50 protein-coding genes and 1 pseudogene (2 of these 51 running past the window's edge) are annotated in these 57,347 nt (G+C 64.6%); 29 read left to right on the forward strand and 22 right to left on the reverse strand.

Annotated elements, in window-relative coordinates; translation table 11 throughout:
• A protein-coding gene (gene glpK, locus OK352_RS05725; RefSeq protein WP_265140488.1) for a glycerol kinase GlpK crosses the window boundary here: on the forward strand, positions 1 to 561 show its 3' portion. Its footprint begins 954 nt before the window's first position; 561 of the gene's 1,515 nt are visible here — the last part of the coding sequence; its start codon lies beyond the left edge, outside the window; the stop codon is at positions 559 to 561.
• A gap of 61 nt (positions 562 to 622) precedes the next feature.
• On the opposite strand, the gene OK352_RS05730 is transcribed toward glpK, so the two are convergent.
• The 4 genes from OK352_RS05730 to OK352_RS05745 all read right to left on the reverse strand — a co-directional run bounded on the left by OK352_RS05730 (position 623) and on the right by OK352_RS05745 (position 4,699).
• A complete protein-coding gene (locus OK352_RS05730) occupies positions 623 to 1,384 on the reverse strand; it encodes an HAD family hydrolase (RefSeq protein ID WP_265140489.1) in 762 nt (253 codons plus the stop codon).
• Positions 1,381 to 2,385: a tryptophan--tRNA ligase gene (gene trpS / locus OK352_RS05735; protein ID WP_265140490.1), complete on the reverse strand. Its 1,005-nt coding sequence runs from the start codon at positions 2,383 to 2,385 to the stop codon at positions 1,381 to 1,383. Before trpS ends, OK352_RS05730 begins: the two co-directional genes overlap by 4 nt.
• A gap of 42 nt (positions 2,386 to 2,427) precedes the next feature.
• On the reverse strand, positions 2,428 to 3,279 hold the full coding sequence (locus OK352_RS05740; RefSeq protein ID WP_265140491.1) for an exodeoxyribonuclease III: 852 nt from the start codon (positions 3,277 to 3,279) through the stop codon (positions 2,428 to 2,430).
• Positions 3,280 to 3,562: 283 nt separating this feature from the next.
• Positions 3,563 to 4,699 (reverse strand): YihY/virulence factor BrkB family protein, encoded by a 1,137-nt coding sequence (locus OK352_RS05745; protein ID WP_265140492.1) that lies wholly within the window; start codon positions 4,697 to 4,699, stop codon positions 3,563 to 3,565.
• A gap of 154 nt (positions 4,700 to 4,853) precedes the next feature.
• Between OK352_RS05745 and OK352_RS05750 the strand changes: the two genes are divergently transcribed.
• A complete protein-coding gene (locus tag OK352_RS05750) occupies positions 4,854 to 5,819 on the forward strand; it encodes an FHA domain-containing protein (protein WP_265140493.1) in 966 nt (321 codons plus the stop codon).
• A 425-nt stretch (positions 5,820 to 6,244) separates the two neighbouring features.
• On the opposite strand, the gene OK352_RS05755 is transcribed toward OK352_RS05750, so the two are convergent.
• The 4 genes from OK352_RS05755 to sdhC are packed head-to-tail and all read right to left on the reverse strand — an operon-like array spanning position 6,245 to position 9,708.
• Entirely contained in the window at positions 6,245 to 7,003 is a 759-nt protein-coding gene (locus tag OK352_RS05755; RefSeq protein ID WP_265140494.1) for a succinate dehydrogenase iron-sulfur subunit, read from the reverse strand.
• Positions 7,004 to 7,005: 2 nt separating this feature from the next.
• Positions 7,006 to 8,817 carry a succinate dehydrogenase flavoprotein subunit gene (gene sdhA, locus OK352_RS05760; RefSeq protein WP_265140495.1) on the reverse strand — a complete coding sequence of 604 codons (1,812 nt, stop codon included), beginning with the start codon at positions 8,815 to 8,817 and terminating at the stop codon, positions 7,006 to 7,008.
• 7 nt (positions 8,818 to 8,824) lie between these two features.
• Complete coding sequence (locus tag OK352_RS05765; protein ID WP_265140496.1) at positions 8,825 to 9,274, reverse strand: succinate dehydrogenase hydrophobic membrane anchor subunit; 450 nt, start codon at positions 9,272 to 9,274, stop codon at positions 8,825 to 8,827.
• A 14-nt stretch (positions 9,275 to 9,288) separates the two neighbouring features.
• Positions 9,289 to 9,708, reverse strand: coding sequence for a succinate dehydrogenase, cytochrome b556 subunit (sdhC, locus tag OK352_RS05770; protein ID WP_265140497.1), 420 nt, complete (start codon positions 9,706 to 9,708; stop codon positions 9,289 to 9,291).
• A gap of 166 nt (positions 9,709 to 9,874) precedes the next feature.
• Between sdhC and OK352_RS05775 the strand changes: the two genes are divergently transcribed.
• The 3 genes from OK352_RS05775 (at position 9,875) to OK352_RS05785 (ending at position 14,604) form a co-directional block, all read left to right on the forward strand.
• Positions 9,875 to 10,990, forward strand: coding sequence for a mannose-1-phosphate guanylyltransferase (locus tag OK352_RS05775; RefSeq protein WP_265140498.1), 1,116 nt, complete (start codon positions 9,875 to 9,877; stop codon positions 10,988 to 10,990).
• 209 nt (positions 10,991 to 11,199) lie between these two features.
• The gene (locus OK352_RS05780) at positions 11,200 to 12,864 is read left to right on the forward strand and encodes an ABC-F family ATP-binding cassette domain-containing protein (protein WP_265140499.1); all 1,665 of its coding nucleotides are present in this window, start codon (positions 11,200 to 11,202) and stop codon (positions 12,862 to 12,864) included.
• A 351-nt stretch (positions 12,865 to 13,215) separates the two neighbouring features.
• Positions 13,216 to 14,604 carry an MFS transporter gene (locus tag OK352_RS05785; RefSeq protein WP_265140500.1) on the forward strand — a complete coding sequence of 463 codons (1,389 nt, stop codon included), beginning with the start codon at positions 13,216 to 13,218 and terminating at the stop codon, positions 14,602 to 14,604.
• A gap of 2 nt (positions 14,605 to 14,606) precedes the next feature.
• On the opposite strand, the gene OK352_RS05790 is transcribed toward OK352_RS05785, so the two are convergent.
• Positions 14,607 to 16,028, reverse strand: a complete 1,422-nt coding sequence (locus OK352_RS05790) for an MFS transporter (RefSeq protein WP_265140501.1) — start codon at positions 16,026 to 16,028, stop codon at positions 14,607 to 14,609.
• Positions 16,029 to 16,061: 33 nt separating this feature from the next.
• The gene (locus tag OK352_RS05795; protein WP_265140502.1) at positions 16,062 to 16,949 is read right to left on the reverse strand and encodes an arginase family protein; all 888 of its coding nucleotides are present in this window, start codon (positions 16,947 to 16,949) and stop codon (positions 16,062 to 16,064) included.
• Between the two features lie 125 nt (positions 16,950 to 17,074).
• Between OK352_RS05795 and OK352_RS05800 the strand changes: the two genes are divergently transcribed.
• The 8 genes from OK352_RS05800 (at position 17,075) to OK352_RS05835 (ending at position 26,985) form a co-directional block, all read left to right on the forward strand.
• Complete coding sequence (locus OK352_RS05800; RefSeq protein WP_265140503.1) at positions 17,075 to 18,592, forward strand: PucR family transcriptional regulator; 1,518 nt, start codon at positions 17,075 to 17,077, stop codon at positions 18,590 to 18,592.
• A gap of 58 nt (positions 18,593 to 18,650) precedes the next feature.
• Positions 18,651 to 19,727: a BMP family lipoprotein gene (locus OK352_RS05805; protein ID WP_265140504.1), complete on the forward strand. Its 1,077-nt coding sequence runs from the start codon at positions 18,651 to 18,653 to the stop codon at positions 19,725 to 19,727.
• A 261-nt stretch (positions 19,728 to 19,988) separates the two neighbouring features.
• On the forward strand, positions 19,989 to 21,074 hold the full coding sequence (locus tag OK352_RS05810) for a BMP family lipoprotein (RefSeq protein ID WP_265140505.1): 1,086 nt from the start codon (positions 19,989 to 19,991) through the stop codon (positions 21,072 to 21,074).
• 93 nt (positions 21,075 to 21,167) lie between these two features.
• Positions 21,168 to 22,682 (forward strand): ABC transporter ATP-binding protein, encoded by a 1,515-nt coding sequence (locus OK352_RS05815; protein ID WP_265140506.1) that lies wholly within the window; start codon positions 21,168 to 21,170, stop codon positions 22,680 to 22,682.
• Positions 22,679 to 23,926: an ABC transporter permease gene (locus tag OK352_RS05820; protein WP_265140507.1), complete on the forward strand. Its 1,248-nt coding sequence runs from the start codon at positions 22,679 to 22,681 to the stop codon at positions 23,924 to 23,926. The genes OK352_RS05815 and OK352_RS05820 overlap by 4 nt, the downstream gene beginning before the upstream one ends.
• Positions 23,923 to 25,209 (forward strand): ABC transporter permease, encoded by a 1,287-nt coding sequence (locus OK352_RS05825; RefSeq protein ID WP_265140508.1) that lies wholly within the window; start codon positions 23,923 to 23,925, stop codon positions 25,207 to 25,209. The genes OK352_RS05820 and OK352_RS05825 overlap by 4 nt, the downstream gene beginning before the upstream one ends.
• An 8-nt stretch (positions 25,210 to 25,217) precedes the next feature.
• Entirely contained in the window at positions 25,218 to 25,628 is a 411-nt protein-coding gene (locus OK352_RS05830) for a cytidine deaminase (RefSeq protein ID WP_265140509.1), read from the forward strand.
• Between the two features lie 58 nt (positions 25,629 to 25,686).
• Positions 25,687 to 26,985 (forward strand): thymidine phosphorylase, encoded by a 1,299-nt coding sequence (locus OK352_RS05835; RefSeq protein WP_265140510.1) that lies wholly within the window; start codon positions 25,687 to 25,689, stop codon positions 26,983 to 26,985.
• A 159-nt stretch (positions 26,986 to 27,144) separates the two neighbouring features.
• On the opposite strand, the gene OK352_RS05840 is transcribed toward OK352_RS05835, so the two are convergent.
• Entirely contained in the window at positions 27,145 to 27,471 is a 327-nt protein-coding gene (locus OK352_RS05840; protein WP_265140511.1) for an L-rhamnose mutarotase, read from the reverse strand.
• Positions 27,472 to 27,862: 391 nt separating this feature from the next.
• On the opposite strand from OK352_RS05840, the gene OK352_RS05845 reads away from it, so the two are divergent.
• The 5 genes from OK352_RS05845 to OK352_RS05865 all read left to right on the forward strand — a co-directional run bounded on the left by OK352_RS05845 (position 27,863) and on the right by OK352_RS05865 (position 31,908).
• Positions 27,863 to 28,123: a hypothetical protein gene (locus OK352_RS05845; protein WP_265140512.1), complete on the forward strand. Its 261-nt coding sequence runs from the start codon at positions 27,863 to 27,865 to the stop codon at positions 28,121 to 28,123.
• A 67-nt stretch (positions 28,124 to 28,190) separates the two neighbouring features.
• The gene (locus OK352_RS05850; RefSeq protein ID WP_265140513.1) at positions 28,191 to 29,765 is read left to right on the forward strand and encodes a glycosyl hydrolase family 18 protein; all 1,575 of its coding nucleotides are present in this window, start codon (positions 28,191 to 28,193) and stop codon (positions 29,763 to 29,765) included.
• A gap of 201 nt (positions 29,766 to 29,966) precedes the next feature.
• Positions 29,967 to 31,073: an adenosine deaminase gene (locus OK352_RS05855; protein WP_265140832.1), complete on the forward strand. Its 1,107-nt coding sequence runs from the start codon at positions 29,967 to 29,969 to the stop codon at positions 31,071 to 31,073.
• Between the two features lie 104 nt (positions 31,074 to 31,177).
• A complete protein-coding gene (locus OK352_RS05860) occupies positions 31,178 to 31,636 on the forward strand; it encodes a PTS sugar transporter subunit IIA (protein WP_265140514.1) in 459 nt (152 codons plus the stop codon).
• Positions 31,633 to 31,908, forward strand: a complete 276-nt coding sequence (locus OK352_RS05865; protein WP_265140515.1) for a PTS sugar transporter subunit IIB — start codon at positions 31,633 to 31,635, stop codon at positions 31,906 to 31,908. Before OK352_RS05860 ends, OK352_RS05865 begins: the two co-directional genes overlap by 4 nt.
• 96 nt (positions 31,909 to 32,004) lie before the next feature.
• Here the strand turns inward: OK352_RS05865 and OK352_RS05870 are convergent, their stop codons facing one another.
• Both OK352_RS05870 and OK352_RS05875 read right to left on the reverse strand, forming a co-directional pair.
• Positions 32,005 to 33,702 (reverse strand): phospho-sugar mutase, encoded by a 1,698-nt coding sequence (locus OK352_RS05870; RefSeq protein ID WP_265140516.1) that lies wholly within the window; start codon positions 33,700 to 33,702, stop codon positions 32,005 to 32,007.
• Positions 33,702 to 34,535: a purine-nucleoside phosphorylase gene (locus OK352_RS05875; protein WP_265140517.1), complete on the reverse strand. Its 834-nt coding sequence runs from the start codon at positions 34,533 to 34,535 to the stop codon at positions 33,702 to 33,704. Before OK352_RS05875 ends, OK352_RS05870 begins: the two co-directional genes overlap by 1 nt.
• Positions 34,536 to 34,571: 36 nt before the next feature.
• Here OK352_RS05875 and OK352_RS05880 point away from each other — a divergent pair, with 36 nt between their 5' ends.
• Both OK352_RS05880 and OK352_RS05885 read left to right on the forward strand, forming a co-directional pair.
• Positions 34,572 to 36,005, forward strand: a complete 1,434-nt coding sequence (locus OK352_RS05880; protein WP_265140518.1) for an NAD(P)H-quinone dehydrogenase — start codon at positions 34,572 to 34,574, stop codon at positions 36,003 to 36,005.
• A gap of 524 nt (positions 36,006 to 36,529) precedes the next feature.
• Positions 36,530 to 36,688 carry a hypothetical protein gene (locus tag OK352_RS05885; RefSeq protein ID WP_265140519.1) on the forward strand — a complete coding sequence of 53 codons (159 nt, stop codon included), beginning with the start codon at positions 36,530 to 36,532 and terminating at the stop codon, positions 36,686 to 36,688.
• Between the two features lie 818 nt (positions 36,689 to 37,506).
• Here OK352_RS05885 and OK352_RS05890 read toward each other — a convergent pair.
• Together OK352_RS05890 and OK352_RS05895 are read right to left on the reverse strand one after the other, a co-directional pair.
• The gene (locus tag OK352_RS05890) at positions 37,507 to 39,276 is read right to left on the reverse strand and encodes an acetyl/propionyl/methylcrotonyl-CoA carboxylase subunit alpha (RefSeq protein ID WP_265140520.1); all 1,770 of its coding nucleotides are present in this window, start codon (positions 39,274 to 39,276) and stop codon (positions 37,507 to 37,509) included.
• Between the two features lie 496 nt (positions 39,277 to 39,772).
• A complete protein-coding gene (locus OK352_RS05895; protein WP_265140521.1) occupies positions 39,773 to 40,447 on the reverse strand; it encodes a Maf family protein in 675 nt (224 codons plus the stop codon).
• Positions 40,448 to 40,867: 420 nt separating this feature from the next.
• On the opposite strand from OK352_RS05895, the gene OK352_RS05900 reads away from it, so the two are divergent.
• From OK352_RS05900 to OK352_RS05915, 4 genes are all read left to right on the forward strand, one after another.
• Positions 40,868 to 42,109: a class I SAM-dependent RNA methyltransferase gene (locus OK352_RS05900; RefSeq protein WP_265140522.1), complete on the forward strand. Its 1,242-nt coding sequence runs from the start codon at positions 40,868 to 40,870 to the stop codon at positions 42,107 to 42,109.
• A gap of 80 nt (positions 42,110 to 42,189) precedes the next feature.
• The gene (locus tag OK352_RS05905; protein ID WP_265140523.1) at positions 42,190 to 42,861 is read left to right on the forward strand and encodes a response regulator transcription factor; all 672 of its coding nucleotides are present in this window, start codon (positions 42,190 to 42,192) and stop codon (positions 42,859 to 42,861) included.
• Positions 42,851 to 44,125: a sensor histidine kinase gene (locus tag OK352_RS05910; RefSeq protein WP_265140524.1), complete on the forward strand. Its 1,275-nt coding sequence runs from the start codon at positions 42,851 to 42,853 to the stop codon at positions 44,123 to 44,125. Before OK352_RS05905 ends, OK352_RS05910 begins: the two co-directional genes overlap by 11 nt.
• Positions 44,122 to 45,129 (forward strand): hypothetical protein, encoded by a 1,008-nt coding sequence (locus tag OK352_RS05915; protein WP_265140525.1) that lies wholly within the window; start codon positions 44,122 to 44,124, stop codon positions 45,127 to 45,129. Before OK352_RS05910 ends, OK352_RS05915 begins: the two co-directional genes overlap by 4 nt.
• Before the next feature lie 429 nt (positions 45,130 to 45,558).
• Here the strand turns inward: OK352_RS05915 and OK352_RS05920 are convergent, their stop codons facing one another.
• Together OK352_RS05920 and OK352_RS05925 are read right to left on the reverse strand one after the other, a co-directional pair.
• Positions 45,559 to 45,819, reverse strand: a complete 261-nt coding sequence (locus OK352_RS05920; RefSeq protein WP_265140833.1) for an acyl-CoA carboxylase subunit epsilon — start codon at positions 45,817 to 45,819, stop codon at positions 45,559 to 45,561.
• Complete coding sequence (locus tag OK352_RS05925) at positions 45,819 to 47,423, reverse strand: acyl-CoA carboxylase subunit beta (protein ID WP_372338080.1); 1,605 nt, start codon at positions 47,421 to 47,423, stop codon at positions 45,819 to 45,821. Before OK352_RS05925 ends, OK352_RS05920 begins: the two co-directional genes overlap by 1 nt.
• 130 nt (positions 47,424 to 47,553) lie before the next feature.
• Here OK352_RS05925 and OK352_RS05930 point away from each other — a divergent pair, with 130 nt between their 5' ends.
• Positions 47,554 to 48,369, forward strand: a complete 816-nt coding sequence (locus tag OK352_RS05930) for a biotin--[acetyl-CoA-carboxylase] ligase (RefSeq protein ID WP_265140528.1) — start codon at positions 47,554 to 47,556, stop codon at positions 48,367 to 48,369.
• A gap of 372 nt (positions 48,370 to 48,741) precedes the next feature.
• Here OK352_RS05930 and OK352_RS05935 read toward each other — a convergent pair whose 3' ends face one another.
• The gene (locus tag OK352_RS05935) at positions 48,742 to 49,662 is read right to left on the reverse strand and encodes a hypothetical protein (protein ID WP_265140529.1); all 921 of its coding nucleotides are present in this window, start codon (positions 49,660 to 49,662) and stop codon (positions 48,742 to 48,744) included.
• Between the two features lie 337 nt (positions 49,663 to 49,999).
• Here OK352_RS05935 and OK352_RS05940 point away from each other — a divergent pair, with 337 nt between their 5' ends.
• Together OK352_RS05940 and OK352_RS05945 are read left to right on the forward strand one after the other, a co-directional pair.
• Positions 50,000 to 50,341, forward strand: coding sequence for a YciI family protein (locus OK352_RS05940; protein WP_265140530.1), 342 nt, complete (start codon positions 50,000 to 50,002; stop codon positions 50,339 to 50,341).
• Positions 50,342 to 50,672: 331 nt separating this feature from the next.
• Positions 50,673 to 51,206, forward strand: coding sequence for a PH domain-containing protein (locus tag OK352_RS05945; protein ID WP_265140531.1), 534 nt, complete (start codon positions 50,673 to 50,675; stop codon positions 51,204 to 51,206).
• Between the two features lie 106 nt (positions 51,207 to 51,312).
• On the opposite strand, the gene OK352_RS05950 is transcribed toward OK352_RS05945, so the two are convergent.
• Positions 51,313 to 51,879: a GtrA family protein gene (locus OK352_RS05950; RefSeq protein ID WP_265140532.1), complete on the reverse strand. Its 567-nt coding sequence runs from the start codon at positions 51,877 to 51,879 to the stop codon at positions 51,313 to 51,315.
• A 95-nt stretch (positions 51,880 to 51,974) separates the two neighbouring features.
• On the opposite strand from OK352_RS05950, the pseudogene OK352_RS05955 reads away from it, so the two are divergent.
• Positions 51,975 to 53,114, forward strand: a pseudogene (locus tag OK352_RS05955) (5-(carboxyamino)imidazole ribonucleotide synthase); the annotation flags it as partial.
• 448 nt (positions 53,115 to 53,562) lie between these two features.
• On the opposite strand, the gene OK352_RS05960 reads toward OK352_RS05955, so the two are convergent.
• From OK352_RS05960 to OK352_RS05970, 3 genes are all read right to left on the reverse strand, one after another.
• On the reverse strand, positions 53,563 to 54,771 hold the full coding sequence (locus OK352_RS05960; RefSeq protein WP_265140533.1) for a YibE/F family protein: 1,209 nt from the start codon (positions 54,769 to 54,771) through the stop codon (positions 53,563 to 53,565).
• 278 nt (positions 54,772 to 55,049) lie between these two features.
• Positions 55,050 to 55,679 (reverse strand): response regulator transcription factor, encoded by a 630-nt coding sequence (locus OK352_RS05965; RefSeq protein WP_265140534.1) that lies wholly within the window; start codon positions 55,677 to 55,679, stop codon positions 55,050 to 55,052.
• The gene (locus OK352_RS05970) at positions 55,672 to 56,895 is read right to left on the reverse strand and encodes a sensor histidine kinase (protein ID WP_265140535.1); all 1,224 of its coding nucleotides are present in this window, start codon (positions 56,893 to 56,895) and stop codon (positions 55,672 to 55,674) included. The genes OK352_RS05965 and OK352_RS05970 overlap by 8 nt, the downstream gene beginning before the upstream one ends.
• 252 nt (positions 56,896 to 57,147) lie before the next feature.
• Between OK352_RS05970 and OK352_RS05975 the strand changes: the two genes are divergently transcribed.
• Positions 57,148 to 57,347, forward strand: the 5' end (the start) of a protein-coding gene (locus OK352_RS05975) for a small multi-drug export protein (RefSeq protein ID WP_265140536.1). Its footprint extends 271 nt past the window's final position; the window shows 200 of its 471 coding nt (coding positions 1-200); the start codon lies at positions 57,148 to 57,150; its stop codon lies beyond the right edge, outside the window.

Here is a 57,347-nt window from a genome sequence, read left to right on the forward strand (position 1 = left end):
CGCGACAACCTCAATCTCATTTCGTCGGCACCTGAGGTCGAGGAGCTTGCAAATACGGTTGAGGACAACGGCGGCGTGTACTTTGTTCCGGCATTCTCCGGGCTCTTCGCTCCGTACTGGCGTTCCGACGCTCGCGGTGCGATGGTCGGTCTGACACGCTTTGCGAACAAGGGTCACATCGCCCGTGCAGCGCTCGAGGCGACGGCCTTCCAATCGCGTGAGGTGCTGGATGCTGTGAATGCGGACTCCGGTGTGGACCTCACCGAGCTGAAGGTCGATGGCGGCATGGTGGCGAACGAGGCCCTCATGCAGTTCCAGGCCGACATTCTCGGTGTTCCGGTCATCCGCCCGAAGGTCATTGAGACTACGGCGCTGGGTGCCGCGTATGCCGCAGGTCTTGCTGTGGGCTTCTGGAACGACCTTGACGAGCTCTCGGCCAACTGGGCAGAAGACAAGCGTTGGGAGCCGACGATGGACGCGGACGAGCGTGAGCGTCAGCTGCGCCTCTGGAAGAAGGCAGTGACGAAGACCTTCGACTGGATCGACGAGGACGTCAACTAACGACGAAACTCCTACAGGGAAGGACCGAGGCCGTGTGCCTCGGTCCTTCTTTTCTGAGTCGTCAGCGGGTGGTTATCAGCGCGCCCAGCTCGTCGAGCGTTGAGATCGTGACTACGCCGTTGTCTGCGGCGAGCGTCGCGGGTGCAGCATCCGTTCCACTGCCATGGCCGAGCGCACCTTGCGGGAGGTCGTCTCCGAAGCGGTTGAGCCACACCCCGGTGAGCCCCGCCTGCGCCGCCCCGACAGCATCCGTCACCAGCCTGTCGCCGACGTACAGCGCCTCAGACGGCTGCACCCCGAAGCGCTCGCAGGCGAGACGGAAGATCGCGGCATCCGGTTTCGAGACCCCCACAGCGCCCGAAGCGATGACGTGTTCGAAGCGATCCGTCAGACCGGTGCGCTCGAACTTCACACGCTGAAAGTCCGGATCGCCATTGGTGATCACGCCGAGCTTCGTTCCTGCCGCTGACACCGCATCGAGGCAGGGGAGTGCGTCATCGAAGAGCCGCCAGCTGTCGCGGTAGTGCACGAAGTAGTTGTCGAACCAGGCATCTGCGGCATCGTCGCCCAGGGTGACGCCATGCGCCGCCGCGAACGCAAGCGCTCGCGCACGGCGCTGCCCGGCGAACGTCAGCTCACCGGTGAGGTAGCGGTGGTAATGGGCGTCTTCAAGGTCGTGCCAGAGCGTGACGCCGTCGATGTCGGGATCGGCGTACGGCGGGCCGAGCGCATCCACGTGCGCCCGGATGCCGCGCACGACGGCGCCCCGGTGGTCGAGGAGCGTGTCGTCGAGGTCGAAGAGCGCGAGAGCGTAGTCGGTCATCGTCCCGCCAGGAAGCCGACCTTCTCGTAGACCTTGGCCAGCGTAGCCTCGGCCACCTCGCTGGCGCGCGCGGCGTTGACGGCGAGCAGACGGTCAAGTTCGGCCGGGTCGTCAAGCAGCTCGAGCGCGCGAGCGCGCACCGGTTCGAGTTCTGAGACGACCGCCTCGGCGACAGCCTTCTTGAAATCACCGTAACCACGGCCGTCGAACTCGGCAGTGACCTGTTCAACTGTTGTGCCCGTGAGCGACGAGTAGATCGCCATCAGGTTCGAGACGCCCGGCTTGGCCTCGCGGTCGAAGGCGACGACACCGTCGTTGTCGGTGACGGCACGCATGATCTTCTTCTGCATGGCCTTGGGCTCATCGAATAGCCACAGAATGCCCTGCGGCGACTCGCCCGACTTCGACATCTTCGATGTTGGCTCCTGCAGGTCGTAGATGCGGGCGCTGTCGGTGGGGATCGTGGCCTCGGGAACGACGAACGTGTCGCCGAAGCGCGAGTTGAAGCGCTCCGCGAGCGTGCGGGTCAGCTCCACGTGCTGGCGCTGGTCATCGCCGACGGGCACGGCCTCGGTCTGGTACAGCAGAATGTCTGCCGCCATCAGGATCGGGTAGGTGAAGAGCGCGACGTTCGTGACGTCAGAGCCATACCGCGATGACTTGTCTTTGAACTGCGTCATGCGGTTCGCCTCGCCGAAGCCCGTGATGCTTTCGAGCACCCACGCCAGTTGAGCATGCGCGGGCACGTGCGATTGCACGTACAACGTCGATTTCTCGGGCTCGATGCCCGCGGCGATGTACTGAGCAGCGGTGCGGCGCGTCTTCTCGCGCAATTCCTTGGGGTCCTGCGGCACAGAGATCGCGTGCAGGTCGACGACGGAGAAGAACGCGTCGTACTCCTCCTGCATCTTCCTCCACTGCACGAGCGCTCCGATGTAGTTTCCAACGTGCAGTGAATCGTTGGTGGGCTGCATGCCCGAGTAGAGGCGTGGCTTGGTCATTGGTGGTCCTTTAAGAATTGAAAAATGGATGCTGCGCGCGAATCAGAGCGCGTAGTCGACGATCACAGGAGCGTGATCGGACCATCGCGTGTCATACGAGGGCGCGCGGTCGATGGCGTAGTTCGTGACCGTCTCGGCGAGAGCCGAGGTTGCCGCGTGGTAGTCGATGCGCCAGCCGGTGTCATTGTCGAAAGCCTTGCCGCGCTGTGACCACCAGGTGTAAGGTCCGTCGACCTCGCCGGCCCAACGGCGTCCGACGTCGACCCAGCCGAGCCCCGGTGCCGTCGTGCCGTCAGCGCCTTCGACGGTCTCGCTCTCGGGCCCGAAGAACCGATCGAAATAGGCGCGCTCTTCCGGAAGGAAGCCCGAGTTCTTGCGGTTGCCCTTCCAATTCTTGATGTCGAGCTCGCGGTGTCCGACGTTGAGATCACCGACGACGAGGGCCAGCTCAGAGTGCTGGGCCAGCTCGGGCAAACGCTGCGTCATCGTGTCGAGAAACGTGAACTTCTCGACCTGCTTGGGCGAACCGACCTCGCCCGAGTGCACGTAGCACGAAACGACGGTGAGCGGGTGTCCATTGACATCGAAGTCGGCCTCGAGCCAGCGACCCGCGCTGTCGAAGTCATCGGCGCCGAAGGCCGTGCGGTGGGCGAGCGATGCTTGTCTGCTGGCAATCGCTACGCCAGCGCGCCCCTTGGCCGTCGCCTCGTCATGCAGGATGTGCCACCCGTCGCCGAGGAGCTGCTCGACGTGTTCGTCCTGCGCGCGCACCTCCTGCAGCGCCAGAATGTCGACGCCGCGATCGGCGAGCCAGTCGCCCATTCCCTTGCGGTACGCGGCACGGATGCCGTTGACGTTGACGGATGCAATGCGGAACGGAGTCTGATTCGCCATATCCCCATTCTAGGTTGAGCCTCAGACAACACCGACTCTGCGCGCATCAGGCGGGGAAAGACGTAGGAACAGCGTGAGGCAGGGTCGGGAATCCCGGCAGGGAGCGAGGGCGGGAATGAGATCGGAAATGTGATCGAGGACGCGGGCGGTGACCAGGAATGAGGTCGGGACGATGACCGCGGACGAGGCAGCGACCGGGAACGGGACTGCAATCGGAAACGCCGAGCGAACGCTATCGATGACAACCGCCAAAGGTGCGGGACGTTACCAGCCGGACGCTGCGTCAGCGCCGCACGCTCTGGATGACCTTCTTGAGGTGCCGCCTCGCCCGAGCCCGCCCGAAGATCCCGGTAGCGGCATCCAGCTGCGCGCGGGCCTCACGGACGTCCGCTGCCGCGACGATGCGCCGCGCATGTTCGACGGCTTCACGTCTCTCTTCGTCGGTTGGCGTGTGCAGCGAGACGTCGTTGTCGGCCAGCTGAACCGAGATCCAGGATGCTGAGAGCAGGATCACTCGACTGACCAAGTTGAACCACAGCAGCAGCGCGACAAACACCGTGAGGCTGCCAAAGAGCGGGTTGCGCCCGGCGCTTTCGAGCACAAGACCGCTCGCAATCGAGAGCCCGGCGAGCACTGCGCTGCCACCGAGGACGCCGGTTGACAGCGTCCGCCAGGGAATCGGCAGGCGCGACAACACACGGAACATCACCGTGAGCGAGGCCGCATTGATGAGCAGCGAGATGATGACACCGAGCGCTGAGCCGCCCGCACCGACGAGAAACGAGTTCGGTCCAAAGCCGAGGAGCCCGCCGAACCAGACCAGTAGCTGCGTGCCGACAATGCTGATCACCGCTGAGATGATGAGCAGAAGGCCGATTCCGAACGCCATGCCCAGATCCCACAGCTTCTTGACGAAGAAGTTGCGTGGGTCCCGTGGCACCTGGAAGATCGCGCGAACTGCCTGTCGCGTGTAGAACATCCATCCGGTGGCCGTCCAGGACAGTCCGATGAGGGCGACGGCGCCCCACCAGCCGTAGAGTGTCGTGTTGAAGAGTTGCTCGGGGGAGATGGGCCCGTCCGCGCCGATGAGATCGGGAACTGCTGTGTTGATGATTTCGATGAGCGAGGCGACGAGCTCCTCATTGCCCGACAGCCAGACACCAGTGATCGAGAACCCGACAGAGAGTCCCGCAAAGACGGCGAAGACGGCATAGAAGCTCATGCCCGCCGCCATGAGGTTTCCGTCTTCCCACAGGTAATGCTGCAGAACGCGGTAGACGCGGTTGCGCGACAGGCGTGTCCCGATGCGGTTCACGGTATCAACCGGCTTCACCAGCCAGGGGCTGCCCGCCCGTCCTGCGCCCCGCGTGTCGCCCGGCGCGGGTACGTCGGTGTCGCGAGAAGAGAAGAGGGCGGCCACGATGTCAGCGTAGCGGGGCTCGAGAGCAATCGACGGCCGGGCACACGTGTTGCGGGAATGTGACTCCGAGACTCGCGCGGGGAACGGAACTGCGAAACAATAGGTGGCAGTGGTTCGCCAGAATCCGGATGCTCGAGAGTAAAGGGGACTCATCGTGGCCGCACGCCTTCGCCATGCGCCGTCGGCAGCCCCGGCATTTGTGGTGATTGCGTCACCCGGCACGCTCATCGCTCTCGACGCCGGAGCCGACCCACACCTGGTCGATCTGCTCTGGGATCGCGTAAGTTCCGGCGCTGACTTCGAGTCTCTCGTGGGCGTTATGCCGGCTGAGTCGGCGGGTCGCCCACTGTCGTTCGTGCTCATCGGCGACATTGTCGATGGTCAAGAGGGCGCATCTTTTCAAGCACTCGTCAACGGCCCGCGCGGCTTCGACGTCGCGACGGCGGGCGCACCGCAGCACATTGCGCCCTCGGCCAGCTCGCCATGGTTGCGCACGCGGCTTCAGCGCGTCACACACGTGGCTATAGGCACGGATGCTGCTACACAGCAGTTTCCTCTCGACGCCGGTGTCGTGGCGACGTCGCGCGTCGACATGACTATCGGCGAGGTCGCTGCTCCTGCAGCATCCGATGAGGTGTCGACCGACCACGCGGCTGGCACTGCGCTTCTTGACGCACACGGCGACGCGCACGACGGGCAGACCGTCACGCGTGCTCCGGGGCAAGCCGTGATCACCGGAGACATCCGTCTCGCTGACGTACCGCGCACGCAGCGGACGGTGATGTTCGGCTACCGCGTGAACGGTGGCCAGGCGTTCAGCCTCGACCTCCCGCACCGATACGGTCGCAGCCCGCGCGTCGGAACCGGCGGCGAGGCGAGGCTTGTTCCGCTGCTCTCGCCGACGAAGACCGTGTCGGCGACCCATCTCGACGTGCGGCAGATCGGGGACACGGTTGTGGTGACCGATCTGGGGTCGACGAACGGCACTTCAATCATCGAGCCGGGCCAGCAGTGGCGCCGCATGGAAGCTGGGGAATCCCTTGCTGTCGCCGCAGGAACCTTCATCGATCTGGGCGATGGCAACGTGATCGAGATCATGCCCGGGGTTCCGCTCGGCTAATCCGACGTCGCCGCCGTCGTCCCGGTCTGCCATGCATCGCTCGGCCATCCAGCCCTGCTCCAGTCTGCACTGCTCTGCCGTGCACTCTCCAGCCCTCCCGTTGCGGTTCCCCGCTTAGGTTCGTGCCCTCCTCAGCTTTTCCAGCGCGGCTCCGCGCAACTTCCACGTTTCAGCTCCAGAGAATTCTGGCGCGCTCATCAGAAGATGGCGTGGGAAGACACAGGGCGCGGGGGCGCGTCGGGCACGAGAGCGTGCTGCGGGCAGGAACGCACTGCGGAAGGGAGCGCGCCGGGCACAGGTTCGCGCCAGAAACAGGGACACGTTGGGCACAGATGGCGGGGCGTCGACCACCGGGACACGAAAAACGCGCGGGACGCTGGTTCACCAGCATCCCGCGCGTCTATGTTCTGCGGAGGCGTCCGCCCTTACGGCTTGCCGCGCATGATTGCCTGCTTGACCTCGGCGATCGCCTTGGTGATCTGGATGCCGCGGGGGCATGCCTCGGTGCAGTTGAACGTGGTGCGGCAGCGCCACACGCCCTCTTTGTCGTTGAGGATGTCGAGGCGGACCTGCGCATTGTCATCACGCGAGTCGAAGATGAAGCGGTGCGCGTTGACGATGGCGGCGGGGCCGAAGTACTGTCCATCCGTCCAGAAGACGGGGCACGACGACGTGCACGCTGCGCAGAGAATGCACTTCGTGGTGTCATCGAAGACCTCGCGGTCGGCGACGGACTGCGTGCGCTCCTTGCCGGCACCCGGTTTGCTGTTCGCGACGAGGAACGGCTGCACCTCACGGTACGACTCGAAGAACGGCTCCATGTCGACGACGAGGTCCTTCTCGAGCGGGAGGCCCTTGATCGCTTCGACGTAGATGGGCTTCGAAATGTCGAGGTCCTTGATCAACGTCTTGCACGCGAGACGGTTACGGCCGTTGATGCGCATCGCGTCGGATCCGCAGATCCCGTGAGCGCACGAGCGCCGGAACGTCAGAGAGCCGTCGGTCTCCCATTTGATCTTGTGCAGCGCGTCGAGCACACGCTCCGTGGGAAGCATCTCGACGTCGAAATCCTGCCAGTGCGGTTCCGTGTCAGCATCCGGGTCGAAACGACGGATGATCAGCGTCACTGTGAACGTCTGCGTCGGGTCGCTGGACACCGGTGCGTCTTCCACCACCTGCGCCATTGCTAGTACTTCCTCTCCATCGGCTCGTAACGGGTGATCACGACGGGTTTCCAATCGAGTCGAATGTGATCGGAAGCGTCCGCCGAATGCGGGTCACCCGTGAGGTAGGCCATTGTGTGCTTCATGTAGTTCTCGTCGTCGCGCTTCGGGTAGTCGTCGCGCATGTGGCCGCCGCGGGACTCCTTGCGGTTGCGTGCCGAGTAGACGACGACCTCGGCGAGATCGAGCAGGAATCCGAGCTCAACGGCCTCGAGAAGATCGGTGTTGAACCGCTTGCCGTGATCCTGAATCGAGATGTTCATGTACTTGGTGCGCAGATCGTGGATCGTCTGCGTCACCTCGTCGAGCGTCTCGTCGGTGCGGAACACCTGCGCGTTCTTGTCCATCTCGTCTTGCAGTGTCTTGCGCAGCGCCCCGATGCGCTCGGGCCCATCGCCGTTCCGGATGCGCTCGAGGGTCTCGCGCACTTCCTTCGCCGGGTCGTCAGGCAGCGGGATGAACTCGGCGCTCTTGGCGTACTCGACGGCGTTGTTTCCGGCGCGCTTGCCGAACACGTTGATGTCGAGAAGCGAGTTGGTGCCGAGGCGGTTCGAGCCGTGCACAGACACGCACGCGCACTCACCCGCGGCGTAGAGTCCGGGAACCGTCGTGTCGTTGCTCGAGAGCACCTCGGCGTTGTTGTTTGTCGGGATGCCGCCCATCGCGTAGTGCGCCGTCGGCATGACCGGAACCGGTTCGGTGACGGGGTCGACGCCGAGGTAGGTGCGGGCGAACTCGGTGATGTCAGGCAGCTTCGACTCGAGCACCTCTGCGCCGAGGTGGGTGCAGTCGAGCAGAACGTAGTCTTTGTTCGGGCCCGCTCCGCGGCCCTCTTGCACCTCTTGCACCATGCTGCGCGCCACGATGTCGCGCGGCGCGAGGTCCTTGATCGTCGGGGCGTAGCGCTCCATGAAGCGCTCACCCGACGCGTTGCGCAGGATCGCTCCCTCGCCTCGAGCGCCCTCGGTGAGGAGGATGCCGAGGCCGGCGAGGCCCGTCGGGTGGAACTGGAAGAACTCCATGTCCTCAAGCGGAAGACCCTTGCGCCACACGATGCCGACCCCGTCACCGGTGAGGGTGTGGGCGTTCGAGGTAGTCTTGAAGATCTTGCCGAACCCGCCGGTGGCGAAGATGATCGCCTTCGACTGGAACACGTGCAGCTCACCCGTTGCGAGCTCATAGGCGACGACGCCTGCTGGCTGCTTCTCGCCGTCGACCTCGGCCATGATGATGTCGAGAACATAGAACTCGTTGAAGAAGTTGATGCCGAGCTTGACGCAGTTCTGGAACAGCGTCTGCAGAATCATGTGGCCCGTGCGGTCGGCCGCATAGCAGGCGCGGCGCACAGCCGACTTGCCGTGGTCGCGCGTATGCCCGCCGAAACGGCGCTGGTCGATCTTGCCCTCGGGCGTGCGGTTGAAGGGCAGCCCCATGTTCTCGAGGTCGATGACGGCGTCGATTGCCTCTTTCGCGAGAATCTCAGCAGCATCCTGATCGACGAGGTAGTCGCCGCCCTTCACGGTGTCGAAGGTGTGCCACTCCCAGGTGTCTTCCTCGACGTTGGCCAGAGCTGCGGCCATTCCGCCCTGCGCCGCTCCCGTGTGTGAGCGGGTGGGGTAGAGCTTCGAAATGACCGCCGTCTTGGCCCCGGGTCCCGCTTCGATGGCGGCACGCATTCCGGCGCCGCCCGCGCCCACGATGACGACGTCGAACTGGTGGTAGTGGATGCCGTCGACAACTGTCGACTCGGTGGAGGCAGGGTTTGTTGATGACATGTCTGAGCTAGAGCCCCTTACAGATCGAGGGAAGCAGGTCGGCAGGTGACCCGGCGGGGCACGGGTCGAACGTGGTGATCACGAGTGTGCCGAGGACGATCAGGACGACCACGGCGATGAGAATGGCGATCTTGAGGGTGCCGCGCAGGCCGCGGTTGTGGGCATAGTCGTTGACGAGCGTCCGCATGCCGTTGCCGCCGTGAATGAGGGCGAGCCACAGCATCAGGCCGTCCCAGACCTGCCAGAACGGGTCAGACCACTTTCCCCCGACGAACGCGAAGTCGATGGCGTGGACGCCGTCGCCCACCATGAGGTTGACGAACAGGTGACCGAAGATCAGCACGACAAGCAGCACGCCCGAGGCGCGCATGTAGATCCAACCCCACTTCTCCCAGTTCGTACCCTTCGAACGGTTCGGAATGGCCGGCGTGCGGGGAGCTTCAATGGTTTGCGACATGTCGTTCCCCTCTCTCAGTGTCCGAAGACGTTCATCAGGTGCCGCGGCACGAAGGCGAGCATGGTGATCACCCAGACGGCGACGACCACGTAGAACATGGCCCGCTGGTACTTCGGCCCCTTCTTCCAGAGGTCGATCAGAATGATCCGGATGCCGTTGAAGGCGTGGTACACGATGGCGCCGACGAGGGCGACTTCACCGAGCCCCATGATCGGCGTCTGGTAGGTGCCGATGACGGCGTTGTATGCCTCGGGCGAGACCCGCACGAGGGCGGTGTCGAGAATGTGCACGAGGAGAAAGAAGAAGATGGCCACACCGGTGATCCGGTGCAGGACCCACGACCACATGCCTTCCCGGCCACGGTACAGAGTCCCTGCCGGGCGCTTTGACGTGGTCGCTGACACTGGTGGAGTCCCAGCAGTCTTCGCTGACACGGAACGACCCTCCCTGACGGTTCGCATTCTGCGTCGGCCGGACGGCCGGCGAGCGCTAAGCGCTGGCTCCCAGTCTATGCCGCTTGGAGGCCACTCTGCCCCTAAGGGGACCCTTAGTGTCTCGATATCGAGATAGTTGGCGGGTGTGTGCCGGTACCGTGGAGGCATGACGAACGCTATTCGACGCTTCTACAGCGTGATCCCCGCCGGCGGCATCGGGTCGCGACTGTGGCCGCTCTCGCGCGCGGACGCGCCGAAATTCCTGCACGATCTGACAGGTTCTGGTGTGACGCTGCTGCGTGCGACGTGGGACCGCCTTGCCCCCATCGCCGGAGACGAGCGCATCATGGTGGTCACCGGGCGTGCGCATCGTTCGGCTGTCGAGGCGCAGCTCCCGGAGATCGCCGATGAGAACATCGTGCTTGAGGCCGATCCCCGTGACTCGACGGTGGCGATCTGCCTCGCCGCCGCGATTCTGCACCGCCGTGAGCCGGACGTGATCGTGGGATCGTTTGCCGCCGACCACGTCATCCGTGGCGACCGGATCTTCCGCTCTGCGGTACAGCACGCGATTGTGGCCGCCGATGCGGGATACATCACCGCCATCGGCATCCGGCCCACCGAACCCGCGATCGGCTTCGGGTATATCAAGACGGGGGCCGACCTGGGCATCGAGGACTCGGACGGGACGCTCACCGTCGACTCGTTTGTCGAGAAGCCCGACCTGGAGCGCGCCAAGGAGTACGTCGAGAGCGGCGGCTATCTGTGGAACGCGGGCATGTTCATCTCGCGCGCGGATGTGCTGCTTGACGAGCTCGCGAGCAACGAACCGGAGCTGCATGCGGCGATCATCGAACTTGCCGCGGCGTGGGACGACCCGACAACGCGTGGCCCCGCTGTCGACCGGCTCTGGCCGACGTTGAAGAAGATCGCGATTGACTACTCTGTCGCCGAGCCGGCGGCGGCGAAGGGCCGCATGGCCGTGGTGCCCGGTCACTTCGACTGGGATGACGTGGGCGACTTCGCGTCGCTGGCGAAGCTCAACTCGAACGGGCGAGTCGGCGACCTGGCCATTCTCGGCGAGAACGCGCGAGTGCTCTCTGACGCATCGAGCGGCATCGTCGTGTCGCACAGCGATCGCGTTGTGAGCCTCATCGGAGTGAGAGACATCGTCGTCGTGGATACGCCTGACGCGCTACTGGTCACGACGAGCGAGAATGCGCAGCGTGTGAAGGGCGTGGTCGACGCGCTCAAGATCTCGGGCAGAGACGACGTTCTCTAGGCAGATTGGCTCCGGGCTCTTTACAACGGGGAGCTCAATCATTTAGGCTCAGCCATCGTGAAGAACTAGCGCATACCTGTCCGGTCCGCGTCCGAGGCTCAAGCCCGGCGGACACCGATGACAGGCGCGCTGGGATTCTTCCCGCACTCACTCACCGTGAATGGCACTGTCATCGTGCGCGCGCCTGGCCGACCCAAACAGGGGACCAGATGCCGACACAGACACCTGTGACAACCACGACGACACCAGCCGCAGCTCGACTCGACCACATCCGCATCGACGGAGTCTCACGATCGTTCGGAGACCGCCGTGTGCTCACCGACGTCAGCCTCACGATCGCTCGTACCGCGCGCATCGGCCTGATCGGTGAGAACGGCGCAGGCAAGTCGACGCTGCTGCGCATTGCGGCGGGTGCCGACGAGCCCGACAGCGGCTCGGTGGCGAGGCCGCTGCGCACCGGGCTTCTCTGGCAGGAGGTGCCGCACGACTCCGACGACACTGTGGACGACCTGATCGAGCGCGCCCTTGCCGAGCACAGGGACGCCGAACGAGAAATGACGGATGCTGCCGAGCAGCTCGGCTCCTCGGGCGACGCCACCGAGCGCTATGCCGCGGCTCTTGAGAACGCCGAGCGGCTCGACGTCTGGGGTGTCAATGCCCGACGAGACCGCGTGCTGGCCGGACTCGGGCTGGACAGCATCCCTCTGGACCGTCGGCTCGACGCTGTGAGCGGGGGCCAGCGCAGTCGCTTCGCCCTCGCCGCCCTGCTGCTCGAGCGGCCCGACGCTCTGCTGCTCGACGAGCCGACAAACCATCTCGACGATGCCGCTGTCGGGTTTCTGCGTGACGAGCTGAGCGGCTGGAGCGGACCCGTGCTCTTCGCGAGTCACGACCGTGCCTTTCTTGACGAGGTCGCGACAGGTCTCGTCGATCTCGACGCGTCGCCATCTGCGGTCGGTGAGACGGGCAGCGTGACGGTGTTTGGCGGCAGCTTCACCGAGTACCTCGCGGAGAAGGAGCGTGCGCGTGAACGATGGGAGGCGCAGTTCGCGGCCGAGCAAGACGAACTGAAGCGGCTGAAGCTCGCGGTTGATGTCGGTGCTCGGCAGGTCAACCATGGCAGAGGTCCGACCGACAATGACAAGTTCATCGTCAAGTTCAAACAGGCTCGCACCGACGCTACTGTGAGCCGCCGCGTGAAGAATGCGCGCGGGCGTCTTGAGGAGCTGCGCGAGAACCAGGTGCGCAAACCACCGAAGCAGCTCTCGTTCGCCGGCATCCCGTCGGGCAGCCACGCTCTCGGTGACGGATCCGCGCTGCTTGCCGCACGCGATGTCGTCGTTGCCGGCCGCTTGACGGTGGACCGCGTGACGATCGAACCGCAGTCGCAGCTGCTGATCACGGGACCCAACGGGGCTGGTAAGTCGACGCTGCTGCACGTGCTGGCGGGTGGCCTGCGGCCGGACAGCGGGAGTGTGTCGCGGCGTCGCGGGCTGCGCATGCAGCTGCTCGAGCAGGACGTCCGGTTCGCGCGGCCCGAAGCGACGGTGCGCGATGTGTATGAGAAGAGCCTCGGTGAGAAGAGAGCCGCGCTGGTGCCGCTGACCTCCCTCGGACTTATCGCGCCGCGTGATGCGGACCGGCCGGTCGGGATGCTGTCGGTCGGCCAGCAGCGACGGGTGGCACTTGCGCTCATCATCGCGAAACCGCCACACCTGTTTTTGCTCGACGAGCCGACGAACCACCTCTCGCTCGCCCTCGCGACAGAACTGGAGCACGCCCTCGGCACGTACCCGGGAGCCGTGGTGATCGCGAGCCACGACCGGTGGTTGCGGCGCCGCTGGAATGGCCAGGAGCTTACGCTGCCGCAGTAGCGGAGTCTCTGGCGATGTGCGCGCCAGTTTCGGAAGTGGGCTACGGAATCTTCGAGGGCTGAGTTCCGGAAGTGGCGCTGAGTTGGGGGTGCACTGCTGCAGAGCCAGCGGAGCGGTGCCCTGGTGCAGAGCCAGCGGGGCAGCGCGGGCCGGCGTTTGCGTTGCCGCAGTAACAGGGGTCTCTCGGGGGTTGCGCTCCAGTTTCGGATGTGCGCGCCAGTATTTTCGAGGGCTGAGTTCCGGAAGTGGCGCTGAGTCGGGGGTGCACTGCTGCAGAGCCAGCGGAGCGGAGTGTCGGCCAGAGCAGGCCAGAGCAGGGCAGGTCGGCGGCTCGCACGGCAGAATAGGGGGATGCCGCGCTCGCAGACCCTCAATCGTCCGCTCGCGCTGCTCGTCGCCGCCACATTCTTCATGGAGAACCTCGACGGCACAATCATCCAGACAGCCGCCCCGGCGATGGCCATGGATTTCGGCGTGCGTGCCGTCGACATCAACCTGGCGATGACCGCGTACCTGCTCACGCTTGCCGTCGGCGTTCCCGCGAGCGGCTGGCTCGCCGACCGGTTCGGAACCAAGCGGGTATTCTGCGTGGCGATCGGGATCTTCACCGTGGCGTCCCTGCTCTGCACCCTCAGCCCGACGCTGCCGCTTCTCGTCGCCGCGCGGGTGCTGCAGGGTTTAGGCGGCGCCATGATGGTGCCGGTCGGCCGCCTGGCGGTGCTGCGCGCGGTCGACAAGCGGGACCTGCTCGACGCCATGGCCTACCTCACCTGGCCCGCGCTTCTCGCTCCCGTTCTCGCCCCGGCGATCGGCGGGATCATCGCCGACACGATCGGGTGGCATTGGATCTTTCTGCTCAACATTCCCATTGGCGGCATCGCGCTGGTCGCTGCCCTAAAGCTGGTTCCCGCGGGGGACATCGCGCAGCGGCATCCACTTGACGTCATCGGGTTCGCCCTGCTGGGCGTGGCGCTCGCCGCGCTCGTGCTCGGCATGGAAGAGCTCGGCGAGAACCTCGTGCCCGCTCTGCTGCTGATCGGGCTCAGCCTGGTCGCCGGAGCGCTCGGGGTATGGCGGATGCTGCGAGCCGCCCACCCGCTGCTGCGTTTCGGTGCCCTGCGCATCGCCACATTCCGCGTGGGCAATGTGGGCGGGGGTGTCTATCGTCTGCTGATCAGCGCAGCACCGTTCGTCTTCACCCTGATGTTCCAAGAGGGATTCGGCTGGAGCGCGTCGCTCGCCGGCATCCTCGTCGTCGCCGTGTTTGCCGGCAACATCATGATCAAACCGGCGACGAGCCCGCTCATCAGACGCTTCGGATTTCGTACGGTGATTGTGGGAAGCAACCTCGCGGGCGCCGCCGTGTACGTGTGGTGCGCGTTTCTCACGCAGGAAACGCCGCTCGCGGTGATCGCCGTGGCGCTGTTCGCGAGTGGGGTGTTCCGGTCGATTGGGTTCAGCGGGTACAACTCGGTGCAGTTCGCCGATGTCGAGCCCGCGCAGACGAACGAGGCGAATACGCTCGCCTCGACCATGCAGCAGGTCGCCACGGGGCTCGGCATTGCCGTCGCCGCACTCATCGTGCGGTTCACAACCGGCATTGCTGAACTCGTCGACCCGGCAGATGGCGGGCTCGGCTACCGGTGGGCATTTCTCGTCGTCGCGGCACTTCTGCTCTTCCCGACGATTGAGGCGGCGCGGCTGCCGGCGCAGGCGGGCTCCCACGTCGCCCGCCGGTGAGCTCAGTGTTGCGCGGTTCTCTGCGCATTGAGCGTGTGGGCCTCCCGCTCAGTCTCCACATTGGGCTCTGACCCCTTGAGCGGATGCCCAGCGCTCTCGCGAAGGAGCGTGACGGCGACGAGGCCGATAAGCGACATGCCGATCAGGTAGAAGGCGGCGGCGTACTGATTTCCTGTCGCCCGGATCAGCGCGTCGATCACCAGAGGAGCGGTCCCGCCGAACACAGCGATAGAGATGTTGTACGAGACACCGAGATTTGTCGTGCGACTGCTCGTGGGGAAGAGAGCCGGATAGGTCGACGCAAGCGTTCCCATGTAGAGCGCGACAGGAATGCCGATGAGCGCGAGGCCCACGACAGTGCCGGCCAGGCTGTCGTTGCCCAATAGTGCGAACGCGGGGACGCTCAGGACGATGACCCAGATCGACGCGCCGAAGAGCACGGGTTTGCGGCCGACACGGTCGGATAGCATTCCGACGAGTGGCATCGAGCAAGCCATGAGCAGCAGGAGCGGAAGTGAGATCAGATTGCTCTGGACTGCATCGTGCTCGAGAACAGTTGACAGATAGGTCGGCATATAAGAGGTGAAGGCGTAGCCCGCCGAGTTGGCGGCAGCAACGAGCACGATCACCATCAACAGCGCTCGCCAGTTCTCTGCAAACGCTCGAATCGGATTCAGCCTCAGTCGCCCTCGGCGTGCGCCTTTCTCTTGCCGTCGACTTTCGAGCAACGCGTTGAACTGCGGAGACTCTTCGACGCGCATTCGCAGGTAAATAGCAATCAGCCCGATCGGTCCCGCGATGAGGAAGGGGACCCGCCAGAGTCCATCGAGCATCGCCTGCTGGCCGAAGGCCACTTGCAGGGCAGTCACCAAAGCGGCTCCGAGCGCAAATCCCAGATAGCTGCCTGCATCGAGGAACGCTGCATAGAACCCGCGCCTCTTGTCGGGCGCCGATTCGCTGATGAAGGTGATGGCGCCGGTGAACTCCCCACCGGCTGAGAACCCCTGCAACATCTTGAGAAGTACGAGGAGTACCGAACCAAGCAGCCCGACCACGGCGTAGGTGGGGAGCAGGCCAATGGCGAATGTCGCAGACGCGACGAGCGTCAGCGTCATGAACAAGACGCGTTTGCGCCCGATTTTGTCTCCGAGCCAGCCGAAGAACAGGCCGCCGAGCGGACGGAGGAGGTACGTACTGGCGAAGGTCCCCAGCATGAAGACGACCTGGGCGGCAGTGTCGGCCTCGGGAAGGAACACCGGGCCGAGCGTGACAATGAGATAGCCGAACACCCCGACGTCGTACCACTCCATGACGTTGCCGACGAACGTGCCGAGTACGGTTCGCCTCAGCTGCCGACGCTTCACGACATTTATCGTTCCTGTGTCGTATGGTCCGGTGAAACCTGTGTGATTTGGCGTAGTCACGGTGAAAACTCCATTGTCTTTGTGCGGCCCGCGTCAGGCCCGTGCGCTCTGCTGCCCAAACACTGAGAAGTAGTAGCAGAGGTAGGCTGCGAGTGTGGATGTCATGTCGTGATGATCGGTCATCGGGTTGACCTCGGTCACGGCAAAGGAATTGCAGTGCGGCGCGAGCGCGCTGACGATGTCGATTGCCTGGCGCGACGTGATTCCACCCGGCTCTGACGCACCGGCGCCTGGTGCGTGCGCTGGGTCGACGGCGTCGATGTCGAAGCTCAGATGAACATGATCAGCTCCGGCTATTCTGCCGAGCACGCGATCCACGGTCCCTGTGCTTCCGATCTGATCGACCGTACGCGCGGTGATCTGCGCCGGCCCGTCGGTGAGGACGTAGGCGCGCGATGACGGGAAGTTAAAATGACGCAGCCCGACCTGCACGCTGTGATCCCGACTGGCGCGTTCCAATTCAAGTGACCGGCGCATGCCGCTTGACTGGCTATGCCGCCCTTGCTGCTCATTCTCATCCATCACATCCAGGTGCGCATCGAAGTGGATGACCGCGATGGTTCCTTCACCAGTTCCCTCATGCAGACCGCGAGTGCCGGCGTAGAGGAAGCAATCATCGCCGCCGAGCAGGAGCGGTACGCGTCCGGCGCGGATCGCCTGCGCGATGCGATCACTCGTATTGACGAGCGTGGTCTCGAGGTCGTGAGCCACGACATGCGCGTCGCCACCGTCAACGATGTGCGGAGCATCATGCAATTCGCCGGTTTCGAGGGAATACACGGAACCGTCCTCGACGCGCATCGTGATCCATTCGAGCGCTCGGCGGATCGAACCGGGTGCATACCGCGAGCCCGGAACACCGAGAGTTGACGCGCCGTCAAATGGGGCGCCGATGATCTCGAAAGAACGGCGATCAGTCATTCGGAATCCTTGCTCGTGAGGGACGGGACGCCCCCAGTCTGCGGTGTGTACACACAAAGGCCAATCACGGTTATCGTGAGACTAGTAAGTAATGTTCACGGTAATCGCGAGAATTGGATGGCACGATGAGTGTGACCGTCGCGGACCTTCTCGCTGACGAATCGCTGCAGCTCAGCTGCACTGTTGGGCACGAACTCACAGGGCGGACGATCAGATGGGTTCACGTCTCTGAGATCGGGGATCCGAGTCCCTGGCTCAGCGGGAATGAGCTTCTTCTGACCACGGGACTCATCGATCGCAGCGATGACGATGTGCTCGCGCTCTTCGAATCGCTTGCATCCAAGCGCATCACCGCTGTCGGATACGGCGTCGGGTTCGTCTCGGATCACGTCCCGCGGGCGTGGGTCGAGGCGGCCCGGGCCACTGGCATCCCCCTGCTGGCTGTCCCGTTGAGCACTCCGTACATCGCCATCGCCGAATACGTGTCGCGTCGCATCGCGGCCGAAGAACTGTCCCAGGTCAATCGGATGCTGGACGTGCAGCAGCGACTCGCGAGGAATGCGCAGACGGCAGGGTTGGTGCATGACAGCCTTGTCACTGTCGCCCGAGTCCTCGAGGCGACGGTGCTTCTTCGTCGTGCTGATGGGAGTGAGGACCTCCTCGATGGAGGGGCAGAGCTCGACGAGACGGAACTCGACAGCGTCCGGAACGAGATTCGCATTCACAGCGACTCGGAACGGCAGAGTGCGACGGCCGGGGTCGGCGATCTCGTCATCTACACATCCCGCGCAGCATCGTTTATTCTCGCGGTGGCACGCAGACGACGATATTCGGCTGTCGAGCAGAACATCATCGGATCTGTTGCCACCGTGCTTCGGCCGGACTCAGAGACTGTCAATCCACTGTCGGTCCGCGAGGACATCGCTGGTCTCGTCCTCGACGGAGAGCTGCCCGCCGACGATGCTCTGATGCGAATCCTGATCCCTGGCGTGCGTGCGTGCCGCGTGGCCCAGATCATGACGGAGGCTGACGGTGATGCTCTCGACGACGCGGCTGCCCGGTTGCGTTCGTCGTATGAGGCAGAACATATCGAAGGGCTGGTGATGGTCCGGGGTGCAGGCATCGTCACCGTCGTCTCCGCGGTCACATCAAACCGCCAGTCATCAAGCATCACGCGCGCGATGGAAAGCACGATTGGTGCCGACGTTCCGTGGAAAGCCGGCATCAGCGCGGAGCATCCACCGAACGAACTGCGTGAGTGCGTCCGCGAAGCGGCCCTTGCCCAACGGCTCGTACCGCGGGACTCGACAGGCTTGCCGGTAGCCGAGTACACGGCGGTGACTGCGGACAATATCGTTGAGTGGATTGCTGACCGCGCAGGTGAGGAGCCGCTCTTCGCCGAGTGGAGGCGTCGTCTGGACGCCGCCGACGGTGAGTCCCGACGGCTTACAGGGAGTCTTTGTGCATTCCTCCGGTGTAACGGAGCTCGCGAGCGCGCGGCAGCGAGCATTGGTATCCATCGGCAGACGGTCAACGCACGTCTCGCCGAGGCAGAGCGGATCCTCGACGTCTCACTCGAGTCTCCCAGAGACCGCGTCTTGCTCTGGCTCGCCCTGGAACCGGACGATCGCGACCCGACTTAGCAGCGCGACCGCTACGGTAGGAGCATTGCCACGTCGCCGTCTGTGAAAGGGACGCCACATGAACCGCCGTAACCTCGCATCCGTCGCTGCGCTCGCCGCAGCATCCGCCCTCGTTCTCTCCGGCTGCGGCCAAGCGCCCGAATCTGACAGCGGAGACGCGGGAGGGGACAACGCCGACTACTGCGCTCGCATGGTCACGAACTCCGGCGGACTCGAAGACCGCTCGTTCAACCAATCGAGCTGGGAAGGCCTCGAGCAGGCGCAAGACGAGTACGGCATCGACGCCCAGGCGATCGTGTCGAAGACTCCGAGCGACCTCGAGCCCAACGTCGAGCAGGCCGTCGACACAGGATGCCGCCTCATCGTGACCGTCGGCTGGGAGCTCGCGGAATACACACAGACCGCCGCCGCAGACAACCCCGACCGGCACTTCGCCATCGTCGACGAGCAGCTCGAGGGCGAGAACATCACGTCCGTCGTGTTCAACACGGCAGAGGCCGCCTTCCTCGCCGGCTACCTGGCCGCGGGAGCAACGCAGTCCGGCACCGTGGGCACGTTCGGCGGCGGAAATCAACCTCCCGTCACGCTGTTCATGGACGGCTACGTCGACGGCGTGGCCCATTACAACGAGGTGCACGATGCCGACGTGACGGTGATCGGCTGGGACAAGGACGCCCAGGACGGCCAGTTCACTGGTGACTTCGAAGACGTCAACAAGGGCAAGGCGACCGCGGAGTCACTCATTCAGCAGGGCGCAGATGTGATCATGCCCGTTGCCGGTCAGGTGGGTGAAGGCGCGGCGGCGGCTGCCGCTGACGCGGGTGACGTCTCGATCATCTGGGTCGACAACGACGGGTACGAGACTCTTCCAGAGGAGTACCGGCCACTGATCCTGACGAGCGTGCTCAAGAAGACCCAGGATGCCGTGACAGACATCGTGAAGCGCGATCTCGACGGTGAGCTCGACAACACTCCGTTCATCGGAACGCTCGAAAACGGGGGAGTGGACATCGCCCCTTTCCATGACATGGCGGATGCTGTCAGCGACGACCTCGCAGCCGAGATCGATGAGCTTCGTCAGCAGATCATCGATGGCGAGGTTGAGGTGAGTTCGCCAAGCTCTCCGACCGCCTGACAGCATCCTGTACCCCATTCGGGGTGCTCTGAAGTGCAGATCCCTGCTCATTCGTAGAGGGTCTGTGAGGGCACGTGCTCATATGAGCATGAACGTGCGCAGTGCGCGAAAAGCGGCTTACGATCGCTCCACACGGTTTGAGTTATCGATGTGTAACACTTCGAGGTCGAAGTGTGAAAACGCACGATTGGGGTACGTCACATTCGGTAACCTGAGCCTGAGTCCCTGCGGCACCGCAGACCGCGATATCTGGAGGTCACCTTGACAATCACAACCCGAAAGGCCGTGATGAGCGGCCTTGCCGGCCTGGGCGTTATCGCCCTGCTCGCCGGCTGCGGCCAAGCCCCTGAATCCACCGGAGACGGCGGATCCGACGGCGAAGCCATCGACTACCTGCCCTGCATCGTCTCTGACTCGGGCGGATTCGACGATAAGTCGTTCAACCAGTCCAGCTACGAGGGGCTCGTCAAGGCGGCTGACGACCTGGGCATCGACGAGAAGCACGTCGAGTCGGCGTCTGAGGCAGACTTCGGCCCGAACATCACGAGCCTCGTCGACCAGGGCTGCGACATGATCATCACCGTCGGCTTCCTGCTCGCAGACGCGACGAAGGAGGCGGCGGAGAAGAACCCCGACGTCGACTTCGTGATCCTCGACGACAACTCGATCGAGGCAGACAATGTCAAGCCGATGATCTTCGACACCGCTCAGGCGGCGTTCATGGCCGGATACGCGGCGGCTGACACCTCGAAGACCGGCAAGGTCGGCACCTTCGGCGGTATGCAGATCCCGACCGTGACCATCTTCATGGACGGCTTCGCGGACGGCGTCAAGTACTACAACGAGCAGAAGGACGCCGACGTTCAGGTTGTCGGCTGGGACGTCGACGCTCAGCAGGGCCAGTTCACAGGTGGCTTCGACGCCAACGAAACGGCCAAGCAGACGGCGACGAGCGTGATCAACCAGGGTGTTGACGTGCTCTTGCCAGTCGGCGGCCCGATCTTCCTCTCTGGCATCGAGGCGATCAAGGACTCGGGTGACGAGATCGCGATGATCGGTGTCGACGCCGACCTGTATGAGACAGCCGACTCCGACAACGAGATGTTCCTGACGTCGATCATGAAGGAAATGAGCCAGGGCGTTTACAACATCATCACGGAAGCCGCCAAGGGCAACTACTCGAACGAGCCCTACGTGGGAACGCTCGAGAACGACGGTGTGGGCCTGGCGCCCTTCCACGACTGGGAAGACAAGGTGAGCGACTCGCTCCAGGGCGAGCTCGACGAGATCAAGGCCGGCATCATCGACGGCTCGATCGAGGTTAAGTCCCCGTCGTCGCCGAAGTAGGCACGATACACAGCACTCAGCACTGCAGGGGAGGCCAGCGACCCGGCTGGCCTCCTCTGTTGTGACGGACGCTCAAACCGTAGGATCCCTAACATGAAGCTCGAACTTCGCGGCATCACCAAGCGATTTGGATCGCTGACGGCCAACGACCACATTGACCTCGTCGTTGAACCTGGTGAGATCCACTGTCTTCTCGGCGAGAACGGAGCGGGCAAGTCCACGCTCATGAACGTGCTCTACGGGCTTTATCAGGCCGATGAGGGCGAGATTCTCCTCGACGACGAGGCACAGCATTTTGCCGGCCCCGGCGACGCCATGCGCGCCGGAATCGGCATGGTCCACCAGCACTTCATGCTCATTCCCGTCTTCACGGTCGCCGAGAACGTCATGCTCGGGCACGAGGCGACGAAGTTCGGCGGTGCTCTCGACATCGCGACAGCACGCAAGAAAGTCCTGGAGATCTCCGATCGATTCGGGTTCAACGTTGACCCCGACGCGCTGGTCGAAGACCTTCCCGTTGGTGTACAGCAGCGTGTCGAGATCATCAAAGCGCTGTCGCGCGACGCCAAGGTGCTCGTCTTCGATGAGCCGACGGCTGTGCTTACACCGCAAGAGACCGATGAGCTCATCGAGACGATGCGGCAGCTCAAGGCCGGTGGCACATCGATCGTCTTCATTACACACAAGCTGCGCGAGGTGCGCGAGGTCGCCGACCGCATCACGGTCGTCCGCCTGGGCAAAGTCGTGGGCGAGGCCGAGCCGACGGCGAGCAACAGCGAACTGGCGACGCTCATGGTGGGCCGTGCCGTTGAGCTCACCGTGCAGAAGGACGAGCCCCAGCTGGGCGACGTAGCCTTCTCGGTCAAGAACCTCAACGTCATCGATCCGCTCGGGCTCAAGGTCGTCAACGACGTCAGCTTTGACGTCCATGCGGGCGAGATCCTCGCAATCGCGGGCGTCCAAGGCAATGGGCAGACCGAACTCACCGAGGCGCTGATGGGTCTTCAGCCGCGTGTCACCGGAACTGTGATGCTCAACGGTGCCGAGCTGTCGGGACTTCCCGTCCGCAAAGTGCTGGACGCTGGCGTCGGCTATATTCCCGAAGACCGGTCGGAAGACGGCATCGTCAAGAACTTCACGATCTCAGAGAACCTGATGCTCGACCGGGCGAATGGCGCGCCATTCGTGAAAGCCGGAAGCCTGCAACTGAGCTACCTCGACACATTCGCGCGCGAGACAAAAGACGAGTTCGACATTCGCGCGCAGTCGGTCGAGTCCAACGCGGGGACGCTGTCGGGCGGCAACCAGCAGAAAGTCGTCCTCGCCCGCGAGCTCAGCCGCGACCTCAAACTCTTCATCGCTGCACAGCCCACGCGCGGCATCGACGTCGGGTCTATCGAGTTCGTGCACAAGCGCATGGTCGCCACGCGAGACGCGGGTATCCCGGTTGTCGTTGTGTCGACGGAACTGGACGAAGTTGCCGCGCTCGCCGACCGGATCGCTGTCATGTACCGCGGGTCGATCGTCGGCATCGTGCCCGGTGACACCTCACGTGATGTGCTCGGCCTCATGATGGCGGGCGAGAAGCCGACGGGAGCCGCAGCATGACCAACGTGGAGACCGATAAGAAGACAGACGAGGCGCCGCGCGCGAACCAACTCGCGTCGCAGATTATGAACAGCAGCACGATGATGACCGTGCTCGCTGTCGTGATCTCACTCGTCGTCGGTGCCGTGCTCATCGCGATCACCGACAGTAAGGTTCAGGAGACTGCCGGGTATTTCTTCGCCCGTCCCACGGACATGCTCGGCGCTATCTGGGACGCCGTGTCCGGTGCGTACATCGCCCTGTTCAACGGCGCGATCTACAACACCAACAGAGATTCATTCCTCGCGGGCATCAAATCGATCACCGACACGCTGCACCACGCGACGCCGCTCATCGCCGGTGGCCTCGGTGTCGCTCTCGCATTCCGTGCGGGCCTTTTCAACATCGGTGGCCGTGGTCAGATGCTTGTCGCAGCCGGAGCTGCCGGCTGGGTCGGGTTCTCGTTCCACCTTCCGATCTGGGTGCACCTTCCTCTTGCCGTCATCGCGGGAATCGGAGCGGGAGCGATCTGGGGCGGCCTCGTCGGTTACATCAAAGCGAGAACCGGCGCACACGAGGTGATCCTGACGATCATGCTCAACTATGTGGCGTTCTATCTGCTGTCGTGGATGCTGCGCACCCCGGGTCTTCTCCAGGCACCGGATACCGTGAACCCCGAGTCTGCGCCGATCCTCCCCACGGCGATCCTGCCGCCGATCTTCGGTTCGCGCTACAACCTCCACGCCGGATTCCTCATCGTCATTCTGGCCACGATCTTCGTCTGGTGGCTCCTCAACCGGTCGAGCCTCGGATTCAAGTTCCGCGCGGTCGGCGAAAACCCCAACGCCGCGCGCACCGCGGGCATCAACGTCAAGAGCATGTACGTGTGGTCGATGTTGATTGCCGGTGGTCTCATGGGGATCGCGGGTGTCTCACAGGTGCTGGGCACGATCACGAGCGGCTTCAGCTCGGGCATTGACGCAGGCATCGGATTCGACGCGATCACCGTTGCGCTTCTTGGTCGCAGCACCCCATGGGGAACGTTCGCCGCTGGCATCCTGTTCGGAGCGTTCAAAGCCGGTGGTTACGCCATGCAGGCCGGTGAGGGCATCCCGATCGACATCGTGCTCGTCGTGCAGTCGGTCATCGTCCTCTTCATCGCGGCGCCGCCTCTCGTGCGCTCGATCTTCTTCATTCCGAAGCCCGGGTCGCGCGATAAGAAGCGCACAACACCCAACGTCTCGAAGGAGGTGACGTCCAAGTGAGCACCACGACGCCCGCCGCAGACATCCCCGTCTCGGAAAGCCTCGAAGTTGCGAAGGTGCGCAGCTGGAAGGCACCAATTGCGTTCGCCATCGTCACCATCGCGGCGCTGGTCCTCTTCGTCTTCCTGTCTCGTGACGGTGATACGACGTTCAAACTCTCAAACGACTCCGACGCGATCGTTCTGCCGCCGCTCGTCATGAACGCTGCGGTGACGGGCATCGTCATCACAATTGCTCTTGCAATCATCACCGCCATCTCCGTGTGGCGCACGATCAACTATGCGGCCACGTGGCTCTGGCTCATCTCGCTGTTCGCCGTGCTGTTCTTGATCGGGTTCTTCGCGTGGGCCGCTGCCGGTGGCACGGTTCCGTTGCCCGGCTTCCTTCTCGGAACCGTCGCCCTCTCGGCGCCGCTGATCTTCGGCGCCCTCGGCGGTGTGATCTCGGAGCGCTCCGGTGTTGTCAACATCGCCATCGAGGGGCAGCTGCTCGCAGGAGCCTTCAGCTCGGCCGTTGTGGCATCGGTGACGCAGAACCCGTACCTCGGGCTCGTCGCGGCGATGATCGCCGGAATGCTCGTGAGCTTCATTCTCGCCGCGTTCTCGATCAAGTATTTCGTCGACCAGATCATCGTCGGCGTCGTCGTGAATGTGCTCGTGCTCGGCCTCACCTCGTTCCTCTACTCGCAGGTGCTCACCGAGAACACGCCGCTTCTCAACAGCCCGCCGCGCTTCGAACGCATCAGCATCCCATTCCTCAGTGAGATCCCGCTGATCGGCCCCGTGTTCTTCCGGCAGACGATCATCATCTACGTGATGTATATCGCGATTGCCCTCGTGTACTGGGGCATGTTCCACACCAAGTGGGGTCTGCGCGTTCGCTCGGTCGGTGAGCACCCGCAGGCGGCAGACACCGTCGGCATCCGGGTGAACACCACGCGGTTCTGGAACGTCTCGCTCGCGGGCGCGATCGCCGGATTCGGCGGCGCATACTTCACGCTCGGCTCCGTCGGCGGATTCACGAAGGATATGACTGCAGGCATGGGCTTCATCGCCCTCGCCGCCGTGATCTTCGGCCAATGGAACCCCATCAAAGCGACACTCGCCGCCCTGCTGTTCGGGTTTGCGACGAACCTGCAGAACCTGCTCGGCGCACTCGGATCCCCGGTCGAGAGCGAGTTCCTGCTCATGCTGCCGTACATCGTGACGATCCTCGCCGTCGCCGGCTTCGTCGGCCAATCGAGGCCGCCGGCCGCCAGCGGCAGTCCATACGTAAAATCGTAGGAGGAGCCGTGACCGACACCGTTTCCATCGACTGGGGTCGACTCAGGGATGCTGCCACGGCAGCGATGCGCAATGCCTACGCTCCCTACTCGCAGTTCCCCGTCGGAGCCGCGGCCCTCGTGACCGACGGCCGCATCGTCACCGGCTGCAATGTCGAGAACGCAAGCTACGGAGTCGGACTCTGCGCCGAATGCGGGCTCGTCTCGAACCTTGCCATGACCGGTGGAGGGCAGCTCGTCGCGTTCGCCTGCGTCGACGGCGACGGCCAGGTGCTCATGCCGTGCGGGCGGTGCCGCCAGCTGCTGTTCGAGCACTCGGCCGAGGGGATGCTGCTCGACACCGTGTCGGGAATCCGCACGATCGACGAGGTGCTGCCCGACGCGTTCGGGCCGCGTCAGCTCGACGAGTTCCGTCGCTGATCGGCGACGTGTCGCAGGCGGCAGCTCACCAGCATCCGCCCGCTCAGGAAAGGACCACATGACCGAGAGCATTGAAGCGTTCGACGCCGTCGACATCATCCGCACCAAGCGCGACGCGGGGGAGCTGTCGACGGATGAGATCAACTGGCTCGTCGACGCCTACACGCGCGAATATGTCGGCAACGAGCAGATGGCGGCGCTTGCCATGGCGATTCTGCTCAACGGCATGACGCGGCGCGAGATTCGCGATCTGACACTGGCGATGATCGCGTCGGGGGAGCGCATGGACTTCTCTGGGCTCGGCAAGCGCACCGTGGACAAGCACTCGACCGGCGGAGTGGGAGACAAGATCACACTGCCGCTCATGCCCTTGGTCGCGTCGTTCGGCGTTGCCGTGCCGCAGCTTTCCGGCCGCGGGCTTGGTCACACGGGCGGCACCCTGGACAAGCTGGAGTCGATTCCCGGGTGGCGGGCCGACCTGTCGAACGACGAGATGTTCGACCAGCTGCGCGAGCTCGGCGGCGTGATCTGCGCCGCGGGGTCGGGGTTGGCTCCCGCAGACAAACGGCTCTATGCGCTGCGCGACGTGACGGGAACGGTTGAGGCGATTCCGCTGATCGCGTCGAGCATCATGTCGAAGAAGATCGCCGAGGGAACTGAGTCGCTCGTGCTCGACGTGAAGTTCGGCTCGGGCGCGTTCATGACCGAGTACGCGAAGGCTGAGGAGCTCGCGCGCACGATGGTCGAATTGGGAACGGATGCCGGCGTGGCAACGTCTGCGCTGCTGACCGATATGAACGTGCCGATCGGAACAGCGATCGGCAATGCCAACGAGGTGCGCGAATCGGTGGAGGTGCTTGCCGGAGGCGGGCCCGCCGACACCGTTGAGCTGACGATTGCCCTCGCGCGCGAAATGCTGACGCTCGCGGGCCAGCCAGACGCTGATGTCGAGGTGGCACTGGCCGACGGGCGCGCCATGGACGTGTGGCGTCGTACGGTTATGGCGCAGGGTGGGGATCCGGATGCTGCGCTGCCGACCGCGCGCGAATCGCACACGGTCACGGCAGCCCACGCCGGCGTCCTTGTGCGGCAGGAGGCACTTCCCTTCGGCCTCGCGGCGTGGCGTCTCGGCGCGGGCCGCGCTCGTGCGCAGGACCCTGTGCTGCATGCCTCGGGCATCGACCTGCACGTGAAGCCGGGCGAGGCCGTGACGGCGGGGCAGCCGCTCTTCACCCTCTCTGCTGACGACGATGCTCGCTTCGCGCGTGCGCTGGACGCGCTTGAGGGTGCCTACGAGGTTGATGCGGCAGCTGCTCCGTTCGCGCGCCAGCCGCGGGTCGCCGCCCGCATCGGCTGAGTCACGCGGTGCCATCTCGTGCGGCGTTCCGCACGAGGCGGGGCTTCTGACGAGCGCGGACGGCCGTGGGTCGATGCGCGAAAGTGAGATCCCACGATGTGCCCCTCCCGAGCGCGGCAAAGTCAAGTGGTCGATCGTGGCATCTCACTTTCGGGAGTGCTACGCGAGATGGAAGTATTCGGTGAGCCGCTCGCTCGCAGCATCCGGATTCGACTCTGAGACGAAGTACTCGGCCATTGTCGCCTGCCATCGCGCGTTGACGTCGGTCTCGGCCATGGCGCGCTGCGCTCGTTCGTAATCCTCGGTCTCAAGGTAGCCGACGACCAGGCCATCCTCCGCACGCAGAAAGAGCGAGTAGTTGTGCCAGCCCGTCTGCCGCAGGGCCTCGAGCATCTCGGGCCACACGTGCTCGTGCACGGCGAGATAGTCGTCGATGCGGTCGGGCTTCAGATGCATGAGAAAGCAGACGCGTTCTGTGGCGGTCACTTGCGCTCCTTCGTGTCGGTGAATCACGTCTCATGATACGTTTCAGCATTCAGCATTCAGCATGATGGTGTGCCCGTGCCCGTGCTCGTGCTCGTGACTGTGACTGTGACTGTGACTGTGACTGCGGCCCTGGCGGAGACTGCATCTGCGGGCTGGGCGTGAACGCGTCTTCTCGACTCCACCCCACGATCTTGATGTTGCGATAGACGCACAGCTGTCTGCAAATTTTGGTGCACTTCGCCAACATAAGAATCCACCACACTGTGGCTCCCACGATGTTTGTTAGGAGTCCTTCCAATTAAGGGCTCGCCTTGTTACGGTCTCCACAGCCGCCCCGTGCCTTTGAAGCCGTCGCCCGACGGCTCCACGAGCGGCAGTTCGAAGAGGAACCATGACCCGAAGATCCCGACGCGCTCTCGCCATCGGCGTAGCCGCTGCAGTTCTCGCCGTCCCGCTCTCAACACCCGCGTTCGCCGCAAACCCGGAGACCGATCCGGCCCCTCTCAATGGGTACCGAAGTGTCGGCTACGTGATGGCCGAGTCGCCCGAAACGCGCGACTTTCAGATCGCCGACATCATCTCTAGCGGTGCGATCAACGATCTGACCCACATCAACTATGCGTTCGGAAACGTCACGAGCGAATTAGTGTGACATCGTCGATGGTCGCGATGAGGCCGCTGTCGATGAAGGTGACGCCTACAACGACTTCCTGCGCCCCGTGGCTGCGGAGGACTCCGTCGACGGTGTCGCGGACACCGACCATCAAGCGATTGCCGGCAACTTCAACCAGCTGCGTAAGTTGAAGGCCCACTACCCAGACATCAACATCCTGATCTCGCTTGGTGGTTGGACCTGGTCCGACTACTTCTCCGAGGCAGCATCCACGCCCGAGAGCCGTGAGAAGCTCGTCGACTCCTGCCTGGATCTGTACATCGAGGGGAACGTCCCGACGTACGAAGGGAAGGGAGGCGACGGCGCGGCTGCCGGAATCTTCGATGGAATCGACATCGACTGGGAATGGCCTGTCACGGGAGGCGAGACGCCGAATGCGACGCCCGAGGACGCCGAGAACTTCATTGCGCTCATGGCTGAGTTCCGCGCCGAGCTCGATGCTCTCGGTGAGCAGAACAGCGAACGCTACCTGCTGAGCGCATTCGCACCAGTCGGCGGATGGAATACGCAGGGCGGCTGGCGCGACGCACGCATCTTCGAGAGCGTCGATTTTCTGAATGTTCAGGGATATGACTATCACGGCGGCTGGGTGCCGAATCAGACCGGTCACCAGGGCAACCTCTGGCCGGATGGGGACAACAACTGGGGTCTCGCTCTGGCTCCGGAACTGCAGGCGTACCTTGATGCTGGAGCGCGCCCTGATCAACTGAACGCGGGCCTCGCCGCCTACGGGCACGGGTGGTACGGCGTTCAGAACGGAAACGCTGCGTGGCAGGATGCCGAGGGATATATCGGTACCGCGACGTATGCGGATCTGCGAGAGACCGGTGAGCGGCACTTCGACCCGGAGACCGGAGCAGCGTGGATTTTCGTTGAGGGAACGGGCGGGGACGACACCGTGACAGCCGCCGAAGACGACGGTGCGCCCGAGGGGGCAAGCCAATGGTGGAGTCTCGACACACCGGCATCAGTGACGGCCAAAGCCGAGCACATCGCCGCGGCAGGCTACGGCGGCGCTATGTGGTGGGATCTCTCTGGGGACTACCAGAATGAGCTCGGCAACGCGCTCGGCACGACGCTGCGCGCCAGTGAGATGGGCCCGCTTTCGGCTCCGACGCTGTCGTCAGGTCACGAGTTTGACATCGCTGTCGGCGATGACATCGCAGTGGATCTCTCGGTACGCGGTGCCGGGCCGCTCGACATCGCGGTCGTCTCGGGCGAACTGCCTGCCGGGCTTGAGCTGGACGGCCACTCGATCCTCGGCACTGCGACCGAGCCCGGCACGTTCACGGCGCAATTGATCGCGACGAACGCGTTCGGCGAGAGCGCCCCGGTGACGTTCGCCGTGACCGTTGCGCAGGCACCTGGCTCGGGTGAAGGCGAGGAAACGGATCCCGGTGACGAGGAAGAGTCTGATTCAGGCTCGGATGCTGAAGATGAAAAGCCGAGCGGAAGCAGCGACGCCGATGCTGCTGCTGATGCGAAGGCAAGTGCCGACGATTCTGAAAACGCAGGCTCCCTTCCGCGTACAGGAGCGGATCCATCCGGTCTCTTTGCGCTTGCACTGGTGCTCGTACTCCTTGGAGGTGGGGCAATCGTGGTGCGTCGCCGGATGAGCTGACTCAGACGGAGGTCACGCGAGAACGGGCTGGGTGAGTGGCAGCATCCAGCCCGTTCGCGTGTCGTCGCCCGGGCTCTGACAGGTGCCTCATGATGCTCTCGCGGTGCGTTCGCTGCACCGCGCCGCGGACACCGCGAACATGCACTGTTCACGACTGCCTCCGCACGGTAGCCTGAGGGCGTGACTGAACTCGACGATGACATGCTCGGCCGCGTCAACCTGCGTGACGTGCCGAAGGTGTCGCTGCACGACCACTTGGACGGCGGCTTGCGGCCCGCCACGATTCTCGACCTTGCCGACGAAGCCGGCGTCAGTGTGCCAGAGACGGATGCTGACAGCTTGGCCGACTGGTTCGTGACCCAGTGCAACGCAGGCAACCTCGTCGACTATCTCTCGACGTTCGACCTCACGACGTCGGTGATGCAGACCGAAGACGCTCTTGAGCGCGTTGCCCGCGAGTTCGTGCACGACCTCGCCGACGACGGCGTCGTGTACGGAGAGGTGCGGTGGGCGCCCGAGCAGCACCTCGAGAAGGGGCTCAGCCTCGACGCGGCTGTGGAGGCGGTGCAGGCGGGGCTTGAAGCGGGCGTCGCCGATATCGATCGGCTGGGGCGCAGCATCCGGGTGGGTCAGCTCGTCACGGCAATGCGGCACGCCGATCGTGGACTCGAGATTGCGCAGCTTGCCGTGAGGCATCGCGACAGCGGTGTGGTCGGATTCGACATCGCCGGGGCTGAGGCCGGATTCCTGCCCAGCAGACACCGCCTGGCGTTCGACTACCTCGCGGTGAACCACTTTCCGGTCACCGTGCATGCGGGAGAGGCCGACGGACTGCACTCGATTCAGAGCGCGCTTGTCGACGGTCGTGCGCTGCGGCTTGGTCACGGTGTGCGGCTTGCCGAAGACATCTCGACGGTGCGCAGCGACGACGAGAACACCTATGTCTCGCTCGGGCGCCTCGCCGAGTGGGTCAAGGATCGTGAGATCGCACTGGAGCTCAGCCCGTCATCGAACCTGCAGACCGGAGCGATTGACGCGTGGGGGACCGAGATCGGTGACCACCCGTTCGATGTGCTGTACCAGCTGGGGTTCTGCGTCACCGTGAACCCCGACAATCGCACGCAGTCGGGCACGACGCTCACCCGTGAGCTGGCGCAGCTGGCCGACGCATTCTCGTACGATCTGGCGGACATCGAGACGTTCCAGCTCAACGCGGCACAGTCGGCATTCCTGCCGCTGGAAGACCGTGAGGATCTCGTGGATGTCATCAGTCAGGGCTTTGAAGACGCCGAGAGTTACGGCGCATGACTCGCGTCGTCAGTGGCCTGTCATAAACTGGAGGGCGTTGGGCGCGCCCATTCGATAACCGAGTGAGAGCGTCACGTGCCCACGATGAGCTTCTGAGAGTGCCGATGCCGTTGCCACCGCTTCCCGATTCCGCCCTGAACCTCGGCGCTTCGGCGCGTGATTGGAAGCAGGCAGTGATGCTCGCGGGCAAGGCTCTCGAGCTGAGCGGCGCCGTCACCGCTGACTACGCGAAGCGAATGGTCCAGGTCGTCGAGGAGTTTGGTGCCTACATCGTCATCGCCCCGGGCCTCGCGCTCGCACATGCCCGACCCGGCCCCGACGTCCACGCCGAGGGCCTCTCGGTTGTCACGCTGACCGAGCCCGTTTTGTTCGGCCATCCGTACAACGACCCCGTGTCTGTCGTGATCGGGCTTGCCGTGCAGTCGTCGGAGGAACACGTTGCTGGCGTTGCCGCACTGGCGAACGTCTTCAACAATCCGTCAACCATCGGCGAGCTGGCAGCGGCCACAACGCCTGAGTCCGTGCGGAGCATCCTCGGCATCGCCCACGAGGTCTCGTCATGAAACGCATCGTGACGCTGTGCGGCGCCGGCGTCGGCACCTCGGGCATTCTCAAGGTCAATGCCGAGCGTGTGCTCGCGCGCCTGGGAATCGACGCGATGGTGACGGCGACCGATGTCAACAATGTGCAGGCGGATGCTGCCGACGCGCAGGTGATTCTGACGTCGCCCGAGCTGGTGAAGCACATCGGCCGCACGTTCGCCGACGTCGTCGAGATCAACAGCTACGTCGACCTCGACGAGATCGAGCGCAAGCTCGACGAAGCGCTCGGCTAGTCGAGCACACCTGCGCTTCTGCGCACACATCGCGGTGATGCCAGAGGCAGCTCCTGGCAACCCGCAGCAGCTCCTGGCAGGCTCAGCAGCCCGCGATCAGCGCTCGGCGACCCGCTGAGAGAAGGCGTCGAGGTCAGAGCGGATGCTGGCGAGCACACCACGTGCACGTTCGCTCTCTTCTGCAGGCGCCGTGACGTCGATGTAGTACTTCAGCTTCGGCTCCGTGCCGCTCGGCCGCGCCATCACGCGCGAACCGTCCTCGAGCGAGAAGCGCAGCGCGTCGGTGGGCGGAAGATCGTTCGCACCGTGACGAAGGTCGTCGACATGCGAGACCGTGACACCCCCGAGTGTGGTCGGCGGGTTCTCACGCAGCTCCGTCATGATCGCCGTAATGAGCGACAGGTCAGTGACACGCACCGACAGCTGATCGCTCGCGAAGAAACCGAACGCCTCAGTGAACTGATCGAGCAGCTGCGCGACAGTGAGCCCCTCGCGCTTCGCCTCAGCAGCCAGGGCGAGAAACGCGACGCCGGCCGAGATGCCGTCTTTGTCTTTGACAGCATCCGGATTCACGAGATACCCGATGGCCTCTTCGTAACCGAACACCAGGCTTGGAACGCGGGAGACCCACTTGAAGCCGGTGAGTGTCTCGACGAACCGCAGGCCGTACTCCGTGGCGACCACTCCCAGCGCCGGTGACGACACGATGGTGCACGCGAGCGCGGCATCCGGAGTGCCCTCCTTTGCAGCCTGACGCGCGGCCTCCCAGCCGAGTAGCCAGCCCACTTCGTTGCCCGTGAGCTGACGGTACCCCTCGGCACTCTCGGCGTCCGGGATCGCAATCGACATGCGGTCGGCGTCCGGGTCGTTGGCGATGATCAGCTCGGCACCGACCTCACGAGCGAGTGCGAACGACAGGTCAAGGGCGCCGGGCTCCTCCGGGTTCGGAAACGAGACCGTCGGGAACGCGGCATCCGGTTCTTGCTGCTCCGGGACCGACGCGACGGCCGTGTATTCGGCGGCATCGATGACTTTCGCGAAGGTCTCCCACCCCACACCGTGCATTGCCGTGTAGACGACGGAGAGCTGGTCAGCGTCTGAAGGCAGCAGGGCCGCGGTCGCCGAGACATAGGCGTCGACAACGGATTCGTCAGCGATCTCATACGTCGTGGATCGCGGGAGGTCGAGGACGCTTTGATCGCGCGCGACGCGCTCGATCTGCTCGGCGATCTCGCCGTCCGTCGGAGGCACGATCTGCGAACCGTCGTCTGCGTCGCCAAGGTAGACCTTGTACCCGTTGTCTTTCGGCGGGTTGTGACTGGCCGTCACCATGACGCCGGCGGATGCTCCGAGATGCCGCACGGCGAAGGCGAGCACGGGCGTCGGCAGAAGCCGCGGCAGCAGAATCGCCCGGACGCCGGCGCCAGCCATGAGCTCGGCAGTGTCACGAGCGAAGACATCGGAGTTCGTGCGCCCGTCGTAGCCGATCACGACGCTGGGGGATTGGTCGCGGGCGAGCAGGAACGCGGCGAGGCCGGCGGCTGCCTGCGCAACGAGAACGCGGTTCATCCGAGCCGAGCCGGCACCGATGCGGCCGCGGAGACCCGCCGTGCCAAAGGACAGGCGCGTGTCAAACCGCGAATGGAGTTCGTCGACGGCGATCTCGCTGCCCGCGGCAGCATCCTGAATCAGAGTGTCAAGCTGCTCACGCGTCGTCTCGTCCGGATCTTGAGCGAGCCACGCGCGCGCGGTGTCGATGATGGGATCTGCGGTGTTCTCGGTGTTCTCAGCCATTACAGCTCCGTGACGATTCGGGCGAGGAGGTTGCCGATCTCGGCCTCGGCAGCACGCCCGGCTTCGATCACCTCTTCATGGCTCAGCGGGGTCGCCTGGATGCCGGCGGCGAGGTTCGTGATGAGCGACATACCCAGCACCTCCATGCCGGCCTGGCGGGCAGCGATCGCCTCAAGCGCCGTCGACATGCCGACGATGTGACCGCCGAGCGTCTTCGCCATCTGCACCTCGGCCGGGGTCTCGTAGTGCGGGCCGCGGAACTGACAGTAGACGCCCTCGTCAAGCGACGGATCGATGCGATGCGCGATGTCGCGGAGTCTCTGCGAGTAGAGGTCTGTGAGATCGACGAACGTGGCGCCCTCGAGCGGCGAATCACTCGTGAGGTTGATGTGGTCGCTGATCAGAACGGGCGTACCCGGCATCCAATGGTCTTTGATACCACCGGCGCCGTTCGTGAGGATCATCGTCGTGGCGCCGGCCGCCGCTGCCGTGCGCACCGAATGTACGACCCGGCGCACACCATGGCCCTCGTAATAGTGCGTGCGCGCTCCGATGACGAGGGCGCGCGTGCCGTTCTCCAGCAGAATCGAGCGGAGCGTGCCGACGTGACCGTCGAGTGCGGGCTTCGAGAATCCGGTGACGTCGGTGGCGGAAATAGTTGCCGTGGTCTCTCCGATGAGATCGGCAGCTCGGCCCCAGCCGGAGCCGAGAGTCAGGGCGATGTCGTGCTTCTCGACGCCCGTGAGTCGGGCGATGTCGTCGGCCGCTCGCTGGGCGATCTCGAACGGATCTGCCGTCGCAGCATCCAGGGGGTTTGTGTGCGTCTCTGGCATCCACCCAGTCTAAGCGGTGCAGATAGACTCGTGGATATGGCGTATGAGTTCGAACGCAAACAGCGGATCGCTGTTGTCGGCGGAGGCCCTGGTGGATACGAGGCGGCTCTGGCCGGCGCGCAGCTGGGGGCCGAGGTCACCCTTGTCGAGAGGGCCGGAGTCGGTGGATCCGCGGTGATCACCGACGTCGTGCCGTCGAAGGGACTGATCGCGACGGCCGAGGCGGCGAAGTCGATCAGCGGGGCCTCCGATCTGGGCGTGCAGTTCTATGCACGGCACGACACCACGGGCAAGCCGATTCGTCCCGAGGTCACGGTGAACCTGTCGGCGGTGAACAAGCGGCTCACCTCGCTTGCGCGTCAGCAGTCAGAAGACATGCGCGCGAACCTCGTACATGCCGGAGTGCGCATTGTGCAGGGGGAGGGGCGCCTCGACGGCGACAACTCGGTGATCGTCTCAACGGGCCGAGGCGGAACGGACTTCGACCAGATCGAGGCCGACACGATCGTCGTCTCGGTGGGTGCCTCACCGCGCGAACTGCCGACCGCGACGCCCGATGGCGAGAGGATCCTCACCTGGACGCAGTTGTACGAGCTTGACAGCATCCCGGAGCATTTGATCGTCGTGGGGTCGGGTGTCACGGGAGCCGAGTTCGCGTCTGCGTACTGCGTGCTCGGCGCAAAGGTGACGCTGATCTCAAGCCGCGACCGGGTTCTGCCCGGCGAAGACATTGACGCAGCCAACGTGATTGAGCGCGTCTTCAAGCGCGACGGCATGAACGTTCTCAACAAGTCGCGGGCCGAGAAGGTCGAGCGCACAGAGAACGGCGTGATCGCGACGCTGACCGATGGGCGCACCGTTGAAGGCAGCCACTGCCTCATGGCCGTCGGATCGGTGCCGAACACGGGAAACATCGGGCTGGAAGAAGCGGGTGTGCAGCTGACCGAGTCGGGGCACATTCGGGTCAACCGGGTGTCGCGGACGTCGATTCCGAACATCTACGCGGTTGGAGACTGCACCGCTGAGATTCCGCTGGCCTCGGTCGCATCGATGTCGGGGCGCACCGCCGTCTTCCATGCGATGGGGGATGTTGTGAACCCCATTGAGGTGCGCAACGTCACGTCGAACATTTTCACGCAGCCCGAGATCGCGACGGTGGGCTGGAGCCAGCGCGAGATCGAAGAGGGCATCGCGCAGGGGACGATCTACAAGGTGCCGCTCACAGCGAACCCGCGCGCGAAGATGATCGGTGTGCGCGACGGCTTCGTGAAGCTGTTCGCCCGCCAGGGCTCGGGCACGGTGATTGGCGGCGTGATCGTGGCGCCGCGTGCGTCTGAGCTGATCTTCCCGCTGGCGCTCGCCGTTGAGCACCGGCTGACCGTCGACCACGTGGCGAGTGCGTATACGGTCTACCCCTCGCTCACGGGTTCGATATCGGATGCTGCGCGGGCAATGCACATCGTGCTCTGACCAGCTCACCCCGCCTGCGCTACAGTTTCGGATCTGCGCTCCAGAAATTTGTGGCGCTCGGTTCCGGAACAGTAGCTGAAGTGGCGTCAGAACGGGAGTCTCCGGTGCCCGAACGTGGGCAGCCCCGTGTCGGTGAGGATTCTCTCGAGGCGTTGCGGGTGTAAATTTTCAGGAGTTCCCCATCGAGAGAATCCTCGAACGTTCCGGCGTATGGCGTCCTCCCGCCGTTTCTCCTCTATCACGACGTCTTCCGGGCGACGTCCGTTCAGTATTGCGGGGTCTGTGTATTTCTGATCGCCGTCGAACTCGCCCCAATGTTGGTATTCGTCCCACCAGAAGTCCGCGTAGAATGTTCCGTCAGCGATAACGAGTTTGTGCTGGAGTGTGGGCTGCGGAAAACCTAGCTGATACAGCAGCATCCGGCTTCGTGATTCTTCAACTGAGTCGGATTTGTCCGTAGAGAATGAGACTGCGGCTCGCGCCCGGTTATAACCGAGAGCTCGGCTTTGCCGAGTGAGCTGTTCGTGAAGGTCGTCAAGAGTGACGAGCGGTCTCCTGCGGTTTCTCGCGCTGTCGATCATGGCTACCCCCTCGATGAAGGGCAGCTCGCGCGCCAGATCGATCACCGTGCGAGCTACGGAAGTCACGTGGACGCCGTCAATAGTGACAATCTCGTCGTCTGAGAGTCGAAGCTGACGTCGACGGACTGCTCCCGTCGAGCGACCCCCACGTGCCGGGGGAACTGCGACGGTGACCTTACTCGGCAAAGGTCCGAGGAGGTGGATCCCGTGCAACGTCGCAGCGGAGTGCATGGCGTAGGTGGTTCCGGCGTGTTGTCTCTCCGTCTGGGCAAAGACTCGTAGTGCGTGGCGATCCGCGGGGAAGAAGGAGCCCCATTCGTCAGCGGCGACGTATACGCCGGGCGCGACACCGACGAGCTCTCCTTTGCGGACTTGAGTGGTGAGCGTTCGCGAGTGTGCGCCCAGTGCTACGTGCTGGGCGCGACGTATCAGCAGCGATGAAGCAGCGTGCCTATCCATGCTTCTTATATTGCTGCGCCGCGATTCACGTTTCGATTGCGGAATGACTTCTGGGGAAACTCGCGTCAGTACGGGGCGCTGTGGACGGGAAAAGAACAGCCACTGTTCGGGCGCGCTCCAGTTTCGGATCTGCGCGCCAGATATTTATGTAGCGCAGTTCCGAACAAATAGCGCCCGGCACTGGGACGGGCACGTCAGCGACAGGACGCGTCTGGGCGGGTCACGTTCGGGACGGAGCCTATCACGAGGACAGAGCCCATCACAGGGACGGAGCCAGAGTGCGCCAGGGACAGAGCATGTCGGGGTCGGAGCCAGAGTACGCCGGGGACAGAGCGCGTCGGGGAAGGGTGCGTTCAGGACGGAGCCTGCCACGGGGACAGAGCGCGTTGGGCACGGAGCACGTCACGGTCAGAGCACGTCACACAGCGGGCACAGCACGACCCACAACAGGATGCTGTCGGCTAGGCTTCCGCGACCGTCAGCAGCTTGTGGCCCGACGAGACCGTCTGCCCGACCGGCGCATTGATATCCGACACGACGCCGTCACGCGGCGCGGCAATCGGCTGCTCCATCTTCATCGCTTCCAGCACAAGCAGCAGATCGCCCTTGACGACCTTCTGCCCCTCCTCGGCCACGACCTTCACGATCGTCGCCTGCATCGGCGACGTGATGTCGTTGCTGCTCGACGTCGACGTTGCTCGCGCGTGGCCGCCGCGCTTCGGCGCCGCCGGGGCGACACGCTGCGACCCTGCGTTCGTGGGGAGGATGCGCGACGGCAGGCTCACCTCGAGGCGCTTGCCCGACACCTCGACAACCACATTGTGTCGTTCATCGACCGGCTTCGGGTCGCCCAGCTCGCCATCCCAGGGCTCGATGTCATTCTCGAACTCGGTTTCGATCCACCGTGTGTACACGCCGAACGTGCCGTCCTCTGCCGTAAACGCCGGGTCGTCGACGATCTTCCGGTGGAACGGCAGCACCGTCGGCATGCCCGTGACCTCGAACTCGGCGAGAGCGCGACGTGAGCGCTCCAGCGCCTCAGCACGGTCAGCCCCCGAGACAATCAGCTTCCCGAGCAGCGAGTCGAACGCTCCTGAGATCTCGTCGCCCGTCGTCACCCCGGAATCGAGCCGGATGCCGGGGCCACCGAACGTGCGGAACTCGTGGATCGGGCCCGGCTGCGGCAGGAAGTTGCGGCCCGGGTCCTCCCCATTGATGCGGAACTCGAACGAGTGCCCGGATGCGACAGGGTCGTCGTAATCAAGCTCGCCGCCCTCGGCGATGCGGAACTGCTCGCGCACAAGGTCGATGCCCGTGACCTCTTCAGAGACTGGATGCTCCACCTGGAGGCGCGTGTTCACCTCGAGGAACGAAACGGTGCCGTCCTTGCCGATGAGGAACTCACATGTGCCGGCCCCGACGTAGCCGACCTCGGCCAGGATCGCCTTCGACGACTCGTACAGTTTCGCCGTCTGCTCGTCCGTGAGGAACGGTGCCGGCGCCTCCTCGACGAGCTTCTGGTGGCGACGCTGCAGCGAGCAGTCGCGCGTCGAGATGACGACGACATTTCCAGCAGCATCCGCCAAGCACTGAGTCTCGACGTGACGCGGCTCATCGAGGTACTTCTCGACGAAGCACTCGCCACGGCCGAACGCCGCAACGGCCTCGCGCGTCGCCGACTCGAACTGCTCAGCGACCTCGTCGCGCGAGCGCGCCACCTTGAGCCCGCGCCCGCCGCCGCCGAATGCCGCCTTGATCGCCACGGGAAGACCGTGCTCATCGACGAACTCGAGAACCTCATCGGCACCGGAGACGGGGTTGAGCGTTCCGGGCGCGAGGGGAGCGCCGACCTTCTCAGCCACATGACGCGCGGTCACCTTGTCGCCCAGCTGCTCGATCGCCTCGGGCGACGGCCCGATCCAGACCAGGCCCGCGTCGATGACGGCCCGAGCGAAGTCGGCGTTCTCGGCGAGGAAGCCATAGCCGGGGTGCACGGCGTCAGCGCCGGACCGCCGAGCCACAGAGAGCAGCTTGTCGATCACCAGGTAGGTGTCGGCGCCGGTAGTGCCGTCGAGCGAGTATGCCTCGTCGGCAAGCTTGACGTGCAGGGCATCACGGTCTTGGTCGGCGTAGACGGCGACAGACGACCGGCCCGAGTCACGAGCAGCGCGAATGATGCGGACAGCAATTTCGCCGCGATTGGCGATCAGGACCTTCGTTATTCGTGGCACAGTTCCCTAGCCTAAACCGCTGCGCCCGTCAGAAATTGGGCGACCTCCACAAAAAAGCCGCCACAACGGTGGATACGCTGCACAAAACAGGCGTCACGCCTGGATGCTGCAAGCCGCGCGCCCGCGCGAGCCACTGTTCTGGAAGCGAGCGCCAAAAAGAATAGGGGCGCAGTTCCGAAACTGGGGCGCTGGAGCGGAAGCTCGTTGGTCGTTGACGTTGTGCGCTATTTGTTCGGAGGAGAGCGCCAGAAAAATCAGGAGCGCAGTTCCGAAACAGGCGCGCGGTTCCGGAAACGGGCTAGAAAGAACAGGTGCGCAGGGGGCGAAAGCCCGCTTGCCACCGACGCGGTGCGCTATTTGTTCGGAGGCGGGCGCCAGAAAAATCAGGAGCGCAGTTCCGAAACAGGCGCGCAGGAGCGGGAAGAGATGCTTGCTGGTCGGTGACTCGGTGACTCGGTGACACGCCGTCGCGGTGCACTCGGTGCGCGACCGCCCCTCAGGTCTGCGCGGGCTCTGGTGCCGACCAGAGCGCCGTCCACTCGTGCCCCAGTTCGCGCACGAGCCGCCGCAGCGCCGGAATCGACAGCCCCACTACCGTCGACGGATCCCCATCAACGCGGTCGATGAATGCAGATCCAAGGCTGTCGATCGTGAACGCGCCGGCGACGTTCAGCGGCTCGCCGCTGGCGATGTAGTCGGAGATCTCTGCGTCGGACATATCCGCCGCAAACGTGACATCGGATGCTGTCACGCTGCGCACTGCAGCATCCGTCGCCAAGTCGATCAGGCAGTGCCCCGAGTACAGGGTTCCGGTACGCCCGCGCTGCAACTGCCAGCGGCGGAGGGCCTCTTCAGCGGTGTGCGGCTTGCCGTAGATCGTGCCATCGAGAACGAAGACCGAGTCGCCGCCGAACACGAGCCCGCTCGTCGTGCCGCGCTCACGCAGCAGCGCGGCACCGGCCTCGGCCTTGGTGCGGGCGAGAAGCTCAACGGTCGCCGCAGGGGTGAGCGCACTGCCGGCCCGGCGCTCGGCGTCAGCGACGGCGGCGTCCTCATCCACCTTCGGCGCGAACGCGTGCGCGTTGATGCCGGCCTGCGCGAGAAGCATGCGGCGAGCGGGCGACGTCGACGCAAGGTGGAATTCGAGTGCGGGGAGCGGTGAAACAGGCATGCCCTCGAGAATAGACCGTCGCCGCGACGGTGGGCGGGCCGCGTGCGACGTGTGCCGGAGTTCGTGGAGAACGCATCGGCGGGCGCGGGGGAGGGAAGCGGAGTTCACGCTCGCGAGAGAACGCCGGGGAAGACGCGCACTGAGCGCGAGCTGAGCATCGGTTGCGAGGCACCATGGTCGCGCGCTGGCTGGGCGGATACTGGCGATATGCGGGTTGAGCACCGGCTGCAGTACACCACGCCACCCGTGCTGGTCGGGAGGACGCGCACCGAGCACGAGATGATCCTTGGGCGCAGCACGCTCCCGCGTGCAGGCCGAGACGACGCCGGACACGCACAGGCTGCACGTGGCTGCATCGCATCGCGCCCGCTGACCCGAAGCGATGCGGGCGAACGAGCGAGATGTGACATGCTCGAAAGCATGCCAGGAACAGCGCCGGACCAGCCCATTGAGCTCGAAATCACGAACGTCGCGCACGGCGGAATCTTCGTCGCCCGTCACGAGGGGCGCGTGGTGTTCGTGAGCGACGCGATCCCGGGGGAGCGCGTTCTCGCCCGAGTGACGGATGCACGCAAGAAGAAGTTCTGGCGCGCTGAGACGACCGAGGTCCTCGAACCCTCCGAGCACCGCCGTGAGCACGTCTGGGCCGAAGCCAGCGTTGAACGCGACCCGGCCGAGCGCGCGGGCGGCGCCGAATTTGGTCACATTGCGCTCGACCACCAGCGCGCGCTCAAGCACCAAGTGCTCAGCGAAGCGTTCGAGAAGTTCGCCGGCCAGGCCGCTCCAGCTTTCGAGATGGAGGCCGTCGCGGGCGATGACGAGAAGAACGGACTCGGCTGGCGCACACGCGTGCGACTCCACGTCGACGACGAGGGCCGCATGGGGCCGTACGCCGCCCGCTCGCACACCGTTGTCCCCGTGTCATCTCTCCCGCTCGCCACACCGCGCCTGGCCGAGATCATCGAACTCGACGCGCTCGTCGAGGGCGCAGCATCCCTTGACCTCATTGACCCGAGCGGATTCGAGCCACTGCTGTGCGTCGGAGACGACGATCTCAAAGCGGCCGGCACCGTGACCGAACGCGTCGGCGACAGCGAGTTCACCGTGGATGCCGGTGGGTTCTGGCAGGTGCATCACGGCGCGGCGGCGACGCTCACCGAGGCTGTGCAGCACGGCATCGACAGTGCCCTGTTCGACCCGCGCGCCCACAACCTCGACCTCTACGGCGGCGTCGGACTGCTGGCCGCCGCCGTGCAGGCACGATTTGGTGACACCGTCCGCATCACGAGCGTCGAGGCGGATGCTGCCGCCACACGACACGCACGGCACAACCTCGCCCCCGGTGCCGAAGCCGTGACAGCACGCGTTGACCGGTACCTCTCGGATCTGCAGACGCACATGTCCGCCGTCGACCGGCGTGCGTTCCGCGACGCGACAGTCGTGCTCGATCCGCCGCGTGCCGGGGCGGGCACCGCCATCACGACGCAGATCGCGCAGCTGGAGCCGGCGCAGATCGTCTACGTCGCGTGCGACCCCGTTGCGCTGGCCCGGGATGCTGGTGCCTTCACAGCATCCGGATACCGTCTCACCAGCTTGCGCGCCTTCGACCTGTTTCCACACACGCACCACATGGAGGCCGTCGCCTCATTTGAGCGCAGCTGAGCCTCGGGCGGCGACACGCACACCCATGCAGCAGCCGACCGGAATCAGTGAGAGCGCTGGATGCCGATACGATGAGTGCCATGGTGAGTGTGGCGATCATTGACGATCACGAATCCGTGAGGCTCGGTCTGCAGGCCGCCTGCATGGGCGCGGGGCACACCGTCGCCATGAGCGTGTCAAGCGTCGACGAGTTTCTTGATGCCGCGGGTGAGATCGAGCCCGGCATCGCGCCCGTCGATATCGTCGTCCTCGACCTCTCGCTTGGCGACGGCACCGACGTTCCCACAAACGTGGCGCGGGTGCAGGAGACCGGGGCGGCCGTGCTCATCCACAGCATCGCCGATCGCATGGCTCTCGTGCGGCAGGCGCTCGCCGCTGGTGCCGCCGGGGTCATCCCGAAGTCATCTCCGACAGACGTCGTCATCAGCTCGATCGAGCAAGTCGCATCGGGCGGAGTGCTCAACAATCTCGAATGGGCGAGCGCGATCGAGGCGGACTCCGAGTTTGCTTCGGTGCAGCTCGGCCGGCGAGAGCGCGATGTGTTGCACCTCTACGCCTCGGGGCTGCCCATGAAGCAGGTCGCCACGCAGCTCGGCGTCGCCCCGTCTACCGTCAAGCAGCACCTCGACCGCATCCGCAAGAAGTATGTCGAGGTGGGGCGCCCCGCCCCGACGAAGGTCGATCTGCTGCGGCGAGCCGTTGAAGACGGCATCCTCCCCGAGCTCAACCCGGGCGGAACGGATGCCGGTTGACCAGGGGCGTCCGCTCCACTCCCTAGAAGCCGAGCGTCATCGCTCTCGGGTCTTCACATCGACGCGCGTCGAGAACATGATCGCGCTCACGCTCGCGCTCGCCGTGCTCGTCTTCGGTGCCCAAGCGTTCGTGTTCGCCATGATGGCTCCGATCGCCGAGCCGGTGCCGTCCGTGCGTGGAGCGGTCGGCTCGGACACCGAGATCGGCTTCATCTTTCCCGCCGTGACATTCGCAGCGCTCGCTGCTGTTGCGGTTGCCGGATTTCTGCGCCGCGGCGTGCGCATCGCGGGCGGCTTCTTCGCTCTGCTCTACCTCGCCGTGCTGATCGTCTGGCCGCTCTACACCGGGTTCATCTTCGGTGGTCGCCCCGATGAACCGTGGATCTGGTACCTGCTCACCGTCGCTACAGCGTGCGCCGCTGTCGCCTTCCCGGTGACCTGGGCCGTGGCGTACACGATCGGTGTTCCGATTCTGTACGGCCTCGTGCGCTCGGTTGGCACGCTCGGTTTCGTTCGCCTGCAGATCGGCATTCTCGACGCCATCTACGGGATCGTGTTCGGCATGCTCATTGTCATGCTCGCCGTCATGTTTCGCCAGACGGCACGGCGAGTGGATGCTGCGCGAGACGCCGCGCTGGTGCGGTACGACCGTGCCGTGCGTGCCCATGCCGTCGAAGCGGAGCGCGTCGAGGTCGATGCGCTCGTGCACGACAACGTGCTTGCAGCGCTGCAGGCCGCCGAACGCGCGGTGAACCTCGAGGGCGAGCGCGCGGCCGTGCAGATCGCGGAGCACGCCCTTGCCGAACTGCGCGAGGCTGGCGTCGAAGCGACCGCCGACGAATCATCGGTGACGTTGCGCGAAATGGCGGGACGGCTCAGCGTCGCCGCGCGCATGATGGAGCACGACTTCATCGTCGAGAGTACGGCGTCCGCGGGAGCCGTCGTGCCGCAGACCGTCGCTAACGCCATGGGGCTCGCCGCCGTGCAGGCCATGGTCAACAGCGCTGAACATGCGGGCGGGGCGGGCGATGAAGAACCCGATCGCCGCGTCGCCGTGTCGAACACCAGCACAACCGCTGTCATCGAGATCGTCGACGACGGCGTCGGCTTCGACCCCGAGAAGGTCCCGACAGACCGCCTCGGAGTGCGCGTGTCCATCGTCGAGCGGATGGCGGCCGTCGGCGGCAGCACCGTCGTCGATGCGGCACCCGGCAGGGGAGCGCGCGTCGTGCTCAGCTGGTCACCCTCGGAGGGCGCGGAATGAACAGCATCCCGCGGTCGAGCCTGATCGCCCTCGCCGCCGTGTTCTCGGCGTACCACATCGCGCGGGGCATGCTGACGATCGGCGTGCCCGAGCATCCGGCGCCCGTCCTTGTCGCGCTCGTGCTGTACGCCGCGGCCACGCTTCTCACCCTCTGGTCGTTCCGTGGCCGGGGCATGCCGGTGTGGGCGGGAGCCTTCGCCTTCTCGAGTGCCGTGGTCGTGACGCTTCTCGTCACCAGCCAGCTCGATCCGACTGCCGACAACGGCTATGCCACGTGGCACACGAATGCCGTGGGCACGCTCATGACGATCATCATGGTGCGCGGACGCAAGCTGATGGCCGCCGCGGGCACGGTGTTCCTTGTCATCTACTCGGTGGCGTGGTGCGGGATCATGGGCTCGGCACAAACCGGCGTCACCGGCGCCGTTGCGTGGGTGATCCTCGCCTACGTCATGACGGGGGCACTGCGAAAGGCCGAGGCCGGCGCGGACCAGCTGATGGAGGCGGAACGCGAGGCCATGCGCTGGGAGGCCGCGCAGCACGCCCACCGGTCCGAGCGGCGCGAACGACTCGAGACCGCGAGCCGCATCGCAGGGCCGATGCTCCGCGATGTGGTGCTCGCGGGCGGGCGCCTGACGGATTCCGAGCGCGATCAGGCTCGACTGCTCGAGGCGCGGCTGCGTGACGACATTCGTGGTCGGGCGCTCGTGAACGAGCGGGTGCGTGACGCCGTGCTCTCCGCGCGCCGTCGCGGCATTGCCGTGCAGCTGCTCGACGAGGGCACGATCGATGGCCTGGATGCTGGTGAGAAGCATCGTGTGCTCACGACACTGGCTGCCGCGATCGACGAGGCCGAGACAGAACGGCTCATCGTGCGCACGGCCCCCGAGCACTCCGACGCTGCGGTGACGATCGTCGGCGTCAGTTCGCCTCCGCCCGGAAGTGAGACCGACGATGACGACGTCGACGTGTGGATGCAGATTCCGCGGCGGGAGGGCGGCTGACAGCATCCGGAATCGTCAGCGTGCGGCGCTTCATGCCTGATCGTTGAGGCGCGCACTCAGATGGGGCGATTCGGCGTGAACCTGCCAAGGATGGGCAGGACGAGGATGACACGCCGGAAGCCATACACACGTTCTGGCCTATAAGCCTCACCAGCGCCGCGGAACGTGCGGGCATGGAAAAGGGGGACCGGCTCCCTAATTCCGGTCCCCCTTAAGCCCCGGATGACAACGACAACCCGAATATCGTTCTCATCCGCCCCCAAACCAGAAACCCACTCCCTAGGTGGGGAACTGGCTCACGGTGAAACTCAGAGAGTGCCACCTAGCAATATCTATTCTTGTGGGGATGGGCCGCCGACGCTAGTCGGCTTTTTGGGGGACAAGGTCCCCCACGCTGCCGAAGCTGAGGCTTCACGGCAACACGGCATATTATGCCGTAAAGTTGCGCCACCGTCCGGGACCCGGCGTCAGGGGGTGTCGGATCGGACGCTGCGAGCGCGACCATTCGCTCGGCGTGGCCTCGCCGTCGGCCAGACCTGACTCGCGTACCTCAGCGACGGCGGAGGCGACGACAGCGCTGACCGCGGCGATCTCTTCTTCCGTCGGATTCCCGCGCACGAAGCGGAACGCACTCTCGGGGTGCGCTTCTTCGCCGTCGGTGACGGGTGCGGCATGGCGTCCTGGAGTCATCACAGTGGAATGTTTCCGTGTTTCTTCGGCGGAACCTGCGCCCTCTTGCCCTTGAGCGAGCGGAACGCCTTGGCGATCGAGACGCGTGTGGCTGCGGGCTCGATCACGCCGTCGAGCTCGCCGCGCTCGGCGGCGAGGAACGGGCTGGTCACGTTGTACGTGTACTCGTTGGCGAGACGCGTGCGCACGGCGGCGACATCTTCGCCGTTCTCCTCCGCCTTCTTGATCTCGTTGCGGTAGAGGATGTTCACGGCACCCTGACCGCCCATGACCGCGATCTCGGCGGTGGGCCACGCCAAGTTGATGTCGGCGCCGAGCTGCTTTGACCCCATCACGATGTATGCGCCGCCGTATGCCTTGCGCAGGATCACCGTGACAAGGGGAACCGTCGCCTCGGCGTAGGCGTAGAGCAGCTTGGCGCCGCGCCGGATGACGCCCGTCCACTCCTGGTCGGTACCGGGAAGGTAGCCGGGCACGTCGACGAGGGTGAGGATCGGAATCGAGAACGCGTCACAGAAGCGCACGAAGCGCGACGCCTTCTCACCGGCCTCGATGTTGAGGGTGCCGGCCATCGAATTCGGCTGGTTGGCGATAATGCCGACGGACGTGCCTTCGATGCGTGCGAAACCGATCACGATGTTGGGTGCAAACAGCGGCTGCACCTCGAGAAACTCTTCGTCGTCGACGAGTCGCTCGATCACCGAAACGACATCGTACGGCTGGTTGGGGGAGTCCGGAATGATCGTGTTGAGTTTGCGATCAGCATCCGTGGTCTCGAGGTCAAACTCGGACGAGTATGACGGGGGATCCGACAGGTTGTTGTCGGGCAGGTATCCGATGAGCGTGCGCGCGTAGTCGAGGGCGTCGTCTTCGTCGCTCGCGAGATAGTGCGCGACTCCGGAACGCGTGTTGTGGGTCAGTGCACCGCCGAGCTCTTCCATGCCCACGTCTTCGCCGGTCACCGTCTTGATGACGTCGGGGCCGGTCACGAACATTTGGCTCGTCTTGTCGACCATGATCACGAAGTCGGTGAGCGCGGGGGAGTACACGGCTCCGCCGGCTGCCGGGCCCATGACGATGGAGATCTGCGGGATCACGCCGGACGCTGCCGTGTTGCGCCGGAAGATCTCGCCGTACTTGCCCAGAGCGACGACGCCCTCTTGAATGCGGGCGCCACCCGAATCGAGGATGCTGATGAGCGGAACGCCGCATTTCATGGCGTGGTCCATCACCTTGATGATCTTCTCGCCCGCGACCTCGCCGAGAGACCCGCCGAAGATCGTGAAGTCCTGCGCGAACACGGCAACCTGGCGTCCGCCGATTGTGCCGGTGCCGGTGACGACGGAATCGCCGTACGGGCGCTTGGCGTCCATGCCGAAGGCGTAGGTGCGGTGGCGCACAAACTCGTCGAGTTCGACGAAGCTCCCGTGGTCGAGCAGCTTCTCGATGCGCTCGCGGGCGGTCATCTTGCCCTTGGCATGCTGCTTAGTGATTGCGGCCTCACCCGACGCCGTCACGGCTTCGTGATACCGGCGTCTGAGGTCGGCGAGCTTGCCGGCCGTCGTGAAAATATCGGGCGCGTTCTCGCTGGGGTCTTGAGTCACGACGTTCACTCTATCTCGGCAACCCGCCGTCGCACCCTTGGAGGGTTCTGACAAGCCGTTTCGAATGTGTTGGTGGGTATCGACAGATCCGGATGCTGCTCGCCACCGCTGTGCGCCATATTCTGTACGTATGAGTGCCCCCGATCTCACCGCTAGTCTCGACGTCGCCCCCGCCCTCACGTGGGTTCCCCGCACCGGCTCTACGAACGTCGACTTGGTGGAGCGCGCGGCCGCCGACCCCGATGCGTGGCCGGACTTCTCGGTGCTGGTGACCGATACGCAGGTCTCTGGTCGGGGCCGGCTCGACCGCGTGTGGTCGACGCCTCCCGGATCGAGCCTCGCAACATCGGTGCTGCTGCGTCCGCAGGTCCCCGCCGATCGCTTCGGCTGGATCCCTCTGATGGCGGGGCTCGCGATGACCCGCACCGTGCAGATGCTGCTGGCCGGGGCAGGCATGAAGGCGATCGATGCGACGCTGAAGTGGCCGAACGACGTGCTTGTGCGCGGGCTGAAAGTCAGCGGCATCCTGAGCGAACTCATTCCGGGCGACGATCTCGCCGTCGTCGTGGGAGCCGGGCTCAACACGTCGATGACCCGCGACCAGCTGCCGGTGGAGACCGCGACCTCCCTCGCGATCGAATGCCGCCGCACCTACAGTGCCGACACTGTTCTGTCGCTCTATCTAAAGCAGCTGCATGAACTGTATGACCCGTTCGTCGCGGCCGGCGGTGATGCCCGGTCGAGCGGCCTGATTGCGCAAGTCAGTGCCGCGTGCGGAACGCTGGGGCAGGCTGTGCGGGTGCAGCTGCCTGCCGAGGACCTCGTGGGTGTGGCGCGCGGCATCGATGCGGACGGGCAGCTTCTGGTGCAGCCGGAGGGCGAGGCGGTGCTGCGTAGCATATCGGCGGGCGACGTGACGCACCTGCGTCCCCTCGCGGACACGTGATGCAGCGGAGCTCGCTCGACGACTAACTCACCATCGTCTGCTTGCTGACGCGTGGCGCACCAGCATCCCGTGGCAGATGATTGATTCTGGTGCAGCCACCAGGTAAAGCGGTGCTGTGGAACGTGTTGACAGCGTTCATGCTTTCGGAGATTTCGAGTGCATCCTTGTTCATTCATTCGGAACTTTCGGTCCGGCGGCGGCGTGTTGTGTAACGACACGCCGCACGCTCCTCGGAAGTTCCGAATGAACGAACACAAGCGTTGCCCTCGAGGGAGGCGGCAGTAGCCTCATCGAAGGGCGTGCCTTCGCAGGAACGAGTAGAACCTCGATCGAGCGATGCGCCTCCAGAGAAGGGGCAGCGCACTTATCGAGCTACGCAGCCCGACGCTCAGTGAGCTGCAGCATCCGCTTCAGCGCGTCGTAGACGAGCTCCCAGTCGTTAATCGCTTGAGCGTAACCGGATCTGAGCACGGGTAGCCCGAAGAGCATCGATGTGAGCACTTTCTCGGTGTCGCGCTGCCGCTGCTTTGCAGGCGTGTGGAATCGATCGCCATCGAGCTCTAGGCCGACTCGGCCGTCGACGAGGATGTCGAGTTTGCCAAACCCGGGGACCGGAACCTGAACATCGACGGTGTGCCCCAATCGAATGAGGCGCACCCTGATGCGGCTTTCGAGCCCCGAGTCGGCGCGGCTGTCGACCAACGCCACGCAGTCACGGCGGGTCGACGGGAGTCTCGCCGCGATGTCGCCCCATTCGTCGGCCGTCAGTACCCCCGTGTGCACGGCGGAGTCAACGCAAGCAACCGCGTGCTCGAGGTTCTGGCAGAGGACGGCCTGACGGACCGCGTCGCCGGGGCTCACGATCCAGTCGAGTTCGCTCTTCGCTGCCGGCTGCGCTGCCCAATGAAAGCGAACCGGGCGTTGAAGACGCGGTCGAATTTCTGAGAGTTGCGCTGCTCGAGGATGCATAACAGCGTCGTCTCTGACGCCTTCTTCCTGGAAGACTCGGCTGCCTCGTCCCCGGCGTGGCATTGACACATGCGGAGACCGGTCATCTGCCGACCATAGGCCCCACCGCGCAAGCGCCGAGATGCAGCCGAGTCGACCGCCCGAACGAACAGCCAAGATCTGTTCGGCATCGGCTCTCGGGGTGCAAATCCACCCGCGCATGACGCGGGAGACGGTCCCGTCACTCACGCTTTCGGCGATATCGCGCCGCGATGCGCCCTGCGCGATCAGGGTCGAGGTCTTGGCAATCTCCCCTTGGTCATGCAGCAGTCTTGCAACCTCCATGAGGCAAGTCTTGTCGACGCGACTGACGTGTGGGGAATGGCCGTGTCAGCTGGGGATACTCCCTGGTTGTCGTGGGGTTGTGGACGGGCATTCTTGACCCGCGGGGTTGCAGACGAGCATCCGTCCTGTCTGCATTCATGGGCAGTTCCGGGCTCTTGTCAAGCATGCTCGAGTGAAGAGCGCGTCCCGCACGTGGCCGGGCGGAGGCGACGGTAAAGCCGCGTCGTGGCCTGACCATTGCGCATCGGGTTCGTGGTCTCAAAGTGGTGCCTCGAGACACCCCATGACGGCGCAATTCTTCCTCTGCGCGAAAAACGGCGAAGCGTAGAATTTTTGCATGACGCACTACATGATCTCGTTTCCCCGCAGGGCGATGGACGTTCCAGACGCGGAGTTCCAGCAGGTCGTCGATGAGTCTCACGCCGTCATCGAGGAGGCACAGAGGGCAGGGGTCTACGTGTTCGGCGGCGGCATCGACGACAGCGTGAGCACCGTGCTGGTCAACCCGGACGGCACAGTTGCCCCGGGTACGTATCCGGAGACGAAGCATCTCGATGGTGGGTTCACGATCATCGATGTGTCGACGCGTGAAGAAGCGCTCGAATGGGCGACGAAGATCGCTGCCTCGTGCCGATGTGCTCAAGAAGTGCGTGCGTTCCACTACGATCCGCTCTCCTGAGCGTTGCGATACGACGGCGTGTTCGAATGCGCAACGGACTACGCGCATCGGGGCGTTGCGCGGCTTTCGGCAGAAGAACTCGAGAGGGTCGAGACCAGGCGCGGGCTTCGCGTCGAATCCCCGATCAATCCGCAGCGGTGGTCAGGGGGTCGCTACGGTGTTCAGCCATTCGGAACTTTCATCATGTCTTCGGCATGTCACGCGTCGACACGCCGCACACAATGCGAAAGTTCCGAACGATTGAACGGACAGTGCCGGACAGCCACTCCGATCGAAGATCGACGGGCGTGCTGACCGCGTCGCCCCGCCGACGTGCGGCACAATGGAGGTCATGGACAACCGCACGGGAGAACACGCGTCGGAGCGCGTCGTCGCCCGCATGCATCGGCATGGCCGCATCCTGATTCTTCCCGTCATCATTCTGATCGGCGTGACAGGCGCCGTCTCATACTTCTTCGGTTCGTTCCGTGAGCAGTGGATCAACCTCGTGATCCTCTTTGGCGGGATTCTCGCGATCATCCTGTTCGTGCTGCTGCCCTATTTCGTCTGGCTCAATCGGCGCTACACGATCACAACGCGGCGGGTCATCGCGCGACAGGGCTTCTTCGTTCGTACCCGCAGTGAGCTGCTGCATTCGCGCGGCTACACGGTGACCATCAAGCGCGGCCCTTTGCAGGCAATGTCTCGTTCGGGTGACATCGTGCTCACCTCTGGCGTCGACAAGCCCGTGGTGCTCAAGGACGTACCGGGCGCCAACCAGGTGCAGAACGTGCTGCACGACCTCATCGAGCGTGCGCAGGGCCAGCTCGGATACGGCGGCTACGCGGCAGGTTCGGTGCTGCGTGACGAGACGACAGTGCTCTGAGCCGCGCATGACGCAGCGCGAGAGACCGGATGCTGTGAGCCGCGCTTGACCCAGTGCCAGACACGGGATGCTGCGGTCGGGGCAGCGTCTGGCCTCAGACCCGGGCCTACGCGGCAGGCTCCGTGTTGCGCGACGAGACAACGGTGCTCTGAGCCGCGCTTGATGCAGCGCGAGACACCGGATGCTGTGAGGCGCCCGATTCCGAAACCGGATGCTGCGTCGCAGCGCGCGCCGGCGAGAACACCCACCAGCGGTACAGCGCGAACCGGAAGAGGGCGCCGAGCGCAAGCCCGATCACATTTGAGGAGATATTGTCGGCGAGCACGCTCGTGAAGCCAAGAACGTAGTGCGAAACCCACAGACTGCCGACGCCGAAGCCCATACCGGCGATGCTGACGGCGAAGAACTCGCTTGCCTCGCGGATCGTGTTGCGTTGACGGCTGTCGGCGAATGTCCAGAACCTGTTGCCCACCCAGTTCGTGAGGATCGCGAGCGTTGTCGATACCAGCTTCGCGATGAGCGGACCCGACTCGATCTCCTCCGGCGCAAGCATCGTGAGGCGCAGGGCGTTGAAGACGACGAGGTCGACGGCGAGGCCCGCCGCGCCCACGAGACCGAAACGGATCATCTGCATGCCGAGGTGCCGAAGCCGGGCGGCACGGTGGTTCGACATGCATCCGTCCTTCATGCGAGAAGATAGAGGGGTTCGCAGTTTAGCGACACTGGTTCTTGAACAACTGAGAATCCAGACAACATGAACCACGACAGGAGCGACGCATGCCGGTAGTTGGCGTGATTGGCGCGGGACAGCTGGCCCGCATGATGATTCCGCCCGCCATCAACCTCGGGCTTGAGATTCGCGTGCTGGCCGAGCAGGAGAACATGGCGGCGTCACTCGCTGCGACGCAGGTGGGTGACTATCGCGACGTCGACACCGTGCTCGAGTTCGCGGCGGGCGTCGACGTCATCACCTTCGACCACGAGCATGTTCCGCAGCCGGTGCTGCGCGCCCTCGTCGATGCCGGGCACGCTGTGCACCCGGGCCCTGACGCGCTGCAGTATGCGCAGGACAAGATTGCGATGCGCGAGAAGCTCACGGCACTCGGCGTGCCGGTTCCGGACTGGGCGTCCGTTGCGACTGAGGGCGAGTTGCAGAAGTTCATCGACGACCACGGTGGCCGTGCTGTCGTCAAGACGCCGCGTGGCGGGTACGACGGCAAGGGCGTGCGTGTCGTGTCGGCTGCGCACGAAGCGGGCGACTGGTTCACCGCGTTGGCCGAAGACGGCCGCGGGGGAGAGCTTCTCGTCGAGGAGCTCGTTGACTTCCGCCGCGAGCTGGCGCAGCTCACGGCGCGCCGCCCGTCAGGGCCGCTCGCGGTGTGGCCCGTCGTCGAGACTGTGCAGAAGAACGGCGTGTGTGCCGAGGTCTTCGCCCCGGCGCCGCAGTCAGCGGGACGCGTGGCTGAGGTTGCCGCGCAGATCGCCGTCGACATCGCCGAAGGGCTTGAGGTGACGGGTGTGTTCGCCGTCGAACTGTTCGAGACGACCGACGATCGTCTTCTCGTCAACGAGCTCGCAATGCGCCCGCACAACTCCGGGCACTGGACGCAGGACGGCTCCACGACGAGCCAGTTTGAGCAGCACCTGCGCGCCGTCCTCGATCTTCCGCTCGGAGCGACGGGGCTTCGTGATGACGTTGCCGTCATGATCAACATTCTTGGCGGACCTGCCGAGGGCAGCGTCGCCGACCGGTATCCGCGTGCGCTGGCGAAGCATCCGACGGTCAAGGTGCACAACTACGCCAAAGAGCCGCGGCCCGGCCGCAAGATCGGTCACGTCAACGCCGTGGGCGACAATCTCGACGACGTCGTGTTCGAGGCGCGCGAGGCGGCATCCCACTTCGAGTAAAGACCCGGATGCTGTCGTGCGCCGCCGGTGAGGGGAGAGCGCCGACGGGCGGCGGAAAGCGTCACCGGATAGATGCCCATGGTCACCCGTTGGCCGTCGGTCGGCGTCGATCGGTACTGGCCCGCTACGGCGTGCCGCCCGTGACCTGTTGCATCGAGTGCCGCTTGATACTCGATAACAGTCGGCCGCCGTCTTTCGTAGGTCATTGAACGCCGCGTTCGTGGGCCGTGGAATGCTGCGCTCGTGGGCTGCATAACAGGTGCACAATGCGCTGTTCGGACGGATGTCAGTAAATGTTGCACGCGTAGGCTTTACGTCAGCGAATGCTGCGTTCGTGGGCCGTGGATTGCCGCGCTCGTAGGCGGTAAGTCAGTGAATGCTGCCGCCGTAGTTTGAGTGTCAGTGAATGCTGCCCGCGCAGGTCCTACGTCGGTGAATGCTGCGCTCGTCAGGCGGCAGCGTGCCGGGCGCGCTCTTGCTCGCGCGGCGCAAGCGCGATCGCGAAGAGCGTCGTGACGGGCATTGCCAGAATCAGCCCCGCGGTGCCCACCAGCGTCCGCACGATCTCCTGACTCACGCGCTCGGTCGTCAGCAGGTCGAGGAGGTTCTGCGGGTACGTGTAGACGAGCAGGAGCATCATCATCGCCGACCCCGCATAGGCGAACACGAGCGTGTAAATGCTCGAGGCTACGTGGTCGCGCCCGATGCGCATGGCGGCCGTGAAGATCTGCCGGCTCGGGGCATGCGGGCTCAGCTCGCGCATCTCCCACACCGCCGACACCTGCGTGATCGTGATGTCATTGAGCACACCGAGCCCGGCGATCACGATCGTTCCGGAGACAATCGCCGACATGTTGACATCCGGGACGCTGGAAAACAGCATCCAGCCCTCTTCGCTTCCGGTGCCCGTCAGGTGTGCCCAGTCTGTGGTGATCACACCCGCGAGTGCGGTGAACACGATGCCGAACAGAGCGCCGAATAACGCTGCCGTCGTGCGTATCGAGACGCCGTGGGCCAGGTAGAGCACGATGAGCATGATCGCTGTCGCCCCGACGATGGCCACGATGATCGGCGGCTTCCCCGTGAGCATCGCCGGAAAGACGAAGATGGCGAGCACCCCGATCGCGATCGCAACGCCGACAAGTGCACGGATGCCGCGCCACTGGCCGACGAGTGCGACGACGATGATGAGGGCAATGCCGATGACGATCAGCTGGGTTGTGCGCTGGTACTCGTAGAACGCGTAGCTGATGGGCTCGTTCTCGGTCTGCTCGAGGCGCACAAGTCGCACGTTGTCGCCCGGCTCCATCTCGGTGCTCGCGTACGTTGACGGGTCGATCTCGAAGGTGGCGCGCGTGCCGTCGTCGAGGCGTGAGACGACGCGTGCGCAGGGTCCTTCGATGCCGGACATCGCGGAGGGCTCGCCGACGTCTCCCTGGCACTCGAACGCGTTCACCATCGACACGGATGCGTTGACGATGCTGACGCCCTCGCCCTCGTACGGGCCCTTCTGCTGTTTGATGCCGTCGGACTGCGGCCACAGGGCGATCACACCGACCGTGATGGCGGCGGCGAGGGCGAGCACGACGATCGTGAGGATCCGAGCCAGGCGTGGTCGCGGAGCATCCGGAGTGGCAGCGCCGTGTGAGTGACCCATTCAGTGAAACTTACCAGCAGACGGTGAACCGGATGCTGTGGGGCGCCGGGTGAAGCGAAGCGGATGCTGTGGGGCACGGCGCACTCCGGGATCAGAGGCAGTTTCTGCATTCAGGTGAGCATCATGCGACCGCATGCGCGGGGCCTTGCAAGGTGCGGGGCTGCGGACAAGGTGTGCTGGTGTGCGCGTCGATGTTGTCCGGGAGTACCGATGTTGTGCGGGGCACCGGGTGAGGCGAAGCGGATGCTGTGGGGGACGCGCCGCAGCGTCCGCTGGCCTCAGATCCAGCCCTGCTGCCAGGCGAGCTCCGCGGCCTCACGGCGCGAATCGACACCGAGCTTTGTCATAGCAGACGACAGGTAGTTGCGCACGGTTCCCTGTGCGAGATTCAGACGTTCCGCGATCTGTTGCACGCTGAGCGTAGACCGTGACAGCCGCACGGCGTCGAGCTCGCGGTCCGTGAGCGGGCAGCGTTCCGCGGCCAGGGCCGCTGCGGCGATCTCAGAGTCGATGTAGCGTTTGCCATCCGCGACGTCTCGAATCACATCGGCGATCTGCTCGGCCGGCGTCGACTTTGGCACGAACCCCGAAATGCGCGCGGCCAGCGCTCGCCGCAGCACCCCGGGGCGAGCATGGCGCGTGACGAGAACGACCTTTGTCGGTACTGTGCGGATGATGCGCTCCGCCGCTTCGAGCCCGTCGGCCTGCGGCATCTCCAGGTCGAGCAGGCACACGTCGGGCTGCGTCTGGGCGGCGCTCTCGACCGCAGCGACGCCATTGTCGACGCTCGCGACCACCTCGAGGTCGGGCTCCAGCGAGAGCAGGGCGACGAGCGCCGTGCGGATCATGCGCTCGTCGTCGGCGATCAGAAGCCGGATGCTGCGCTCGGCAACGGCGGAATCAGTCATGGATCTCCTCCCTGCTGCGTCGGTGGTGCCCGGGTTCTGGAATCGTGGCGACGAGCTCGAAGCGGCTGTCGCCGATGTGCGTCTCGAGAGCGCCGCCCAACTCGGCGAGGCGATGACGCAGACCCGCGAGCCCCGTGCCCGTGGCGTCGTCAGTGGGGGTTGCGCCGTCGTTGACGACGCTCAGGCGGCAGCATCCGCTTTCGACTGAGACGGTGATCGTCACGTTGGAGGCCATGCTGTGACGGATGATGTTCGTCGTCGCCTCGCGCACGGCGAACGCCAGAGCACGCCGAACGGCGGCGTCCCACGGCAGCGCGACCACGCGCAGCTCGCACGCAGCGCCGGAAGCCGTGAGCACCTCGCGAGCGTTCTCGAGTTCGTCGTCGAGCGCGACGTCGCGGTAGCCGGCCACGAGCGAGCGCGTCTCTTGCAGCGCCTCAGACGCGATCTGCCGCGTCTCGCGCAGCTGTTCACCCGCTGCGGCAGGGTCGCGCTCCAGCATCCTCTCGGCCAGCTCGGCCTTGAGAGCGATCACCTGCAGATGATGCCCCTGGATGTCATGCAGATCGGCGGCGAATCGAAGGCGCTCTTTGGCGATCGCGAGCTCGGCGGCCGAGCGACGGTGTCTATCGAGCTCGATCACGATGTTCCACCACCAGAGACTGGTCAGCACGACGATCGGCATGAAGGCGGCAAGAAAGTAGATTCCGGCGTTGTCGGCGCTCGCGTCGGCGATGAGCGAACTCTCGGACCGCGTCTGGGCGAACAGGATGCTGGCGGTCACGACGATCAGGCTGACGACCATCACGATCATGCGCGTCGGTACCGGAACGAGACACGCGATGAACATGCCCGCCAGCCAAACGGGGATGGGGGAGAACTGCCACATGTCTGTCGAGAAGAGCCCGAGCCCCAGAGGCACAACGGCTGTCGCGAACAGTGCGACTGTCCACGCGGGGCGGGGGAGGCCGCCGCCCAGCCCGACACGTAGAAACCAGCAGTAGCGCACCTGCACGGCGAGCGCCGCGAGCAGAAACACGATGATCAGCGTGTCGATCAAATTGTGCGAGCGCGAGAGGGCAGAGAGGCCGCGGATGAGGAGCGTTCCGTAGAGCACAGCAATGAAGAACACGATCGAGCCGAGCGTGTACGTCCAGGTGGTCTGTACCCCGTTTTCCGCCGTGCGAGGCGTCGTCGATGCGTGAGTGTTCGACATCAGGATCGAGCTCTGCGGCGGTGGGTGAACGACATGGCTCCGAGTGTAGATCAGTGACAAATGTCACGGATGCTGGTGCGCGAGCGCACATGGATCGGTGACGCCGCGGCACTGACCGTGCCCGTCGGTGGGCGGAAGAATTGCAGTGCGTTGCGAGACAGGCTCTGTCGTCGTACATCGACAGCACCTGCCTGGCGGACGTCATCCGCCACGCCACCGCCATTGACCAGATCGACTCTGAAAGGCCCTTCCATGATTGACACACTGCAAACCTTCGCCGCCTCCCTTCCGGAGGCTCTGACCTGGGTTGGGGTCTTCCTGGTTGCGGCGATACCGATGGTGGAGTCATATTTCGGCTCGGTCATCGGTGTGCTGATCGGGCTGCACCCGGCCGTCGCGATCGGCATGGCCGTTCTCGGCAACATCCTGTCGATGCTGATTGTCGTGCTGAG

It is taken from the genome of Microbacterium sp. MPKO10, assembly GCF_026107415.2.
Taxonomy (GTDB): domain Bacteria; phylum Actinomycetota; class Actinomycetes; order Actinomycetales; family Microbacteriaceae; genus Paramicrobacterium.

What these genes read in the sequence shown, in the direction of transcription:
- OK352_RS05730 (WP_265140489.1), bottom strand. Translation starts at nt 1,384, where the DNA reads ATGACCGACTACGCTCTCGCGCTCTTCGACCTCGACGACACGCTCCTC.
- trpS (WP_265140490.1), bottom strand. Translation starts at nt 2,385, where the DNA reads ATGACCAAGCCACGCCTCTACTCGGGCATGCAGCCCACCAACGATTCA.
- OK352_RS05740 (WP_265140491.1), bottom strand. Translation starts at nt 3,279, where the DNA reads ATGGCGAATCAGACTCCGTTCCGCATTGCATCCGTCAACGTCAACGGC.
- OK352_RS05755 (WP_265140494.1), bottom strand. Translation starts at nt 7,003, where the DNA reads ATGGCGCAGGTGGTGGAAGACGCACCGGTGTCCAGCGACCCGACGCAG.
- sdhA (WP_265140495.1), bottom strand. Translation starts at nt 8,817, where the DNA reads ATGTCATCAACAAACCCTGCCTCCACCGAGTCGACAGTTGTCGACGGC.
- OK352_RS05765 (WP_265140496.1), bottom strand. Translation starts at nt 9,274, where the DNA reads ATGTCGCAAACCATTGAAGCTCCCCGCACGCCGGCCATTCCGAACCGT.
- OK352_RS05775 (WP_265140498.1), top strand. Translation starts at nt 9,875, where the DNA reads ATGACGAACGCTATTCGACGCTTCTACAGCGTGATCCCCGCCGGCGGC.
- OK352_RS05780 (WP_265140499.1), top strand. Translation starts at nt 11,200, where the DNA reads ATGCCGACACAGACACCTGTGACAACCACGACGACACCAGCCGCAGCT.
- OK352_RS05785 (WP_265140500.1), top strand. Translation starts at nt 13,216, where the DNA reads ATGCCGCGCTCGCAGACCCTCAATCGTCCGCTCGCGCTGCTCGTCGCC.
- OK352_RS05795 (WP_265140502.1), bottom strand. Translation starts at nt 16,949, where the DNA reads ATGACTGATCGCCGTTCTTTCGAGATCATCGGCGCCCCATTTGACGGC.
- OK352_RS05800 (WP_265140503.1), top strand. Translation starts at nt 17,075, where the DNA reads ATGAGTGTGACCGTCGCGGACCTTCTCGCTGACGAATCGCTGCAGCTC.
- OK352_RS05805 (WP_265140504.1), top strand. Translation starts at nt 18,651, where the DNA reads ATGAACCGCCGTAACCTCGCATCCGTCGCTGCGCTCGCCGCAGCATCC.
- OK352_RS05815 (WP_265140506.1), top strand. Translation starts at nt 21,168, where the DNA reads ATGAAGCTCGAACTTCGCGGCATCACCAAGCGATTTGGATCGCTGACG.
- OK352_RS05820 (WP_265140507.1), top strand. Translation starts at nt 22,679, where the DNA reads ATGACCAACGTGGAGACCGATAAGAAGACAGACGAGGCGCCGCGCGCG.
- OK352_RS05835 (WP_265140510.1), top strand. Translation starts at nt 25,687, where the DNA reads ATGACCGAGAGCATTGAAGCGTTCGACGCCGTCGACATCATCCGCACC.
- OK352_RS05845 (WP_265140512.1), top strand. Translation starts at nt 27,863, where the DNA reads ATGACCCGAAGATCCCGACGCGCTCTCGCCATCGGCGTAGCCGCTGCA.
- OK352_RS05855 (WP_265140832.1), top strand. Translation starts at nt 29,967, where the DNA reads ATGCTCGGCCGCGTCAACCTGCGTGACGTGCCGAAGGTGTCGCTGCAC.
- OK352_RS05860 (WP_265140514.1), top strand. Translation starts at nt 31,178, where the DNA reads ATGCCGTTGCCACCGCTTCCCGATTCCGCCCTGAACCTCGGCGCTTCG.
- OK352_RS05865 (WP_265140515.1), top strand. Translation starts at nt 31,633, where the DNA reads ATGAAACGCATCGTGACGCTGTGCGGCGCCGGCGTCGGCACCTCGGGC.
- OK352_RS05870 (WP_265140516.1), bottom strand. Translation starts at nt 33,702, where the DNA reads ATGGCTGAGAACACCGAGAACACCGCAGATCCCATCATCGACACCGCG.
- OK352_RS05875 (WP_265140517.1), bottom strand. Translation starts at nt 34,535, where the DNA reads ATGCCAGAGACGCACACAAACCCCCTGGATGCTGCGACGGCAGATCCG.
- OK352_RS05880 (WP_265140518.1), top strand. Translation starts at nt 34,572, where the DNA reads ATGGCGTATGAGTTCGAACGCAAACAGCGGATCGCTGTTGTCGGCGGA.
- OK352_RS05895 (WP_265140521.1), bottom strand. Translation starts at nt 40,447, where the DNA reads ATGCCTGTTTCACCGCTCCCCGCACTCGAATTCCACCTTGCGTCGACG.
- OK352_RS05900 (WP_265140522.1), top strand. Translation starts at nt 40,868, where the DNA reads ATGCCAGGAACAGCGCCGGACCAGCCCATTGAGCTCGAAATCACGAAC.
- OK352_RS05905 (WP_265140523.1), top strand. Translation starts at nt 42,190, where the DNA reads ATGGTGAGTGTGGCGATCATTGACGATCACGAATCCGTGAGGCTCGGT.
- OK352_RS05910 (WP_265140524.1), top strand. Translation starts at nt 42,851, where the DNA reads ATGCCGGTTGACCAGGGGCGTCCGCTCCACTCCCTAGAAGCCGAGCGT.
- OK352_RS05915 (WP_265140525.1), top strand. Translation starts at nt 44,122, where the DNA reads ATGAACAGCATCCCGCGGTCGAGCCTGATCGCCCTCGCCGCCGTGTTC.
- OK352_RS05920 (WP_265140833.1), bottom strand. Translation starts at nt 45,819, where the DNA reads ATGACTCCAGGACGCCATGCCGCACCCGTCACCGACGGCGAAGAAGCG.
- OK352_RS05930 (WP_265140528.1), top strand. Translation starts at nt 47,554, where the DNA reads ATGAGTGCCCCCGATCTCACCGCTAGTCTCGACGTCGCCCCCGCCCTC.
- OK352_RS05935 (WP_265140529.1), bottom strand. Translation starts at nt 49,662, where the DNA reads ATGGAGGTTGCAAGACTGCTGCATGACCAAGGGGAGATTGCCAAGACC.
- OK352_RS05940 (WP_265140530.1), top strand. Translation starts at nt 50,000, where the DNA reads ATGACGCACTACATGATCTCGTTTCCCCGCAGGGCGATGGACGTTCCA.
- OK352_RS05945 (WP_265140531.1), top strand. Translation starts at nt 50,673, where the DNA reads ATGGACAACCGCACGGGAGAACACGCGTCGGAGCGCGTCGTCGCCCGC.
- OK352_RS05950 (WP_265140532.1), bottom strand. Translation starts at nt 51,879, where the DNA reads ATGTCGAACCACCGTGCCGCCCGGCTTCGGCACCTCGGCATGCAGATG.
- OK352_RS05960 (WP_265140533.1), bottom strand. Translation starts at nt 54,771, where the DNA reads ATGGGTCACTCACACGGCGCTGCCACTCCGGATGCTCCGCGACCACGC.
- OK352_RS05965 (WP_265140534.1), bottom strand. Translation starts at nt 55,679, where the DNA reads ATGACTGATTCCGCCGTTGCCGAGCGCAGCATCCGGCTTCTGATCGCC.
- OK352_RS05970 (WP_265140535.1), bottom strand. Translation starts at nt 56,895, where the DNA reads ATGTCGAACACTCACGCATCGACGACGCCTCGCACGGCGGAAAACGGG.